Source organism: Arthrobacter halodurans (assembly GCF_041877255.1).
Taxonomy (GTDB): Bacteria; Actinomycetota; Actinomycetes; order Actinomycetales; family Micrococcaceae; genus Arthrobacter_N; species Arthrobacter_N halodurans.
On the sequence record NZ_JBHDLJ010000010.1, the window covers coordinates 54,601 to 110,891 of the forward strand.

Annotated in this window: 49 protein-coding genes, 1 tRNA gene and 2 riboswitches (2 of these 52 only partly in view); of the genes, 24 read left to right on the top strand and 26 right to left on the bottom strand. The window is 73.0% G+C overall.

Annotation, left to right across the window (positions count from 1 at the left end; translation table 11 throughout):
* The 7 genes from mobA to ACETWP_RS12385 all read left to right on the top strand — a co-directional run.
* A protein-coding gene (gene mobA, locus ACETWP_RS12355; RefSeq protein ID WP_373972555.1) for a molybdenum cofactor guanylyltransferase crosses the window boundary here: on the top strand, positions 1-574 show its 3' portion. Its footprint begins 98 nt before the window's first position; the window shows 574 of its 672 coding nt (coding positions 99-672); its start codon lies beyond the left edge, outside the window; it ends in the stop codon at positions 572-574.
* Positions 575-608: 34 nt separating this feature from the next.
* A complete protein-coding gene (locus ACETWP_RS12360; protein WP_373972556.1) occupies positions 609-965 on the top strand; it encodes a DUF6457 domain-containing protein in 357 nt (118 codons plus the stop codon).
* Entirely contained in the window at positions 965-2,176 is a 1,212-nt protein-coding gene (locus ACETWP_RS12365; protein WP_373972557.1) for a molybdopterin molybdotransferase MoeA, read from the top strand. Before ACETWP_RS12360 ends, ACETWP_RS12365 begins: the two co-directional genes overlap by 1 nt.
* Positions 2,177-2,243: 67 nt before the next feature.
* Positions 2,244-3,128, top strand: coding sequence for a formate dehydrogenase accessory sulfurtransferase FdhD (fdhD, locus tag ACETWP_RS12370; protein WP_373972558.1), 885 nt, complete (start codon positions 2,244-2,246; stop codon positions 3,126-3,128).
* Positions 3,125-5,452 carry an FdhF/YdeP family oxidoreductase gene (locus ACETWP_RS12375; protein WP_373972559.1) on the top strand — a complete coding sequence of 776 codons (2,328 nt, stop codon included), beginning with the start codon at positions 3,125-3,127 and terminating at the stop codon, positions 5,450-5,452. The genes fdhD and ACETWP_RS12375 overlap by 4 nt, the downstream gene beginning before the upstream one ends.
* 173 nt (positions 5,453-5,625) lie before the next feature.
* Positions 5,626-6,432 (top strand): alpha/beta fold hydrolase, encoded by an 807-nt coding sequence (locus ACETWP_RS12380; RefSeq protein WP_373972560.1) that lies wholly within the window; start codon positions 5,626-5,628, stop codon positions 6,430-6,432.
* A gap of 61 nt (positions 6,433-6,493) precedes the next feature.
* Positions 6,494-8,350, top strand: a complete 1,857-nt coding sequence (locus tag ACETWP_RS12385) for an ABC transporter ATP-binding protein (RefSeq protein ID WP_373972561.1) — start codon at positions 6,494-6,496, stop codon at positions 8,348-8,350.
* Here the strand turns inward: ACETWP_RS12385 and ACETWP_RS12390 are convergent.
* Positions 8,347-8,775 carry an NUDIX hydrolase gene (locus tag ACETWP_RS12390; protein ID WP_373972562.1) on the bottom strand — a complete coding sequence of 143 codons (429 nt, stop codon included), beginning with the start codon at positions 8,773-8,775 and terminating at the stop codon, positions 8,347-8,349. The genes ACETWP_RS12385 and ACETWP_RS12390 overlap by 4 nt on opposite strands.
* Positions 8,776-9,006: 231 nt before the next feature.
* On the opposite strand from ACETWP_RS12390, the gene ACETWP_RS12395 reads away from it, so the two are divergent.
* Positions 9,007-10,236 carry an ROK family transcriptional regulator gene (locus tag ACETWP_RS12395; protein ID WP_373972626.1) on the top strand — a complete coding sequence of 410 codons (1,230 nt, stop codon included), beginning with the start codon at positions 9,007-9,009 and terminating at the stop codon, positions 10,234-10,236.
* Positions 10,237-10,662: 426 nt separating this feature from the next.
* Here the strand turns inward: ACETWP_RS12395 and ACETWP_RS12400 are convergent.
* Positions 10,663-10,739 (bottom strand) — tRNA-Arg (locus ACETWP_RS12400).
* Between the two features lie 62 nt (positions 10,740-10,801).
* Positions 10,802-11,485, bottom strand: a complete 684-nt coding sequence (locus tag ACETWP_RS12405; protein WP_373972563.1) for a hypothetical protein — start codon at positions 11,483-11,485, stop codon at positions 10,802-10,804.
* 95 nt (positions 11,486-11,580) lie between these two features.
* Here ACETWP_RS12405 and pcrA point away from each other — a divergent pair, with 95 nt between their 5' ends.
* From pcrA to sucD, 3 genes are all read left to right on the top strand, one after another.
* Entirely contained in the window at positions 11,581-13,992 is a 2,412-nt protein-coding gene (gene pcrA / locus ACETWP_RS12410) for a DNA helicase PcrA (RefSeq protein WP_373972564.1), read from the top strand.
* Between the two features lie 190 nt (positions 13,993-14,182).
* Positions 14,183-15,346, top strand: a complete 1,164-nt coding sequence (sucC, locus tag ACETWP_RS12415; protein WP_373972565.1) for an ADP-forming succinate--CoA ligase subunit beta — start codon at positions 14,183-14,185, stop codon at positions 15,344-15,346.
* A 17-nt stretch (positions 15,347-15,363) separates the two neighbouring features.
* Complete coding sequence (gene sucD / locus ACETWP_RS12420) at positions 15,364-16,284, top strand: succinate--CoA ligase subunit alpha (protein ID WP_373972566.1); 921 nt, start codon at positions 15,364-15,366, stop codon at positions 16,282-16,284.
* Between the two features lie 82 nt (positions 16,285-16,366).
* Here sucD and ACETWP_RS12425 read toward each other — a convergent pair whose 3' ends face one another.
* Both ACETWP_RS12425 and ACETWP_RS12430 read right to left on the bottom strand, forming a co-directional pair.
* Positions 16,367-16,699: a hypothetical protein gene (locus ACETWP_RS12425; protein WP_373972567.1), complete on the bottom strand. Its 333-nt coding sequence runs from the start codon at positions 16,697-16,699 to the stop codon at positions 16,367-16,369.
* A 13-nt stretch (positions 16,700-16,712) separates the two neighbouring features.
* A riboswitch (SAM riboswitch) is annotated at positions 16,713-16,856 on the bottom strand.
* Positions 16,857-16,946: 90 nt separating this feature from the next.
* Complete coding sequence (locus ACETWP_RS12430) at positions 16,947-20,348, bottom strand: DEAD/DEAH box helicase (protein ID WP_373972568.1); 3,402 nt, start codon at positions 20,346-20,348, stop codon at positions 16,947-16,949.
* Between the two features lie 86 nt (positions 20,349-20,434).
* Here ACETWP_RS12430 and ACETWP_RS12435 point away from each other — a divergent pair, with 86 nt between their 5' ends.
* Entirely contained in the window at positions 20,435-20,890 is a 456-nt protein-coding gene (locus ACETWP_RS12435) for an SRPBCC family protein (RefSeq protein ID WP_373972569.1), read from the top strand.
* On the opposite strand, the gene ACETWP_RS12440 is transcribed toward ACETWP_RS12435, so the two are convergent.
* Positions 20,887-22,083, bottom strand: a complete 1,197-nt coding sequence (locus tag ACETWP_RS12440; protein WP_373972570.1) for a VIT1/CCC1 transporter family protein — start codon at positions 22,081-22,083, stop codon at positions 20,887-20,889. The genes ACETWP_RS12435 and ACETWP_RS12440 overlap by 4 nt on opposite strands.
* Positions 22,084-22,455: 372 nt before the next feature.
* Positions 22,456-23,961 carry a sodium:solute symporter family protein gene (locus ACETWP_RS12445; protein WP_373972627.1) on the bottom strand — a complete coding sequence of 502 codons (1,506 nt, stop codon included), beginning with the start codon at positions 23,959-23,961 and terminating at the stop codon, positions 22,456-22,458.
* A gap of 252 nt (positions 23,962-24,213) precedes the next feature.
* Between ACETWP_RS12445 and ACETWP_RS12450 the strand changes: the two genes are divergently transcribed.
* The 3 genes from ACETWP_RS12450 to ACETWP_RS12460 all read left to right on the top strand — a co-directional run bounded on the left by ACETWP_RS12450 (position 24,214) and on the right by ACETWP_RS12460 (position 27,457).
* Positions 24,214-24,789, top strand: coding sequence for a helix-turn-helix domain-containing protein (locus ACETWP_RS12450; protein ID WP_373972571.1), 576 nt, complete (start codon positions 24,214-24,216; stop codon positions 24,787-24,789).
* Positions 24,790-25,013: 224 nt separating this feature from the next.
* Positions 25,014-26,438: a hemolysin family protein gene (locus ACETWP_RS12455; protein ID WP_373972572.1), complete on the top strand. Its 1,425-nt coding sequence runs from the start codon at positions 25,014-25,016 to the stop codon at positions 26,436-26,438.
* Positions 26,435-27,457 (top strand): CNNM domain-containing protein, encoded by a 1,023-nt coding sequence (locus ACETWP_RS12460; RefSeq protein ID WP_373972573.1) that lies wholly within the window; start codon positions 26,435-26,437, stop codon positions 27,455-27,457. Before ACETWP_RS12455 ends, ACETWP_RS12460 begins: the two co-directional genes overlap by 4 nt.
* Before the next feature lie 54 nt (positions 27,458-27,511).
* Here ACETWP_RS12460 and ACETWP_RS12465 read toward each other — a convergent pair whose 3' ends face one another.
* The gene (locus ACETWP_RS12465) at positions 27,512-28,042 is read right to left on the bottom strand and encodes a hypothetical protein (RefSeq protein ID WP_373972574.1); all 531 of its coding nucleotides are present in this window, start codon (positions 28,040-28,042) and stop codon (positions 27,512-27,514) included.
* A gap of 169 nt (positions 28,043-28,211) precedes the next feature.
* On the opposite strand from ACETWP_RS12465, the gene speB reads away from it, so the two are divergent.
* Both speB and ACETWP_RS12475 read left to right on the top strand, forming a co-directional pair.
* On the top strand, positions 28,212-29,204 hold the full coding sequence (gene speB / locus ACETWP_RS12470) for an agmatinase (protein ID WP_373972575.1): 993 nt from the start codon (positions 28,212-28,214) through the stop codon (positions 29,202-29,204).
* On the top strand, positions 29,201-30,940 hold the full coding sequence (locus tag ACETWP_RS12475; RefSeq protein WP_373972576.1) for a thiamine pyrophosphate-binding protein: 1,740 nt from the start codon (positions 29,201-29,203) through the stop codon (positions 30,938-30,940). The genes speB and ACETWP_RS12475 overlap by 4 nt, the downstream gene beginning before the upstream one ends.
* A gap of 10 nt (positions 30,941-30,950) precedes the next feature.
* On the opposite strand, the gene ACETWP_RS12480 is transcribed toward ACETWP_RS12475, so the two are convergent.
* The 4 genes from ACETWP_RS12480 to ACETWP_RS12495 all read right to left on the bottom strand — a co-directional run bounded on the left by ACETWP_RS12480 (position 30,951) and on the right by ACETWP_RS12495 (position 34,953).
* Positions 30,951-32,141 (bottom strand): FAD-dependent oxidoreductase, encoded by a 1,191-nt coding sequence (locus tag ACETWP_RS12480; RefSeq protein WP_373972577.1) that lies wholly within the window; start codon positions 32,139-32,141, stop codon positions 30,951-30,953.
* Positions 32,138-32,899 (bottom strand): methyltransferase domain-containing protein, encoded by a 762-nt coding sequence (locus ACETWP_RS12485; protein WP_373972578.1) that lies wholly within the window; start codon positions 32,897-32,899, stop codon positions 32,138-32,140. The genes ACETWP_RS12480 and ACETWP_RS12485 overlap by 4 nt, the downstream gene beginning before the upstream one ends.
* Complete coding sequence (locus ACETWP_RS12490; RefSeq protein ID WP_373972579.1) at positions 32,886-34,022, bottom strand: type III polyketide synthase; 1,137 nt, start codon at positions 34,020-34,022, stop codon at positions 32,886-32,888. Before ACETWP_RS12490 ends, ACETWP_RS12485 begins: the two co-directional genes overlap by 14 nt.
* A 76-nt stretch (positions 34,023-34,098) precedes the next feature.
* Entirely contained in the window at positions 34,099-34,953 is an 855-nt protein-coding gene (locus ACETWP_RS12495; RefSeq protein ID WP_373972580.1) for an inositol monophosphatase family protein, read from the bottom strand.
* Positions 34,954-35,090: 137 nt separating this feature from the next.
* Between ACETWP_RS12495 and ACETWP_RS12500 the strand changes: the two genes are divergently transcribed.
* The 4 genes from ACETWP_RS12500 (at position 35,091) to ACETWP_RS12515 (ending at position 39,788) form a co-directional block, all read left to right on the top strand.
* Positions 35,091-35,576 (top strand): MarR family winged helix-turn-helix transcriptional regulator, encoded by a 486-nt coding sequence (locus ACETWP_RS12500; RefSeq protein WP_373972581.1) that lies wholly within the window; start codon positions 35,091-35,093, stop codon positions 35,574-35,576.
* Between the two features lie 80 nt (positions 35,577-35,656).
* Entirely contained in the window at positions 35,657-37,162 is a 1,506-nt protein-coding gene (locus ACETWP_RS12505; RefSeq protein WP_373972628.1) for an MFS transporter, read from the top strand.
* Between the two features lie 56 nt (positions 37,163-37,218).
* Positions 37,219-38,487 carry a CaiB/BaiF CoA transferase family protein gene (locus ACETWP_RS12510; RefSeq protein WP_373972582.1) on the top strand — a complete coding sequence of 423 codons (1,269 nt, stop codon included), beginning with the start codon at positions 37,219-37,221 and terminating at the stop codon, positions 38,485-38,487.
* 119 nt (positions 38,488-38,606) lie between these two features.
* Entirely contained in the window at positions 38,607-39,788 is a 1,182-nt protein-coding gene (locus tag ACETWP_RS12515; protein ID WP_373972583.1) for an acyl-CoA dehydrogenase family protein, read from the top strand.
* Between the two features lie 15 nt (positions 39,789-39,803).
* Here the strand turns inward: ACETWP_RS12515 and ACETWP_RS12520 are convergent, their stop codons facing one another.
* Positions 39,804-40,244 carry a pyridoxamine 5'-phosphate oxidase family protein gene (locus tag ACETWP_RS12520; RefSeq protein WP_373972584.1) on the bottom strand — a complete coding sequence of 147 codons (441 nt, stop codon included), beginning with the start codon at positions 40,242-40,244 and terminating at the stop codon, positions 39,804-39,806.
* Positions 40,245-40,277: 33 nt separating this feature from the next.
* A complete protein-coding gene (locus ACETWP_RS12525) occupies positions 40,278-40,754 on the bottom strand; it encodes a very short patch repair endonuclease (RefSeq protein WP_373972585.1) in 477 nt (158 codons plus the stop codon).
* Between the two features lie 45 nt (positions 40,755-40,799).
* Here ACETWP_RS12525 and ACETWP_RS12530 point away from each other — a divergent pair, with 45 nt between their 5' ends.
* Positions 40,800-41,885 carry an App1 family protein phosphatidate phosphatase gene (locus ACETWP_RS12530; RefSeq protein WP_373972586.1) on the top strand — a complete coding sequence of 362 codons (1,086 nt, stop codon included), beginning with the start codon at positions 40,800-40,802 and terminating at the stop codon, positions 41,883-41,885.
* A gap of 29 nt (positions 41,886-41,914) precedes the next feature.
* Positions 41,915-42,346: an acyl-CoA thioesterase gene (locus tag ACETWP_RS12535; RefSeq protein WP_373972587.1), complete on the top strand. Its 432-nt coding sequence runs from the start codon at positions 41,915-41,917 to the stop codon at positions 42,344-42,346.
* A 3-nt stretch (positions 42,347-42,349) separates the two neighbouring features.
* On the opposite strand, the gene ACETWP_RS12540 is transcribed toward ACETWP_RS12535, so the two are convergent.
* On the bottom strand, positions 42,350-42,817 hold the full coding sequence (locus ACETWP_RS12540) for a hypothetical protein (protein ID WP_373972588.1): 468 nt from the start codon (positions 42,815-42,817) through the stop codon (positions 42,350-42,352).
* Positions 42,818-42,829: 12 nt separating this feature from the next.
* Positions 42,830-42,947: riboswitch (SAM riboswitch) on the bottom strand.
* 182 nt (positions 42,948-43,129) lie between these two features.
* Between ACETWP_RS12540 and ACETWP_RS12545 the strand changes: the two genes are divergently transcribed.
* The gene (locus ACETWP_RS12545; protein ID WP_373972589.1) at positions 43,130-43,966 is read left to right on the top strand and encodes a siderophore-interacting protein; all 837 of its coding nucleotides are present in this window, start codon (positions 43,130-43,132) and stop codon (positions 43,964-43,966) included.
* A 34-nt stretch (positions 43,967-44,000) separates the two neighbouring features.
* Here ACETWP_RS12545 and ACETWP_RS12550 read toward each other — a convergent pair whose 3' ends face one another.
* The 11 genes from ACETWP_RS12550 to ACETWP_RS12600 all read right to left on the bottom strand — a co-directional run.
* Entirely contained in the window at positions 44,001-44,954 is a 954-nt protein-coding gene (locus ACETWP_RS12550) for a DNA-3-methyladenine glycosylase 2 (RefSeq protein ID WP_373972590.1), read from the bottom strand.
* Entirely contained in the window at positions 44,951-45,556 is a 606-nt protein-coding gene (locus ACETWP_RS12555) for a DNA-3-methyladenine glycosylase I (protein WP_373972591.1), read from the bottom strand. The genes ACETWP_RS12550 and ACETWP_RS12555 overlap by 4 nt, the downstream gene beginning before the upstream one ends.
* Positions 45,553-46,266: an alpha-ketoglutarate-dependent dioxygenase AlkB family protein gene (locus tag ACETWP_RS12560; protein ID WP_373972592.1), complete on the bottom strand. Its 714-nt coding sequence runs from the start codon at positions 46,264-46,266 to the stop codon at positions 45,553-45,555. Before ACETWP_RS12560 ends, ACETWP_RS12555 begins: the two co-directional genes overlap by 4 nt.
* A complete protein-coding gene (locus ACETWP_RS12565; RefSeq protein WP_373972593.1) occupies positions 46,263-46,898 on the bottom strand; it encodes a methylated-DNA--[protein]-cysteine S-methyltransferase in 636 nt (211 codons plus the stop codon). Before ACETWP_RS12565 ends, ACETWP_RS12560 begins: the two co-directional genes overlap by 4 nt.
* A complete protein-coding gene (locus ACETWP_RS12570; protein WP_373972594.1) occupies positions 46,895-47,416 on the bottom strand; it encodes an RNA polymerase sigma factor in 522 nt (173 codons plus the stop codon). The genes ACETWP_RS12565 and ACETWP_RS12570 overlap by 4 nt, the downstream gene beginning before the upstream one ends.
* Positions 47,417-47,592: 176 nt before the next feature.
* The gene (locus ACETWP_RS12575; RefSeq protein WP_373972595.1) at positions 47,593-50,913 is read right to left on the bottom strand and encodes an ATP-binding protein; all 3,321 of its coding nucleotides are present in this window, start codon (positions 50,911-50,913) and stop codon (positions 47,593-47,595) included.
* The gene (locus ACETWP_RS12580) at positions 50,910-51,623 is read right to left on the bottom strand and encodes a DUF4194 domain-containing protein (RefSeq protein WP_373972596.1); all 714 of its coding nucleotides are present in this window, start codon (positions 51,621-51,623) and stop codon (positions 50,910-50,912) included. The genes ACETWP_RS12575 and ACETWP_RS12580 overlap by 4 nt, the downstream gene beginning before the upstream one ends.
* Positions 51,620-53,077 carry a DUF3375 domain-containing protein gene (locus tag ACETWP_RS12585; RefSeq protein ID WP_373972597.1) on the bottom strand — a complete coding sequence of 486 codons (1,458 nt, stop codon included), beginning with the start codon at positions 53,075-53,077 and terminating at the stop codon, positions 51,620-51,622. Before ACETWP_RS12585 ends, ACETWP_RS12580 begins: the two co-directional genes overlap by 4 nt.
* Positions 53,078-53,202: 125 nt before the next feature.
* Positions 53,203-54,204: an aldo/keto reductase gene (locus ACETWP_RS12590; RefSeq protein ID WP_373972598.1), complete on the bottom strand. Its 1,002-nt coding sequence runs from the start codon at positions 54,202-54,204 to the stop codon at positions 53,203-53,205.
* Positions 54,205-54,271: 67 nt separating this feature from the next.
* Complete coding sequence (locus ACETWP_RS12595; RefSeq protein WP_373972599.1) at positions 54,272-55,174, bottom strand: dihydrodipicolinate synthase family protein; 903 nt, start codon at positions 55,172-55,174, stop codon at positions 54,272-54,274.
* A 9-nt stretch (positions 55,175-55,183) separates the two neighbouring features.
* A protein-coding gene (locus ACETWP_RS12600) for a TM0106 family RecB-like putative nuclease (protein WP_373972600.1) crosses the window boundary here: on the bottom strand, positions 55,184-56,291 show its end. The gene runs 2,456 nt beyond the window's last position; only the last 1,108 of its 3,564 coding nucleotides appear in the window; the start codon falls outside the window, past its right edge; its stop codon occupies positions 55,184-55,186.

The following is a 56,291-nucleotide window of genomic DNA, read 5'->3' on the forward strand; positions in this document are numbered from 1 at the left end:
GCACGCCCTGGCCGCCGTGTCCGGCGCGGTGCGCATCGCCGTCGTCGGACCCACCGGGCTGGCCCGGGCCGTGGCGGACCACGGCGCCGAGGCGGATCCCGGTCAACTCCTGCTGCTCACGCGCGAGGAGCCCGCCTTCGGCGGGCCGGCGGCCGCTGTCGCGGCCGGCCTGCATGCCTTGCGCGACGCGGCGCTCGCGGACGCGCGGGCGGGGTCCGAGCCCGAGGTCCCGCCGCTGACCGTCGTCCTGGCGGCCGACCTTCTCGATCCCGCCCCGGCGGTCCGTGGCGTGCTCGCGGCGGCCGAGGCCGGGTACGACGCCGGGTCCGCGTGGGTGCCGCTGGACGCGGCGGGCCGCCTGCAGCCGCTGAGCTGCGCCGTCGCCACCGCGGCCTTGCGCGAGGCGGTCGCCGCGGGCGAGGCCGCGCCGGGAGGCCTCGCCGACTCCTCGATGATGCGGCTCCTTGCTAGGGTTCAGATAGTCCGGCTGTCCCTGGACGGCGTCAGCTTCGACGACGTCGACACCTGGGACGACGCCGGTCGGGCCGGCATCAGCCGGCCCTCGCGCGAGTAGCGGGCCGCGGGCGGCGCCGCGATAGGAGCATGTTGTGGCGGAGCATCCGGAACTGGGCCCCTGGGTCAGGGAACTGCTGGAGGCCTTCGAGATCCCCGATGCGCCCCTGGACACCGACGGCATCCTGGCGCTGGCCGGCGAGGCGGCGCACGGCGTCGTCCGTCCCGCGGCCCCGCTGACCACCTACATCGCCGGGTACGCCGCGGGGCTCGCCGCCGGGCACGGCATGGCGTCCGAGGAGGAGTGCATGGCGGCCGCCGAGCGGCTGGTCCGCACGGTGCTGCGCCGCAGGGCCGACCGGGCGGACCCGGCCGACACGGGCGAGCCGGGCCGCCCCGGCGGCTCCGGCGACGCCGCGGGTCCCGCCGGATCCGCGGACTCCGGGCGCTGATGCGCGGAACCGACTGGCACGCGGCGCGTTCCGCGGCGCACGCCGCCGGCGCGTCCGTGCGCGCCATCCTGCCGCCTGCGGAACGGGTCGGCCTCGCCGACGCGGCGTGGCGCGTCCTGGACACGGGACTGTGCGCCCTGCACCCCCTGCCGCACTACGCGTCGTCGGCCATGGACGGCTGGGTCGTCGCGGGCGGAGGCCCGTGGATCCTCGTTCCGGCGCGGGCAGCCGGCGCGGGGCTGGCCCCGGGGGAGGCGGCGGAGATCGTCACCGGAGGGGCGCTCCCGGCGGGCACGACGGCGGTGCTCCGCCGCGAGCACGGCCGTCCGGCCCCGGCCCCCACGGGCGGGGACGGGCGGCCGGGCGGCACCCTGCTGTTCGCCGAGCACGACCCCCGGCCGGGCCTGGACATCCGCCCCGCGGCCACGGAATCGGCCGAGGGCGATCTGCTGCTGGCCGCCGGAACCCGGATGACGCCCGCCGCGCTGGCGGTCGCGGCCCTCGCAGGCCACGACCGCCTGGCCGTCGCGCCGGACGTCGGCGTCGCACTCGTCCTCACGGGCGACGAGGTCGTCACGTCCGGGCTGCCCGGCCCGGGATTCGTCCGCGACGGCTTCGGGCCCGTCCTGCCCCACTGCGTGCGCGGCCTCGGCGGGACGGTGCTGTCGGCGACGCGCATCGGCGACGACCGTGGGGCCACCCTCGACGCGATCGACGGCACGGCCGCCCGGCGCGCCGCGATCGTGGTCACGACCGGCGGCACCGGCGGCTCGTCGGCGGACCACCTGCGCCCGGCCGCCGCGGCGCTGGGGGCCGAGATCCTCGTCGACGGCGTGGCGATGCGTCCCGGGCACCCGGCGCTGCTGGGCCGGATGCCGGACGGCCGGATCCTCCTGTGCCTGCCCGGCAACCCGTTGGCGGCGCTCGTCGCGGTCGCGACGCTGTTGGAGCCGGTCCTCCGCGGCGCCGCCGGGAGGCCACCGTCCGCGCCGCGCCGCGCGGCCAGCGCTGCAGCGTTCGCCCCGCTGCCGGGGCGCCACCGGGTGGTCCCGGCCGCGTGGGCGGACGGAGCGGGGTGCGCCCTGGTTCCGGCCGAGCACATCGGATCGGCCATGATGCGCGGCCTCGCCGACGCCGACGCGCTCCTCGTCGTCCCGCCGGAGGGGCTGGAGGCGGGCGCCCCCGCCGCCTACCTGCCGCTGCCGTGGTAGCGTCGCCCCTAAATGCCCCGTCCCGTCGCGTCGCGCGGCCGGACACCGAGCCACCCGGGAGGACGCCGTGGGACGGTTGACCCAACGCCGCCGCGTCGTCCGGCTGACCCTCGAGCACGGCCGACGTCCGCGCGAGGAGACCATGGCCGTCGAGGAGCCGCTCGAGATCCGGCTCGAGGGCCGCGTCTTCAGCGTCACCATGCGCACCCCGGGGCACGACTTCGACCTGGTCGCCGGCTTCCTGGTCGGCGAGGGCGTCGTGTGGGAGTCCGGTCACCTGCTCAGCCTGCGCTACTGCGCGGGGGAGGACGAGGAGGGCCGGCAGACGTTCAACGTCGTCGAGGCCCAGCTGGGTCCCGGCGCGGTCCCGCCGGACCCGTCCCTGGACCGGCACGTGTACACGTCCAGCTCCTGCGGCATCTGCGGGACCGCCTCCATCGACGCCGTCTCCAAGACGGTCCGCTTCCCCCTGGATCCCGCGGGCGGGCGGATGCGCCTGGAGACCCTGCTCGCCCTGCCGACGACGCTCCGCGAGCACCAGGCCCTGTTCGGCAAGTCCGGCGGGGTGCACGCGGCGGGGCTGTTCGGCCCGGACGGCACGCTGCTGTGCCTCCGCGAGGACGTCGGCCGGCACAACGCCGTGGACAAGGTCGTCGGGTGGGCCCTGCGCGAGGGCCGCCTTCCGCTGTCCGACACCGTGCTGCAGGTGTCCGGGCGCGCGTCGTTCGAACTCGTCCAGAAGGCCCGGCTGGCGGGGATCCCCGTGCTCACCGCCGTCGGCGCGCCGTCGTCGCTCGCCGTCGAGCTCGCGGACCGCGAGGGGCTGACCCTCGCCGGCTTCAGCCGGGGAAGCAGCGTCAACGTCTACACCCACCCCGACCGCATCCTGGCCCCCGCGCCGGACCCCGCGGCCGGGATCCCCACCACCAGCCAGCAGGGAAGTGCACCATGAAGCGCTCCGCGCCCGTCGAGGACATCAACGAGGACGACCTGCGGGTCCACGAGCCCAAGACGTCGGCCGCCGGGGTGAAGGCCGTCCTCGTCGCCATGGACCGCGGGCTGTCGCAGGCCGGGGTGAGCCGGACCGTGCGCTCCATGCTGCGCGTGAACCAGCGCCACGGCGTGGACTGCCCGGGCTGTGCCTGGCCGGAGTCGATCACGGGGGCGCGGAAGCCGGCGGAGTTCTGCGAGAACGGCGCCAAGGCCCTGGCCGAGGAGAACACGACCCGCACGGCCGACCCCGCGTGGTGGGCCGCCCACCCCATCGACGAGCTGCGCGGCAAGACCGAGTACTGGCTGGGCAACCAGGGGCGCATCACCGAGCCGATGATGATCCGCGAGGGGGAGACCCACTACGCGCCCGTGACCTGGGCCGAGGCGTTCTCCACGATCGCGGGCCACGTCAACGCCACGACGCCGGAGCGCTGCGTCTTCTACACCTCGGGCCGGACCGCCAACGAGACCGCGTTCCTGTACCAGCTCTTAGCCCGCAGCATCGGCACCAACAACCTGCCCGACTGCTCCAACATGTGCCACGAGTCCTCCGGCACCGCGATGAACCCCACGATCGGCATCGGCAAGGGGACGGTCTCGCTGGAGGACTTCGACCACGCGGAGCTGATCTTCGTCGTCGGCCAGAACCCCGGCACGAACCATCCGCGCATGCTCTCCGCGCTGGCGGACGCGCGGCGCCGGGGTGCCACGGTGGTCGCCGTGAACCCGCTGCCGGAGGCCGGACTGCTCAACTTCAAGGATCCGCAGTCGCTCATGGGGGCGGTCGGCAACGGCGAGACCATCGCCGACGAGTTCCTGCAGATCAAGGTCGGCGGCGACCTGGCGCTCTTCCAGGCGTTCGGCCATCTCCTCCTGCGCGAGGAGGAGCGGGTCCCCGGGTCCGTCGTCGACCGGGCTTTCGTCGACGCCCAGACCGACGGTTTCGAGGCCTACGCCGAGGCCCGGCGCGGCATCGACTGGGACGCCACGGAGGAGGCGACCGGGCTCTCGCGCCTGGAGATCGCCAAGATCGCCGGCCTGCTGGCGAAGTCCAAGGCGACGATCGTCTGCTGGGCGCTGGGCCTGACCCAGCAGCCGCACTCGGTGAACACGCTGCGCGAGATCATCAACCTGCTGCTGCTCCAGGGCAACTTCGGGAAGCCGGGCGCCGGGGCGTGCCCGGTGCGCGGGCACTCCAACGTGCAGGGCGACCGCACCATGGGCATCTGGGAGAAGCCGAGCGAGCGCCTGCTGGCCGCCCTCGACGCGGAGTTCGGCATCGCCAGCCCGCGCGCACACGGCTACGACTCCACCGAGACAGTCAAGGCGTTCGAGGATGGGGACGTGGACGTGTTCGTCTCCATGGGAGGGAACTTCTCGCTGGCCTGCTCGGACACCGAGGCCCTGGAGGCCGGCATGCGGCGCGCCGGGTTGACCGTGCACATCTCGACGAAGCCCAACCGCTCGCACGTGGTGCACGGGAAGACCTCCATCATCCTGCCCACGCTCGGACGCACCGACCGCGACGACAAGCACCCCGGCGGTCCGCAGTTCCTTTCCGTCGAGGACTCGATGTCCGTGGTGCACACGACCCAGGGCCGCCTGGCGCCGGTCTCCGACCACCTGCTCGCCGAACCGGTGATCGTCGCCCGCATGGCGCGGGCCGTCCTCGGCGAGGACCACCCGGTGGACTGGAAGGGGATGGCCGAGGACTACGACGCCATCCGCGACCACGTGTCCCGCGTGCTGCCCGGCTTCGAGGACTTCAACCGGCGGGTGCGCTCCAAGAACGGGTTTGTCCTGCCGAACCCGCCGCGCGACACGCGCACGTTCGCCACGGACATCGGCAAGGCGCGCTTCACCGTGAGCCCGCTGGAGTTCCTCACGCCGCCCGAGGGGCACCTGGTGCTGCAGACCCTGCGCAGCCACGACCAGTACAACACGACGTTCTACGGGCTCGACGACCGCTACCGCGGGATCTCCGGCGGCCGGCGGGTGGTCCTGGTCCACCCGGAGGACCTGCGGGCGCTGGGCCTGGCCGACCGCGAGCTCGTCGACGTCATCTCCACCTTCGGCGGCACCGAGCGGCGGGCCAACCGCTTCCGCCTGGTGTCCTACCCGACGGCGCGCGGCTGCGCGGCGGCGTACTTCCCGGAGGCGAACGCCCTGGTCCACCGCGGTCTGGTGGCCCGCGAGTCGAACACCCCGGGCTACAAGGCGATGATGGTGCGGTTCGTCCCGCACAGCCAGGAGCCCGGCAGCACGTTCGACGAGCGGCGCTGACCGGACGCGCCGCGGCCCGGACTCCGCGCGGGCTTTTCCGCGGCGTCCGCCGGGGCTAGCGTTGGAGGTGGCGTGGCGCGCCCGGGACCTTCTCCCGACCGTCGCCGCGCCGCGCAGTCCCGCCGCGCAGGACCACGGCGGCGCGCCCGGCAACCGCAGACCGTGGAGGACCCATGGACGACGCAGCAGCGGCCGGGTCCCCGGGCGCCGGGCACGCGCCGGGTTCCCCGCGGACCGTTGTCCTGTTGCCCGGCACCCTGGTGCCGGCCTCCTCGTACGACGCCGTGGCGGAGCCGCTGCTGGCGCGCGGCGCCTTCGAGCCGATCCCGTTGGAGTGGATGACCGAGGTCGCCGAGCCGACCCTGGCGAGCGTCGCCGCGCGGGTGGCCCGCGAGGTCGCGGACCGCGGGCACGGGCCGGCCATCGTCGTCGGGCACTCCACCGGTGGGGCGATCGCGGCCTTCACCGCGCTGGCCCACCCGGGGGCGGTCGCGGGGCTGGTGCTGATCGATTCCGGCCCGAACATGCGGACCCACAGCTCGATCCGCGACCTGCTCTCCGGCCTGCGCGGACCCGCCACCGAGGCGAAGTGGCGCGGCTACGCGTGGCTGAACATCGCCTCCGGGACGCCGGCGCAGCGCGACTACTGGATCCGCTCCATGGTGGAGTTCAGCCGCCGCGTGGGTCCGGGCCCGGCATTGTCCGTCCTGGAGAGCCAGTTCCGGACCGACTTCCTGGCGCCGCGGCGGGGCTCGGGCCTCCCGGCGGGCGGCGTCCCGGCCGCCGGGCTGCCCGTCGAGCTGCTGCACGGGGAACTGGACCCGAAGCGCCGGCCGGTCGACTCGCGGTCCTGGCAGGCGGTGTTCCCCGAGGCGGACTTCACCCTGGTGCCGGGATGCGGCCACACGCCGCCGCTGGAGGCGCCGGGCGCTGTCGTCGCCGCCGTCCGCCGCGTGGAGTTCCGGCTCCGTGGGGGATGAGCGCCCGGCGTAGGATGGTACGCCGGGGCGCGTGCCCCGACGCCAGAGGGAGCAGCACATCATGAGCATGGAACACGCCGCCTGGGGATCCCTATGGAACCTGTCGACGGCGAAGGGGCGGCAGTTCGCGCCGGGGACGGTGCGGCGCGTCGTGGACTTCGCCCGCCGGTACCAAGGGCGCCTGATCGCCTTCATCCTGGTCTCCGTCGTGTCGGCGGTGCTGGCGGTGGCCACGCCCGTGCTGGCCGGCCAGGTCGTCGACGCGATCGTCGCCGGCGGGCCCGTCCAGGCGGTCCTGCGGCTGGCCCTGCTGATCGCGCTCGTTGCGGTCGCGGAGGCCGGCGTCACGATCCTCATGCGCTGGCTGTCCTCCAGCCTGGGGGAGCAGGTCATCTACGACCTGCGGACCGAGGTCTTCGACCACGTCCAGCGCATGCCCATTGCGTTCTTCACCCGCACGCGCACCGGGGCGCTGGTCAGCCGGCTGAACAACGACGTCATCGGGGCGCAGTCCGCGTTCGCGGGGACGCTGTCCGGCGTCGTCAGCAACGCGGTCGCCCTCGCGCTGACCGCCGCCGTGATGCTTAGCACGTCGTGGCAGGTCACCGTGCTGTCGGTGCTGATGCTCCCGGTCTTCCTCATCCCGGCCCGGCGCATGGGCGCGACGCTGGCGCGGCTGCGCCGCGAGGCGGCGGACCACAACGCCACGATGGGCACGCAGATGACCGAACGCTTCTCGGCGCCCGGCGCGACGCTCGTGAAGCTCTTCGGCCGCCCGAGCGCCGAGTCCGCGGAGTTCGCGACGCGCGCCGCGCGGGTGCGGGACATCGGCGTGAAGATGGCCATGCGCCAATTCCTCTTTGTGACCGCCCTGACCCTCGTCGCGGCGCTGGCACTGGCACTCGTCTACGGGCTCGGCGGCGTCTACGCGCTGCGCGGGGAGCTTGCCCCCGGCGACGTCGTGACCCTGGCCCTCCTCCTGACGCGCCTGTACGCCCCGCTCACCGCGCTGGCGAACGCCCGCGTCGAGATCATGAGCGCGCTGGTCAGCTTCGACCGCGTCTTCGAGATCCTGGACCTCAAGCCGCTCATCGCCGAGAAGCCCGGCGCCCACCCGATCCCCGAGGGCCCGGTCTCCGTCCGCTTCCGCAACGTCCGCTTCGGCTACCCGAGCGCGGACAAGGTCTCGCTCGCCTCGCTGGAGGAGGTCGCGGTCCTCGACAGCCGGGGCGGCGAGGAGGTCCTGCACGGGATCGACTTCGAGGTCGAGGCGGGCAAGACCTACGCGCTGGTCGGATCCTCCGGCGCGGGCAAGTCCACCATCGCCCAGCTCCTGGCCCGCCTGTACGACGTCGACGAGGGCGCCGTGGAGCTCGCCGGGGTGGACGTCCGCGACACGACCTTCGACTCCATGCGCCACACGGTCGGCATGGTCACGCAGGACGGACACCTCTTCCACGAGACGATCGGCGCCAACCTGCGGTTGGCCGCGCCGGAGGCGTCCGAGGACGAGCTGTGGGACGCCCTGCGCCGCGCGCGGCTCGAGACGCTCGTGCGGTCGCTCCCGGACGGGCTCGACACGATGGTGGGCGAGCGCGGCTACCGGCTCTCCGGGGGCGAGCGCCAGCGCATGACGATCGCCCGGCTGCTGCTGGCGGCCCCGCGCGTCGTGGTCCTGGACGAGGCCACCGCGGCGCTGGACTCCACGAACGAGGCCGCGGTGCAGGCGGCGCTCGGGGAGGCGCTCGCGGGGCGCACCGCCGTGGTCATCGCGCACCGCCTGTCCACGGTCCGCTCGGCGGACGCCATCCTGGTGGTCGAGGACGGGCGCGTCGTCGAACGCGGCACGCACCCCGAGCTGCTGGCGGCCGGCGGGCGCTACTCCCAGCTCTACCGGACGCAGTTCGCCGACGCCTAGACGCGCGGCGCCCGGCCCCCGAAAGCCGCGCCCAGCAGGCCGGGGAGCACGTGATCGCGCAGCAGGGGGGCGATGTCCGGGCGGAGCAACGCGTCCGCGGGGCGCGCCCAGAGGAGCTCCTCGAGTTCCGCGGCGGCGCGGGGGACCCCGCGCACGGACGCGCCGAAGAGATGGGCCACGATCTCCGTGTCCGCCTCGTTCGCCGCGGGACCGGTCCACACGCCGAGGTCCTCCAGAAGGCCCGGGTCCAGGTCGAGTCCGGTCTCCTCGCGCACCTCGCGGACCGCGGCCTGGGCGGGGGACTCCCCGGGCTCCAGCTTGCCACCGGGCTGCATGAACATGCTGGTGCCGCGCTTGCGGGCCAGCAGGATGCGTCCCTCGTTGTCGAGGAGGCGGACGGCGGCGACGGTCAGGAAATCGGGCATGGATTTTAGCCTAGCAATCGCCCCGGCCGAAAGGGTTCGGGCCTCTATTGCGAAGTGAGGCGCCGGACGGGGGTTTTGTCGCGCCTGATCGCCGAGTTGCTCTGTAGGATGGCGTAACACTGGACCGCGCTACGCGCGGGCGGGAACGCGGGCCGGGGGGACGCGTGCAAGGAACGCCACACGGCACCATGCCGGGTGGCTCTCTGTACGATGCGAGACTCTGGAGTGAACATGCGGCGCGGCACCAATCTGGGGAGGCTTGGGGACTTCAACCAAGCGGTCATCTTCGAGTCGATCCGTCGCGCCAAGGACGGCATCAGCCGCGTGGAGCTCGCCGAATCCACCGGGTTGTCCCCGCAGACCATCTCCAACGTCGTGCGCCGCCTGATCGACGACTCCCTCATCCGCGAGGACCGCACGATCGTCTCCGGGCCTGGCAAGCCGCGCACCGTGCTCGAACTCGAGGCCGACCGCCTGTTTTCCATCGGCATCGACCTCGACCCGGGCGTCATCACCGCCGTCATGATGAACCTGCGCGGCGACGTCGTCGCGATCCGCCGCATCGAAACCCCGGACCTCGGCGTCCCGGAGGAGACCATCTCCCTCATGGCCGACGCCGTCGAGGAGCTCATCACCGAGGCGGGCCAGCCGCGCGAGCGCATCGTCGGGGTCGGCGTGGCCGCCCCCGGGCCGCTGGACCCGCGCGAGGGCGTCATCACCGGGCCGCCCCTGCTTGACGGATGGCGCAACGTGGAGATCGTCAAGCCGCTCGGCGCGCGCCTGGGGCTGCGCGTCATCCTCGAGAAGGACACCATCGCGGCGGCGCTAGCGGAGCTGTGGAGCGGGGACCACGACGGCGAGGGCCGGAACTTCGTCTGCGTGTACTTCGGCGCCGGCGTCGGCGTGGGCACCGTCCTCGGGGGCGAGGTCCTGCGCGGCGTGAGCAACAACGCCGGCGAGATCGGCCACTACTCCGTCGGCCGGGACAGCATCAACTGCGCCTGCGGCCGCACCGGCTGCCTGGCCGCGGCGATCGGCTTCGACAACGTCGCCCGCAAGGCGGAGGCGGCTGGCATCCCGCTGGACGTGCCCGCCACCCCGACCGTCGCCGAGCGTGCCATGGGCATGAACCGGCTCGTGGACCTGGCCCGGGACGGGAACGCCGCGGCCCTGGAGCTGCTGGGCGAGTGCAGCCGCAACGTGGCCGACATGGTCGCGCAGCTGGTCAACGCCCTGGACGTGGACACCGTCATCATGGGCGGCCCCGTGTGGGCCAGGGTCAACGACTTCTGCCTGGACCAGGTCAACGAGATCGTCAATGAGCGCTTCACCGCCAAGGCCATCCACGGGATCTCCGTCCTCAACTCGGCGCTCGGCGAGAACAACGCGGCGATCGGCGGCGCCTGCGCGGTGCTCGACACCACCCTGTCGCCCAAGGCGAGCGCCCTGCTGCTCCGGTAGCACCGCTACCCCGCCGCGACCCGTCAAACCGCGCGTCACATGGCCTTACCCGAGCGTCATGGAGGGCGCCGGGGACGTCACGGAGCCGACGCCGGGCGTCACGGGACGGGCACGCCCCGTCACCGTATGCCCATGAGTTGACATCCTAAGTCGATTGGATTTAGATAAACGCGTTGGTGTTGCGGCGACCGAGCTGCCCACCGCCGTGGATCGCGTGTCTCGAGTCCGCCGCGGCAGGTGGGAGAACGGCGGTTCGGCTGTCGGGGGACAGCGCCAATGCGGCCGTCGGCCGGGCGATGCGGAAGAGGATCAGTCAAGGGAGCCATCCGACTCTTCGCCCGGGCGGCGGCCCTTTGCGTCCGCGCACGCGGTCGGCCGGGGGGAGGGGGGCGGTGGGCCCCGGTCCGTGGGCCCGCCGAACTCTCGTGGTGCCCCTGACCGGAATCGAACCGATGGCCTACCCTTTAGGAGAGGGTCGCTCTATCCTACTGAGCTACAGGGGCGCGTCCCGCGGGGAGGACCCGCGGCGGACAGCAACCATACTAGCGCCCGCGCGGACCCGTTCTCACACGCGCGGGGAGGAAAGACCCTCGCCGGCCCACTTCCGCCGGAAGGTGGCGACGAACGAACGCACCAGGACGAAGGCCGCCACGGCGACCGTGGCCAGGAGCAACACCCAGCGTGTCACGGTCAGGAAGCTCGCGAGGGCCACGGCGGCCGGGTCCAGCGGACCCGTCAGGAGGGCCTCGATCGCCGCGTTCTCCCAGAGGTCGACGACGGCGAAGGCCATGGGCACGGACCAGAGGCCCCAGCGCAACGGGCCGCGCGCCACGTGCAGGTTGACGGCCAGCATGGTCACCAGCGCGAGGAACAGGGGGAACAGGAGTCCCGCCGTCTTGTGCACGTAGCTGAGCTGGCCGCGCGCGTCCTCGTCCATGGCCAGCCGCAGCATGTCGATGTAGCCGGCGTCGTAGCCGCCGATCAGCTGGTCCGGCATGGGAATGCCGAGCGACAGGTCCGTCATCTGGTTCAGCACCAGCAGGTGGTAGTACCAAAAGAGGAGCGCCGACGCGGCGAAGCCGGCCAGCAGGATGAGGTTTCCGTTGCCCGGCGCCTGCGCCCCCGCCCCCGCCTGGTCGGCCTGGGCCGGGGACTTCCCCGGGCCGGAGCGGGCCGGGTGCCCTTGGTGGCGTTTGGCCGCCGACGCGCGGCGGGACTTCGGGCGGCTGCGGGAGGACTTGTTCGACATGCGTCCATTATGCCGCCGGTGCCGGGATCCGGCCCGGCCGGCACGCGCCCGCGGGCCGGCCGGGCGCCGGCGCCGAACCGTAGACTGGTGGGACCATGGATTTCCTTTTCGACGACTTCTCCGCCCCGCCCAGCCGTCCCGCCCTCCCGGACGCCGCAGCCCTCCTCGAGGGGCTGAACCCGCAGCAGGAGCAGGCCGTCCGGCACGCGGGGACCCCTCTGCTGATCGTGGCCGGCGCCGGATCTGGCAAGACGCGCGTGCTCTCCCACCGCATCGCCTACCTCCTCGCCACGGGGCGGGCCCGCCCGCACGAGATCCTGGCCATCACCTTCACCAACAAGGCGGCCGCGGAGATGCGCGAACGCATCTCCGCGCTGGTCGGCCCCGACGCCGACCGCATGTGGATCTCCACCTTCCACTCGTCCTGCGTCAAGATCCTGCGCCGGGAGGCGCCCTCCGTGGGGCTGAAGTCCAACTTCTCCATCTACGACTCCGCGGACTCGCTGCGGCTCATCACGCTGGTCGCCAAGGGGCTGGACCTGGACCCGAAGAAGTTCGCGCCCAAGGCCATCCAGCACAAGATCTCGGCACTGAAGAACGAGCTCATCGACGACGAGGACTTCGCGGCCACCGTCGCCGGCGCCGACCCTTTCAGCACCGCGGTCGCGGAGGTCTACCGCGGCTACACGCAACGCCTGCGGCAGGCCAACGCCATGGACTTCGACGACCTCATCGGCCAGGTCGTCAACATCTTCCGCGCGTTCCCGGCCGTGGCGGACAGCTATCGCCGCCGCTTCCGCCACGTGATGGTCGACGAGTACCAGGACACCAACCACGCCCAGTACTCGCTGGTGCGCGAGCTGACCGGTCCCGACGGCCCAACGCCCGGCGGCGAGCTCACGGTCGTGGGCGACTCCGACCAGTCGATCTACGCGTTCCGCGGCGCGGACATCCGCAACATCGTCGAGTTCGCGAAGGACTACCCGGACGCCGAGACCATCAAGCTGGAGCAGAACTACCGCTCCACCCAGAACATCCTCAGCGCCGCGAACGCCGTGATCTCGCTGAACCCGGACCGGCCGGAGAAGCGGCTCTGGACGGCGGAGGGCGACGGGGCCAGGATCGTCGGCTACGTGGGGGAGTCCGAGCAGGACGAGGCACGCTGGATCGCCGACGAGATCCTGCGGCTGAACGACGACGAGGGCATCCGGCCCGGCGATGTCGCCGTGTTCTACCGGACCAACGCGCAGTCCCGGTCGCTCGAGGAGCAGCTGATGCGCGTGGACCTGAAGTACAAGGTCGTCGGGGGCACCCGGTTCTACGACCGCAAGGAGGTCAAGGACGCGCTGGCCTACCTGCGCGTGCTCGTGAACCCGGAGGACGACGTCAACGTGCGCCGCATCCTCAACGAACCCAAGCGCGGCATCGGCGACCGGGCCGAGTACGCCGTGGCCGCGCTCGCCCAGCGCGAGCGCATCTCCTTCATGGAGGCCCTGCGCAGGCCCGGGGACGCCCCGGGCCTGGCCACCCGCAGCGTCAAGGCGGTCGGCGCCTTCGTGGGGATCATCGACGACCTGTCCGTCGTCGCCGAGGGATCGGGCGCGGCCGCCTCCCTGGAGGCCGTGCTGGAACAGACCGGATACCTGGAGATGCTGCGCAAGAGCGAGGACCCGCAGGACGAGTCGCGCGTGGAGAACCTCGCCGAGCTCGTCGCCGTCGTGCGCGACTACGAGCGCGACAACCCCGAGGGCACCCTCGGCGGCTTCCTCGAGCAGGTCTCGCTGGTCGCCGACGCGGACTCCGTGCCCGAGGCCCCGACGGACGACGAGGGCGCCGAGATGGCCCGCCGGGAGGGGATGGTCACGCTCATGACCCTGCACACGGCCAAGGGGCTGGAGTTCCCCGTCGTCTTCCTCACGGGCATGGAGCACGGGATCTTCCCGCACCAGCGCTCCATGACGGACGCGAAGGAGCTCGCGGAGGAGCGCCGGCTCGCCTACGTGGGGCTGACCCGGGCCCGACGCCGGCTCTACGTCACCCGGGCCGAGTACCGCAGCCTGTGGGGCCAGTCGCAGTACAACCCGGCCAGCCAGTTCCTCGAGGAGATCCCCGCGCAGCTCGTGGACTGGAAGCGCGAGGGCGCCGTCCGCACGCCGCTGGGCGGCTTCGGCGGATCCCTGCGCAAGGACTACGCCACCAGCCGCTACGACAACGGCTCGCACTGGGGCGCCGGCGCGACCGCGTCCCCCGCGGGCGGCCGGCGCAGCGGGGACCCCGAGGGCGCCGCGTTGCGCACGGCCCCGACGGCGCGCGCCGCCGGCCGGGTGCAGCCGCAGAAGGAGGTCGTCGCGCTGTCGGTCGGGGATGCGGTGAGCCACACGACGTTCGGCAGCGGCGTGGTCCTGGCGCTGGAGGGAGCGGGCGACAAGACCGTGGCGAAGGTCAGGTTCGGCGGCGACGAGAAGCGCCTGCTGCTGCGTTATGCGCCCCTGACGAAGACCGGCTGACCGTGCCGCGCGCATACCCCGAAGCGTGACGTCTCTACAACTCGTAGAACTGTGCGCTTCCTCACGAAAGGGATAGTCTGAGCCCGGCGTCTTGCGCCCAGGGACTAAAGTTCCACTTGGAGCCCGTCGGGCCAGCAGTGCCGCTCGCTCCGAGTCAGAAACGACTTCGACGTAGAAGGACACCAAGCCCGTGGACCTGTATGAATACCAGGCGCGCGATTTGTTTGAGGCGCACGGAGTACCCGTGCTCGCCGGCATCGTTGCGTACACACCCGAAGAAGCCAAGGCAGCTGCAGAGAAGATCGGCGGCGTCGTCGTCGTCAAGGCGCAGGTGAAGGTCGGCGGCCGCGGTAAGGCCGGCGGCGTGAAGGTCGCCAAGAACGCCGACGAGGCCTTCGAGCACGCCTCCAACATCCTCGGTATGGACATCAAGGGCCACACCGTCAACAAGGTCATGATCGCGCAGGGCGCCGACATCGCCGAGGAGTACTACTTCTCCGTGCTGCTGGACCGCGCGAACCGCAACTACCTGGCCATGTGCTCGGTGGAGGGCGGCATGGAGATCGAGGAGCTCGCCGTGGAGCGCCCCGAGGCCCTCGCCAAGGTCGCCGTCGACCCCGCCGTGGGCATCGACCAGGCCAAGGCCGACGAGATCGTCGCCGCCGCGGGCTTCGCCCCCGAGCTGCGCGCGCAGGTCGCCGCCGCCATCGTGAAGCTCTGGGACGTCTTCCAGAAGGAGGACGCGACGCTGGTCGAGGTCAACCCGCTGGTGAAGACCGGCGCGGGCGAGATCGTGGCCCTCGACGGCAAGGTCTCGATCGACGAGAACGCCGCCTTCCGCCAGCCCGGCCACGCCGCGCTCGAGGACAAGGACGCCACCGATCCGCTCGAGGCCAAGGCCAAGGAGATGGACCTCAACTACGTCAAGCTCGACGGCCAGGTCGGCATCATCGGCAACGGCGCGGGGCTGGTCATGTCCACCCTGGACGTCGTCGCCTACGCCGGCGAGAAGCACGGCAACGTCAAGCCCGCGAACTTCCTGGACATCGGCGGCGGGGCCTCCGCCTCGGTCATGGCCGCCGGGTTGGACGTCATCCTCAACGACACGCAGGTCAAGAGCGTGTTCGTGAACGTCTTCGGCGGCATCACCGCGTGCGACGCCGTCGCCAACGGCATCGTCAAGGCCCTGGAGATCCTCGGCGAGAAGGCCACCAAGCCGCTGGTCGTCCGCCTCGACGGCAACAACGTCGACGAGGGCCGCCGCATCCTGCGCGAGGCCGGACACCCGCTGGTGACCCTGGCCACCACCATGGACGAAGGCGCCGACAAGGCCGCCGAACTGGCCAACAAGTAAAGGGACGGGATCACAGAATGTCTATCTTCCTGAACAAGGATTCCAAGGTCATCGTCCAGGGCATCACCGGCGGCGAGGGCTCCAAGCACACCGCCCGCATGCTGCACGCCGGCACCCAGATCGTCGGCGGCGTGAACGCCCGCAAGGCCGGCACCACGGTCACCCACGGCGCCAAGGAGATCACGGTCTTCGGCACGGTCCAGGAGGCCATGGCCGAGACCGGCGCCGACGTGTCGATCGTCTTCGTGCCGCCCGCCTTCACCAAGGACGCCGTCGTCGAGGCCATCGAGGCCGGCATCGGCCTCGTCGTGGTCATCACCGAGGGCGTGCCCGTGCAGGACGCCGCCGAGTTCTGGGCGCTCGCCCAGTCCAAGGTCGACGCCGACGGCAAGCAGGTCACCCGCATCATCGGCCCGAACTGCCCCGGCATCATCACCCCGGGCGAGTCGCTGGTCGGCATCACGCCGGCGAACATCACCGGCAAGGGCGGGGTGGGCCTGGTCTCCAAGTCCGGCACGCTGACCTACCAGATGATGTACGAGCTGCGCGACCTCGGCTTCTCCACCGCCATCGGCATCGGCGGCGACCCGATCATCGGCACCACCCACATCGACGCCCTCGCGGCGTTCGAGGCGGACCCGGACACCAAGGCGATCGTGATGATCGGCGAAATCGGCGGGGACGCCGAGGAGCGCGCCGCGGAGTTCATCAAGAACAACGTCACCAAGCCTGTCGTCGGCTACGTGGCCGGCTTCACCGCCCCGGAGGGCAAGACCATGGGCCACGCCGGCGCCATCGTCTCCGGTTCCTCCGGCACGGCGCAGGCCAAGAAGGAGGCCCTCGAGGCCGCGGGCGTCAAGGTCGGCAAGACCCCGTCCGAGACCGCGCACCTGCTGCGCGAGGTCTACCCGGAGCACGAGCCCGACTCGAACCTCTAGGAACCGCGGGCCCCTCGGGGCATGCACGACGGCGGCCGCCGCCTTCCCCCGGGAAGGCGGCGGCCGCCGTCGTGCGGGATGCTCAGGCGCGGCCGGTCGCGAGGCGGAAGAAGGACGTGCCGGCGCGGGAGTGCGCCCCCGGGATCAGCACGCGGCCGAGGTCGGGGTTCCACTCCACGCGGACGGGCGCGCCCGCGGCGGCCCGCGCCAACGCGTCGAAGTCCTCGGCCGCGAGCACCCACTCGATCCCGTCCGCGCTGACGCGCACCAGGCGGCGGTCGGGGCACAGGCGGAGCGTCGCTGCGATCCAGTCGTTGGGGAAGCGTGCCGCGCCGACGGGCGCGCCAGCGCCGGCGCGCCGCCGGACGGAGGGGTGGGAAGCGGTGGAACGGGGGCGGTGCCGCAGGGTGGTCATGGCGGTGCCTTTCGGATTGTCCTTGCCGGCGGCGGCTGCCGCGGGCCGCTTCGTCATCCGAACCACCCGCCGAACAATCCGGGACCGCGGCCGAGGCCGGGTCCCCGTGTGGGGTTGGTGCATGGCCAGTCGGAGCTTGGCGCCATGTCTCGTGAAGCTGGGTCCAGCCTAGCCCACCGCCGGACGGCCCGCACCGTGTCGCGCCCGCGGGGTAACACGCGCTCCCGGAGCGCTTCCGCGGGGCGCGTTAATCCTTGAGCAGGTCGCGGATGTCGTCGGCGGTCATGGCCGAACCGAAGCCCTCGCCGTCGTCCATCACCGAGGAGATCAGCTGGCGCTTGGCGTCCTGCAGCGCCACGACCTTCTCCTCGATGGTGTCCTTGGCGACCATGCGGTAGACCATGACGTTGCGGGTCTGCCCGATCCGGTGCGCGCGGTCCACGGCCTGGGACTCCGCGGCCGGGTTCCACCACGGGTCCAGCAGGAAGCAGTAGTCGGCCTCGGTGAGGTTCAGCCCGAATCCGCCGGCCTTGAGGCTGATGAGGAACACGGGCGCCCGTCCGGTCTTGAAGTCCCCGATGACCTCGGAGCGCTTGCGCGTGGAGCCGTCCAGGTACGCGTATTCGACCCCCTCCGCCTCGAGCCGAGCCGCGGCCTTCTTCAGGAACGAGGTGAACTGGCTGAACACCAGCGCGCGGTGCCCCTCGGCGAGCACGTCCTCGAGCTGCTCGAACAGGACGTCCAGCTTCGCCGACGGGACGCCGTCGTACTCCGCGTCCACGAGCGACGCGTCCAGCGAGAGCATCCGCAGCAGCGTGAGCGACTGGAAGATGGTGAAGCGGTTCTTGTCCATGTCCTCGACCAGGCGCAGGATCTTCTGCCGCTCCCGCTGGAGGTGCGTGTCGTAGATCTTGCGGTGCTTCGCCGTGAGCTCGACGTGGAGGACCTGCTCCTGCTTCGGTGGCAGGTCGGTGACGACGGCGGACTTCGTGCGGCGCAGCATGAACGGCCGGATCCGCCGCCGGAGCCGGGCGAGCGGCTCGTCGAGCCCCTGCTTCTCGATGGGCCGCTGGTACTCCTCGGCGTAGCGCACGGCCGACGGGAAGAGCCCGGGGGAGACGATTGCGAAGATCGACCACAGCTCCATGAGGTTGTTCTCCATGGGGGTGCCGGTGATCGCCAGCTTGAAGCGCGCGTCGAGGTCGCGGGCCGCGTGGTGGGCCTTCGTGGCCTTGTTCTTCACGAACTGCGCCTCGTCCAGGATCAGGCCGGCCCAGGCCACCGAGTGGTACGCCTCGGCGTCGAGCCGGAAAAGCGTGTAGGACGTCACGACGACGTCGTGCGTGGCGGCGAGCGCCGCCAGGGCGTGCGGCGCCCGCGCCTGGGTGTCGGCGACGAGGGCCACGCTGAGCCCCGGCGCGAAACGCGCCGCCTCGTCGGCCCAGTTGGACACGACCGACGTCGGGGCGACCACGAGGAAGGGTCCGGGCACCAGCGGCGAGGACGACGCCGGCGCGTCGGCCGCCGCGGCGAGGTGCGCCGCCGTCGTGGCCGGGTCCGCGCTGGCCCACTGCTGCTTCGCGTGCAGGATCAGGGCGAGCGTCTGCAGGGTCTTGCCCAGGCCCATGTCGTCCGCGAGCACGCCGCCGAGCCCGTTGCGCCACAGCATCGCCAGCCAGGCGAAGCCGTCCCGCTGGTAGGGGCGGAGCTCCGCATGCAGGTCCGCGGGCAGCTCGGCCGGGCCCGCCTCGGCCAGGTTCAGCAGCGAGCCGACGCCCGCGTACCAGGAGTCGGGGCCCTCGGTCTGCGTGGCCAGCGCGTCCAGCTCCTCCCACAGGGACGCCTGGTAGCGGGTGATGCGCAACTCGTGCGGGCGGTCCTGGAGGTGCCCGGCCTCGGTGACGAGCTCGCGCAGCTTGTCGAAGAGCGGGTGGTCCAGCGAGAAGTAGGTCTTGTCCGGCATCAGCATGCGGTTCTGCCCCCGGGAGAGGGCGCGGAGGATCTCGGCGAACGGGATGCGGCGCTCGCCGACGGCGATGACCAGTCCGAGGTCGAACCAGTCGCGGCGCTCCGACTCCACGGTGGTGACGGTCAGCTCGGGGGACTCGGTGAGCTCCCGGTATTCCGGCTCCCGCCCCGTGACATCGATCCGCAACCCGTCGAGCTCGCCGAGGGCGGGCAGGGTGCGGCGGACGAAGTCCACGGTGTCCAGGCCGCGCAGGGTCCGCGGCGCCAGCACCCGGCCGGCCAGCGCGGGCGAGTCCTCGAGGACGGCGAGGGCGGCGTTCTCCAGGGCGGTCTCCGACTCCGCGTCGCGGGTGTCGGCGTCAACCGGCATGGGGCCGTAGTCGAAGTTCCAGTCCAGCTCGGCGACGTCGCCGCCCGGGTACCCGACGCTGAGCACCAGCTTCGGGGGCAGGATCTCCGGCAGCTCCACGGACCCGTCGAGGCTGACGACCGCGACGCGCCGCCCGAGCCGGGGGTAGACCTTCGCCAGGAAGTCCCCGATCTCCGGCGCGGGCACCTCGATGCCCTCCGGGTGGCGGAGCAGCTCGAGCTCCGTGGGGTCCAGGCGACCCTCCACGGGGGCCAGGAGGACCACGGCGGAGTCGTCGGTGGCGGCGTAGATGCCGTGGTTGCCGATGGCGCCGGCGGGGCGGTGCCCGTCCAGCTCCACGAGCCCGCCGTCGATGGACAGCGTGGGGACGAGGCGCAGCGGGGAGTCCGCCGCGCCCGAGGCGTCGCGCAGCGCGGCGAGCGCCACGGCGGCCGGCGCCGTGAGGCGGACCTCCGCGTCCGGTCGCGTGCCGATGAGCCGGATGCCGAGGTCGCCGGTCTCGGCCAGCAGCGCCCACAGCAGGGGGGAGCTGAACTCGTCGAGGTACAGCCAGTCGTTGTCCTCGCCGAAGTAGAGCTGCCCGTTGGCCCGGTAGAGGGGCACGAACTGGCAGAACCAGCGGTGCTGTTCGGGATCGAGGTTCAGCCCGTAGGTCTTGAAGCTGATGGTGTTCCACCGCAGGTTCCCGCGCACCCAGCGGCCGTTGCCGGAGCGGACCATGGGACGCACGCCAAGCCGCCAGCGGTGCGCGGCGGCTCGCTGGTGCCCCACGCCGGAACCGGGGGCCCACTGGCGGTGCGCGGCCACGGTGGTGTCCTGGAGGTCGAACTGCAGGGCCATCTCCTGGAGGACGGCGCGTTCGGCGGCCGCGTGCGAGCGGCCCGGGGTCCGGGGCGCGGCGGCGGCCGCCCGGGAGCCCGCGCCGAGCAACCCGTTCAGGCTCTCCTGCCACGCGGGCGCGGTGGCCGCGGCCGCGGTGTTCTCGAAGAAGACGTCGCGGGAGCGCAGGTGCAGCGTGTTGGAGTGGATGAGCAGCGCCGCGCCGTGCTTGCAGTCCACGCCGACCGGGCAGGAGCAGCGAAGGCCGGAGACCGTCCACGCGCCCTTCTTGTCCACCAGGGATACCGCGCATGCGTAGGCGACGGGATCGGTGCCCTGCACGCGTCCGGCGAGTTCCCCGGCGGCGGGGTCCCAGGCGAGGTCGGTGATGCGCTCGCTGTTGGCGTAGGCCTTGCCCCGCGTGAACGCCGCACCGCCGACAACACGCAGAATCTCACGGGCATCGACGAGCGGGTATGCGGATTCGGCCATCCTCCCATCGTTTCACGAGCGCGGCCCCGCCGCGAACCGGCCCCCGCCCCGGGACGCCCTCCGCGACGCGGCCCTAGACTGGGGCGATGGACACCTCCCCCTACCTCCAGTCCCGCCAGCGGCTCGTGCCGGCACCGCCCCGTGCCGTGTTCGAGCTCCTCGCGGACCCCGCCATGCATCCGGTGATCGACGGCTCCGGCACGGTGCGCGCCGCCCGCGGGGGCTCGCCGGACCGGCTGCGGCTCGGCGCCGAGTTCGGCATGGACATGCGGCTCGGCGTCCCGTACCGGATCAGCAACACGGTGGTCGAGTTCGAGGACGGCCGCACGATCGCCTGGCGGCACTTCAGCGGGCACCGCTGGCGCTACGAGCTGGAACCGGTCGACGGCGGCACGCTCGTCCGCGAAACCTGGGACGCCAGCCGGCTCAAGCACAAGTGGGCCCTGCGCGTGCTCGGCTTCACCCGCACGACGCCGGGCAACATGGAGCGCACCCTGGAGCGCCTCGCCGCGCAGTTCGACGGCGGCGCGACGCCCTCCTAGGCGACCGTGGTGCCGAACGCCAGGCCCAGCGCGTAGGTCACGGCGGCGGCCCCGAGGCCGATGGCCAGCTGGCGGAGGCCGCGCTTGGCCGGCGACGCGCCCGAGAGCAGTCCGACGACGCCCCCGGTCACCAGCAGCGCCAGGCCGACGAGGACCACCGCGACCGCGACCGCCGCGGACCCGCCGAGGCCCAGGAGGTACGGCAGGATCGGGATGAGCGCGCCGGAAGCGAAGAAGCAGAAGCTCGCGCCGGCGGCACCCAGCGCCGAGCCGATGGTCTCGTGCTCGCGCTGGTCGTCCGCCTCGCGCTCGGGCTGCAGCGACATCGAGGGGTTGCAGTCGCACGAGAAGTACCCCATGCGTTCCGCCGCCCGGTGCTCGGCGTCCTCGTCGTTCATGCCGCGCGCCTTGTAGACCAGGACCAGTTCGTTGGCGTCCAGGTCCAGGTCCGGGGCCGCGGACAGCGTGGCCTGCGTGGGCCGCGAGGCGGCGAGCAGCTCGCGCTGGGAGCGCACCGAGACGTATTCGCCGGCCGCCATCGACAGCGCTCCCGCGAGCAGGCCGGCGATGCCGGAGAAGAGGATCAGGGCGCTGGAGACGCCGGTCGCGCCGATGCCCATGACCAGGGCCAGGTTGGAGACGAGCCCGTCGTTGGCGCCGAAGACCGCCGCCCGGAAGTTCCCGGACAGCCGGGTGCGCCCGCGGGTCGCGAGCCCGCGGACCACCTCCTCGTGCACCAGCTCGTCCGCGGCCATCTGGCGCGTCGCGTCCTGGTCCACCGCGTAGGGGGAGTTGCCCTCGGCGCGCTGGGCCAGCGCGAGGACGAACACGGAGCCGAAGTGGCGCGCGAGGAAGCGCAGCAGGACGCGCCGCAGGGACGGACGGACGCGGCGGTCCGCGTGGTCCCCGAGCATGTCGAGCCAGTGCTGCTCGTGGCGGTGCTCGGCGTCCGCCAGGCCGAGGAGGATGCGCCGCTCCTCGCCCTCGCGGTCCGCGGCCAGTTCCCGGTAGACGGCTCCCTCGGCGCGCTCGTCGGCGAGGTACTTGCGCCAGCGCCGGAGGTCGCGCGGGGTCGGGGTGCGGCGGTCCGCATCGGGCGAGCCCGCCCGCGTCCCGGCCGGGACGGGGATATCGGTGCCGGCGCGCGTGCCGGCGGCGCCGGTCGTTTCCCTGGGTGTCGGGTCCGGTGTCATCGTGGGGTCCTCGGTTCGGTTCGTTGCTCCCGAGACTGCTCGGGAGGCGACGGCCGACGACCTGTACGGGGGTACAGCGAACCTCGGCCGCCGCGGCGGGCCGAAGGTCTCGCTCGCCCGGACTGGGTCCGGGTGGATTGCCGGGTCACGCCTGCGTGACCAGTATGTCGACAAGTCCTCCGCCGCCGTCGCGCCCCGAGTCGCGTACTCGCGAACCGTTTCCGGGTGCTGGGGCGGGCCTGGAACTACTCCCCTTCAGCGTCCGAGTATACCGGGTGGGCCGGAGGGGGCGTGCGGCCGGGACGCCGACGGCCCCGCCCGTGCCGGCTGGCGCGGGCGGGGCCGTCGGCTCCCGGGGCGTGTGCGCGGTGGCTACCGGGCGGTGTCGCCCCTGAGCGCGGCGCCGTGTTCCGCGCCCTCCCTCGTGCCCTCCGCCGGGACCCGGCCGGCGACGCGCTCGTTCCAGGCATCGATCACCTCGGGCCGCGTGGCCGGGGTCAGGACGCTGGCGAGCAGGTAGACCACGACGGACGCGGCGAGGCCGTAGTATATCGGCTCGTTGGCGTAGACGCCGTCGTACTGCTGTTCGGCGTTGACCTCCAGGACGATCATGGTGGTCAGCGTCACGACGGTTCCCGCAGCCATGGAGAGGGCGGCGCCGACGCCGTTGCCGCGCTTCCAGACCAGCCCGCCGAGGATGGCGACCAGGAGCCCGCCGACGAGGATGTCGTACGCGATGGTCAGCGCCGCCACGACGTCCTTCACGATGATGGCCAGGACGATCGCGACCAGGCCCAGCCCGAGGACCCAGAGCCGGTTCGCCCGGACGTCGTGCTCCGGGTTCCGGCCGGTGTTGACCTCGATGTCCTTGCCGAACCAGCCGGCGACGAAGGGCGTGACGTCGGTGCGCGCCACGGTGGCGGCGGCGATCAGGGCGCCGGACGCGGTGGACATCATGGCCGCGACGGCGGCCGCGAGGACGATCCCGCCCACAGCGACCGGCAGCAGGTTCATGGCCACCTCCGCGTAGACGACGTCCTTGCCCAGGTTCTCGACGTCGATCGCGGGCAGCGCCACGCGCGCCGCCATCCCGATGGCCGCGCCGGCGACGCCGTAGAGCACGCAGTAGATGCCGGCGGTGGCGCCGCCCCAGCGGGCGACCGTGGGGGTCCTGGCGGTGAAGACGCGCTGCCAGATGTCTTGGCCGATCAGCAGGCCGAGCGTGTAGACGACGAAGAAGGTGATGATCGTCTGCGTTCCGATGCCGTCCCACTCGAAGAAGGACTCTTCGAGGCGCGCGCGCATGCCGCCCATGCCGCCGGCCGCGTTGAGCGCGAACGGCAGCATGAGCGCGAAGACGCCGACGGTCTTGATGACGAACTGGACCTGGTCGGCCAGGGTGATGGACCACATGCCGCCGATGGTCGAATACACCAGGACGATCGCGCCGCCGATCGCGATGGCCATCCAGCGCTCCCAGCCGAAGAGGACCACGAAGATCGTCGCGTAGGCGCCGGTGGAGGTCGCGCACAGCATCAACGTGTAGGCCAGCATGACGACGGCGGAGGCGTGGGTGGCGTTGCGGCTTCCGTAGCGCAGGGTCAGCATCTGGGAGACCGTGTAGATCTTCAGCCGCTGGAGCGTCGGCGCGAACAGCAGGCTCAGCAGCAGGACGCCGATGCCGATGGCGATGACCAGCCACGCCCCGGACAGGCCCCAGCGGTAGCCGAGTCCCACGCCGCCGACGGTCGAGGCGCCGCCGAGCACGACGGCGGCCATGGTTCCGGTGTAGAGGAACGGGCCGAGGCGGCGGCCGGCCACGAGGTAGTCGCTGGAGTTCTTGGTGCGGGACTTGCCCCACCAGCCGAACAGGAGCATCGCGGCCAGATAGGCGACCACGATGGCCGCGTTGATGAAGTCCAAGTTCTTGCCCTTCTGTCGTGCGTCGGGGGGTGTGTTTTCTCAGAGAAAACAGATGTTGCGCATTAGGCTAGTGTGATTCGGCTAACACGTCAATTGACCTAAGCTGTCCTGCATCGGCAGTCCGTCACGCCCGCCCGCCGAAGACCGCCCGCATCCGCCCCGGCGCCGACGCCCGTCGCCGCCCGCCCAGCCCGGAGAACCACGCCCATGAAGGCCCTGCCCGTCGAGCCCAGCAACGCGCCGATCGCCATCGGATCGCGGATCCGCGCCGCCCGCCACGCCCAGCGACTGACGATCGAGCAGGTGGCGGCCTCCACGGGCCTGACCAAGGGGTTCCTGTCCCGCGTCGAGCGGGACCTCACGTCGCCCTCCGTCGCGTCGCTGGTCACGCTGTGCCAGGTGCTGTCCGTGTCGGTGGGGGAGCTGTTCGCCCAGCCGGAGACGCACGTGGTCCGCCTGGGCGACGCCCCGCGCATCTCGCTGGGCGGCCGGGGCATCGTGGAGCGGCTGCTCACGGCGCGCTCCGAACGGCGGCTCCAGGTCATCCGCGCCGTGATCGAACCGCGCGGCGAGGGCGAGTCCGAGCTGTACTCCGTGGACTGCGAGGCCGAGGTGCTGCACGTGGTCTCCGGCCGGTTCATCATCATCTTTTCGAACGAGCGCTTCGAGCTGGAGGCCGGCGACACCGTCACCTTCCCCGGCCGCGAGCCGCACTCGTGGATCAACCCGACCGACAGCGAATCCGTCGTCCTCTGGACCCTGGTTCCCGCGGCATCCAGCTAGCGGGCACGGGCACCTCCAGTCCGCCGGAACCGGTCGGTTTCTCATTTTCCGTCAGTACAGTGGGGCCACCGATGTCCCACCACCGGAGGAAGGATGCTGGTCCAGCTGAGTACCATCTTGGGGGTCGCCGACGCCCCCGGTCATCGTCGTTCTGTCGAGTCGGGCCCCCTGGGCGGCCGCGGGCGTGAGCCGGCGGCGGCCGGTGGCGGCGGAGGGCCGCGCCGGTGATCGCGGCGGCGCTCACGCTGTTGGTCGGCATTCTGGTGATTCTGGCGATCATCGCCGCCAACGGCTATTTCGTGGCGCAGGAGTTCGCCTACATGTCGGTGGATCGGACGCGGCTGGCGACCCGCGCCGAGGCCGGGGACGTGGCGGCCCAGCGGGCACTGAAGGTGACCCGCCGGACCTCCTTCATGCTCTCGGGCGCCCAATTGGGCATCACCGTCACGGGTCTGATGGTGGGGTATGTCGCCGAACCCCTGGTCGGGGAGTCGCTGGGCGTGCTGCTCGGGGGAATCGGGGTTCCTGCGGCGGTGAGCATCTCCGTCGGCACGGTGGCCGCGTTGGTCATCGCGACCGTCGTGCAGATGATCTTCGGTGAGCTGTACCCGAAGAATCTCGCGATCGCGAATCCGGAACCACTGGCTCGCGGGCTGGCGCGGTCCACCACCGTCTACCTCACGGTCTTCGGGTGGCTGATCACCGTCTTCGACCACGCCGCCAACGCCCTGCTGCGGGCGCTGCGCGTGGAGCCCGTCCATGACGTCGACACCACGGCAACCGCGGAGGACTTGGACCGGATCGTGGCCGACTCCCGCGAGAGTGGGGACCTGCCCGAGGACCTGTCGATGCTCATAGACCGCGTCCTCGACTTTCCGGACCGCGACATCGAACACGCGATGATCCCGCGGTTCCAGGTAGGCACCGTCACCCCGGACACCACCATTGGCCAGGTGCGCGCGCTGATGGCCGAGGCGCACACGCGGTACCCGGTCGTCTCGGACACCGAGGAGCCGCTCGGGGTCGTGCAGCTCGCCGATCTGCTGGACGCGGCCGTTCCCCGCGACGCGTCCGTCACCACCGTTATGCGCCCCCCGCTCGTCCTGCCGACGCTGATGTCCCTGCCCGATGCCTTGGAGCAGCTGATGCGGTCGCGCAACCAACTCGCCTGCGTCATCGATGAGTACGGCGGATTCACGGGTGTCATCACCATCGAGGACCTGGCCGAGGAACTCGTGGGCGAACTCACCGACGAGCATGACAACGAGGCGCCCCCGACCATCGAGGCGGAGCGGGACGCGACCTGGCGGATGAGCGGCGGCGTCCACGTCGACGAGGTGGAGCGGGCCATCGGCCACGAGCTGCCCGAGGGCGACTACGAAACCCTTTCGGGACTGCTCATCGCCGCGCGCGGACAGCTGCCTGTCGTCGGCGAGCGGGTCACGGTGGCGCTCCCCGGCGATCCCCGCGACCTCGTGCTGGACGAACCGGTCCACAGGGTGCTCGCGGTCGACGTCATCGACGTGGAGCGGCATGTGCCCAGCGAGCTGCTCGTGCACCTGCGCGAAGTGGCGCCGGAGAAGGCGGACGCGGAGTCGGGCGAGCAGGCCCCGGTCCACACCGAGCCGAGCCAGGAGGAGACACGATGACGGATCCACTGTCCGTGACAATTGTGACCACGCTGCTCATCGTGTTGAGCGCGTTCTTCGTCGTCATTGAATTCGCCCTGCTGGGCGCCCGCCGCCACCGGCTGGAAGCGGAGGCCGCCACCAGCCGGTCCGCCCGCGCCGCGCTGCGCGGCATCAACGAATTGACCATCATGCTCGCCGGGGCGCAACTCGGCATCACCGCCTGCACCTTCGCCCTCGGGGCCATCACCAAACCGGCCGTGGACGCCTGGCTGGGACCCGTGTTCGCCTCCTGGGGCGTGCCGGAGGGCGTCGCCGGCGGGACGGCCTTCGCCCTGTCGCTGCTGTTCGTCACCTTCCTCCACCTCGTGGTGGGGGAGATGGCACCCAAGTCCTGGGCGATCGCGCACCCGGAGATCTCCGCGAAGCTGATCGGACTTCCCGCGCGGGGCTTCATCTGGTGCTTCCGTCCCCTGCTGAGTTGGGTCAATGAGGTGGCCAACCGGCTGGTTGCGATGAGCGGGGTCACGCCGGTCGAGAGCGCGGCCGTCGGCGGCCAGGACGCCGACACGATCCGCCACCTCGTGGAGCACTCCGCCGCGGCGGGAGCCCTCGATGCTTCGTTCAGGACCCAGCTGTCAGGCGTCCTGGAGCTGCAGAAGCTCACCGTGAAGTCGCTGATCGCCCCGGGCGGCACGCCGACCGCCGTGTCCGGCAACGCGACCATGGCGGACCTCCAAGGGGCGGCGGCCCGGTCGCGGCATCTCCGGATCCTCGTGGAGGGTGGCGCGGGCGGAGCGCCGGGGGTGGTGCATGTCCGGGATACGCTCCTCGAGCCGCCGGAGCGCCGCGTGGGCGAGATCGCCAGGCCCGCCTTCCGGCTCGACGCCGCCACGCCCGTGTACGAGGCGCTCGCCCGGATCCGCAGCGCCGGGGAGCAGCTGGCCGCGGTGATGGAGGACGGGCGCTTCATCGGCGTCATCACCCTGTCCGACGTCATGAGCCTGGTCCTCCCCGGTTCCACGCAACCCGCCACGTGACGAGGTGACGGGACCGGCGGTTCGTCCCGCCGCATCGAGCTGATGTCCCGGCCGCTACCGCCGCAGCGCGCCCGGCCGGGGAAGTTCGAGCGCCTCCAGCAGGTCCCCGAGCATCCGGTCCAGCTCGCGCCCGGCCTGCGTCACCTTGTTGATGCCGAACGCGGCCAGCGGAGCCCCCGGCTGTTCGAAGCCGACGACGGCGCGCCCCCGACGGTCCTCGTGCAGCTCGAGCCGCAGGGGGACGTGGATCATGGCCGCCGGGCACAGGCGGAAGATCCGCGCCTGCAGGGTGAGGCTGCCGATCAGGTACGTGACGCTCGCGGTGTCGCTGCCGGCCGGCCGCATCAGCCAGCCGGGATCCTCGGTCCGGAAGCGGCACAGCCCGTAGGGCGCGTCCCGTTCGGCCTCGCGCCTCAGCTGCTCCCAGCCGGCGCCCCGCGCGACCGCGGCCCGGATCCGCTCCGGCTCGAAGGCGGGCACCAGCGCCTCGAGGCGACGGCGCAACACGTCGAAGGGCGCGCCGGTGGAAACGCTGATCCGCCGGGCCGGATACTCGGCGCCCGACTCGTTGCCGTCGTAGCTCACGCCCCCACCCTAGGCGAGTCGGCCTTGACTGTAACGCCCGCCACAAATAGCATTCAATGCAACGAATGTTGCTTATTGGACAACTGGCGACAGTGCCGGGCACCCCGCGCCGGGCACCCCGCGCCGGGCGCCTTGCCCGGGACGCGCCGCCGGCCAGCAGAGGAGAACCATGGAAGAGATCCGCATCGAGGCCAACGGGAACATCGGTCCCATCGACTCCGCGCGCATCCCGCGCTTCGCGGGCGCCGCGACCTACGCCCGGTTGCCGCGCCTGGACCAGGTCTCCAACGCCGCCATCAAGATCGTCGGCGTGCCGTTCGACGCCGGCGTCTCCTACCGCCCGGGCGCGCGGTTCGGCGCCAACCACGTGCGCGAGTCCTCGCGCCTGCTGCGCCCCTACAACCCGGCGCTCGACGTCAGCCCCTTCGAGAACGTCCAGGTCGCCGACGCCGGGGACATGGCCGTGAACCCGTTCAACATCAACGAGGCCATCGAGACCGTCCAGGACAACGCCTTGGCCCTCACGGCCGACGGCGCGTCCCTGCTGACCCTCGGCGGCGACCACACGATTGCCCTCCCGCTGCTCCGCGCGGCCGCCGAGCGGGCCGGCGAGCCGGTGGCGATGCTGCACTTCGACGCTCACCTGGACACGTGGGACACCTACTTCGGCGCCGAGTACACGCACGGCACCCCGTTCCGGCGCGCGGTGGAGGAGGGCATCCTCGACACCGAGGCCATCTCCCACGTGGGCACCCGCGGGCCGCTCTACGGCAAGAAGGACCTCGACGACGACCGCCGCTTCGGCTTCGGGATCGTCACCAGCGCGGACGTCTACCACCAGGGCGTCGCGGAGGTCGTCGCGAAGCTGCGCGACCGCATCGGCAACCGGCCGCTCTACATCTCCGTGGACATCGACGTGCTGGACCCGGCCCACGCCCCCGGCACGGGAACCCCCGAGGCCGGCGGGATCACCAGCCGCGAACTGCTGGAGATCCTCCGCGGCATGCGCGGCATGAACCTGGTGGGCGCCGACGTCGTGGAGGTCGCGCCCGCGTACGACCATGCCGAGATCACCGGCGTGGCCGCCTCCCACGTCGCCTACGACCTCGTCACCCTCATGGCGGACCGCCGCGCCGCCACCGCAACGAAGGACGCCTCATGAGCACCGACACCACCGGAACACGCGTCGGGGCCCCAACGGCCGCCGCCGACAAGGCCGGCCGCAACGGCGGGGACCTGGTCATCGAGACCCTCGAGGCGCTCGGCGCGCGCACCGTGTTCGGCATCCCGGGCCAGCACGCGCTCGGCCTGTTCGACGCGCTGAGCCGCTCCGGGCTGCACTTCGTCTCCTCGCGCGTGGAGAACAACTCGGCGTTCGCCGCGGACGGCTACTCGCGCGCCACCGGGGAGGTCGGCGTCCTGTTCCTCTCGACCGGCCCCGGCGCCCTGACGAGCCTCGCCGGGCTGCAGGAGGCCTACGCGACCGGCGTCCCGATGGTTGTGGTCGCGAGCCAGATCCCGCTGGACGGGCTCGGCGCGCGCCGCAAGGGCATGCTGCACCAGCTCGACGACCAGAAGGCCTCGGCCGCCAACGTCACCAAGAGCCAGCGGACCGTGCACCACGCCTCCGGCATCCCGTCGGCGATCCAGGACGCCTGGGCGGACGCCATCACTGTCCCGCAGGGACCCGTGTGGGTGGAGGTGCCGCAGGACGTCCTGCTGGCCCCCGTCTTCGTGCCGCCCGTCGCCGACGCCCTCGCCGAGGCCTACGAGCACCCGCCGCGCGTCGAGCTGGTCGAGGAGGCCGTCCGCTGGCTCTCGGCGGCGAAGCGCCCCGCGATCGTGGCCGGCGGCGGCGTGCGCCGCGCCGGCGCCCGGGACGCGCTGCTGCGCGTCGCGGAGAAGCTGCGCGCCCCGGTCGTCTGCTCGCCCGGCGGCAACGGGGCGTTCCCCTGGACGCATCCGCTGAGCCTCCAGTCGTGGGTCGAGGACCGGCACACCACCGAGGTGCTGGAGGAGGCGGACGTGCTGATCGTCGTCGGGTCCTCGCTGGGCGAGGTCACCTCCAACTACTTCACGCTGGAGCCGCGGGGCCGCCTGATCCAGATCGACGCCGAGCCCCGGGTCCTCGAGTCGAACCGCCCGGCGCTGGGCATCCGGGCCGACGCGCGCGCCGCGCTCGAGTACCTGGACGACGCGCTGGGACGGCTCGTCGCCGCCGGCGCGGAGGACTACCCCGCGGAGGGTCCGGACTGGGGCGGCGTGTCGCCGGAGGCCCTGGTCGCCGGGACGCTGGAAAAGGTCCGGGCCCGCCTGGACGCCCAGGATCTGGACAAGGAGCGGACGTTCATGGCGGACATCCGCGCGGCCGTCCCGGACGCGATGCAGACCTTCTGGGACATGACCATCTCCGCCTACTGGGGCTGGAGCTGCTGGGACGCGCGCGGCGGCGAGTTCCACTCCGCGCAGGGCGCCGGCGGCCTCGGGTTCGGCTACCCCGCGGCCATCGGCGGCGCCGTGGGCCTCGCGGTCGCCGGGGAAAAGGGCCTGGAGGGCCGAGTGCTGGCGGTCTCCGGGGACGGGTCGGCCATGTACTCGATCGCCGAGCTGGCGACCGCGCGGCAGCACAACGTCCCGGTCACCTGGCTGATCGTGGACGACGGCGGCTACGGCATCCTGCGCGAATACATGGTCGGCGCGTTCGGCAAGGCCACGGCCACCGAGCTCGCGCGCCCCGACTTCGTGGCGCTGGCCGAGTCCTTCGGGGTCCCCGCCCGGCGGGTGGAGCCCGGAGGCGTCCGCGCGGCGCTCGAGGAGTCGTTCGCCGCGGACGGTCCGAACGTGGTCGTCGTCGAGACGCTGCTGCGGATGTTCGCGCCCACGCACCTGGACGCGTAGGCCGCGCGGTTCAGGCGCGCATGGCGAAGCGGTGCGCGATGCCGTCCGCGAGCGGGCGGCTCCGCAGCGCCTGCCGGATCAGCGCGTTGCGCCCGTGCAACAGGGGGCCCGGCAGCGGGCGGCCGAGCGCCATGTTCACGTGGGCCTGCCGCCCGGCGGACCGCGCCGCGGCCAGGCGCCGCCGCGAGAACGCGGCGAGCTCCGCCTCCGTCGGCTCCCGGTCCGCCAGCAGCAGGCCCGCCAGCTCCGCGGCGTCGGCGAGGCCCAGGGTCATGCCCTGGCCGCCGATCGGGCTGACCTCGTGCGCCGCGTCGCCGATGAGGACGGTCCGGCCGGCGGCCATGGTCTCCACGGTGCGCCGGCGCGTCGCGAACCAGCTGAGCATGCTGTTGCCCGCCGGGTCGACGCGCCGCCCGGTCCGCCGGAGGATCTCCTCCGTCAGCCAGCGCGGGTCGGTCCGCGCGCCGTCCCCGGCGCCGGCGCCGCCGGAGGGCCCCGGGTCGTCGCGCCGCCCCAGCCGCACGACCCACCGGCGCACGCCGCCGGGCAAGGGGAAGCATTCGACGATGCCGCGTTCGTGCAGGAACAGGACCGCCGTGGGTCCGAACCCGGAGTCGTCGGCGAAGTCCCCCATGAGGTAGCGGTCCGGGTACCCGCGGCCGGACGCGGCGAAACCGCCCGTGTCGCGGACGGCCGAGCGCGTCCCGTCGGCGCCGACCAGGTACCGGGCGCGCAGGAGGCCTGCCGGGGGCTCGGCTCCACCGCCGTGTCCGTCCAGGCGCACCGCGACGCCGTCGCCCCGCGGCGACCCTTCCGCGCCCCGCACCGACACGCCGCGCCGCAGCGCGCCCGGCGCGATCTCCGCCAGCCGGTCCTCCAGCAGGCGCACGGTCACGGCCTGCGGCAGGGCGAGCACGTAGGGGTGCGCTCCGCCGAGCACGCCGAAGTCCAGCCCGGCGACCGTCCGGTTCCGGGCGACGGCCCGGCCGCCGCGGATGCGCACGCCCGCGGCGACGGCAGCGTCCCCGACGCCGGCGGCGTCCAGCACGTCCAGCCCCGGGGGGTGCAGGCCGATGGCCCGGGAGCCCTCCGCGGCCGACCCGCGCCGCTCGAGGACCCTGACCTCCGCCCCGGCCTGCGCCAGCAGGATGGCCAGGCTGAGTCCTGCGGGTCCGCCTCCGGCGATCGCGACGTCGATCACGCGGGCCCCCGCGGTGTCCGTGGCGCACCGGGGTGCCCCGCGCGCCACACCAGCAGGTTGCGGAACGGCCGGCGCCGTCTGGCCGCCCACCCGTCCGGGGCCTCCGCCGCGATCTCCGCCGTCGTGTAGCTGCGGCGGATGGACACCAATCCGTCGTGCAGGATGAAGGAACCGGGCGCCAGGGGCAGCGCGGCGACGGAGAACAGCAGCCAGGCGGCGGGGGAGCGGCGGATGTCGTTGTGCACGGCGATTCCGCGCGCCAGCCGTTCGGTGTCCGCGAGCAGGCCGGCGAGCGCGGCGCCGTCGAGGTGGTGCAGCACGTGGTTGGACACGACGGCGTCGAACGCGAGACCTTCCGCCACGAGATCCGCGCTGGTGGCCGCGCGGAACTCGACGCGCTCGGGCCCGACGCCCGCCCGCCGGGCCGCGGCGACCGCGAAGGACCGGGCCCGCTCGTCCGGGTCGATGCCGACGATCCGCAGGCGGATGCCGTCCCGCGCCGCGCGCCGGGCGAGATCGAGGGCGACGTCGCCGCCGCCGCAGCCGATGTCCAGGAGTGTCGCGGTCCCGTCGCGGGGCAGCGCGGGACGCAGCAGGTCCGCGTAGATCCGCCCCCAGCCGGCGAGCCCGCGGTTGACCCACGGGAAGCGCGCGTAGGTCCGGCGCAGGGCCTCCGGGTCGCAGTCCGGGCCGTCCATCAGCTCGACGGCGTCGACCGCGCGCCGGGCGAGCGGCAGCCGGGCGCTACGCCCCGGCATGCGCGGGAAGGAGGGTCATCAGCGACGTCTCCACCGTCAGTCCCGGTCCGAACGCCATCGAGCACACCCGCCCCTCCCCGCCGCCGTCCAGGATGTCCTTGAGCACGAACAGCACGGTCGCGCTGCTCATGTTGCCGTAGTCGCGCAGCACCCGCCGGGCCGGCTCGAGCTGCGCCTCGGACAATCCCAGCCGCTTCTCGACGCGGTCCAGGATCGCGCGGCCCCCCGGGTGGATGCCCCAGTGCGGGATGTCCTTGAACTCGACGCCGCCCAGGCTGGCGTCGCGGGCCAGCAGCGGCTCGAGCGCCCCGACGATATGGTCGTCGATGATGTGCGGCACGTAGGTGCCGAGCACCATCTCGAACCCCTCGTCGCCGATGTTCCACGCCATCGAGTCCTCCCCGACGGGCGTCAGGACGGTCTCGAAGTGGTCCAGGGAGAACGCCGCCGCCCCGCCGGGCAGGTCCGTCCGGGCCGTCACGATCGCCGCGGCCGCCCCGTCGGCGAAGAGCGCCGAGCCCATGATGGTGTCCGGGTTGTTGGACGTCCGCACGTGCAGCGAGCACAGCTCGGCGCAGACGACCAGCACCACGGCGTCCGGATCCGCCTCGCAGAACAGCTTCGCCGCCCGCAGCGCGGGGAACGCCGCGTAGCAGCCCATGAAGCCGAGGTGGTAGCGCTGCACGGACGGCGCGAGCCCAAGCGCGCGCACCAGCTGGTAGTCCGGCCCCGGGTTGTAGAAGCCGGTGCAGGACACCGTGACGACGTGGGTGACGTCGCCGGGACCCAGGCCCTCCGTCGCGTCGAGCGCCTTGCGCCCGGCCTCCACGAACAGGGTCCCCGCCTCCCGGGCGAACACCGCGTTGCGGACCTTGGTGCTCGGGCTGAGCAGCAGGCCCGACGCGGAGTCGAAGAAGACGGGATCCTCGCTGCCGGAGTCCAGCCTCATCTCGTCGACCGCGGTGTAGCGCGTGCGGATGGCCGCGGAGTCGAAGGAGGTGGCGACGAGCCGCTGTCCCAGCCGGGTCAGCCCGGGCTGGGCGGCGAAGACGTCTCGCGCCTGGTCCTGGTGGAGGATCGTCGAAGGGACTGCGGTCTCGATCGTGCGCAACATTACGGGCATGACCTGAGCCTATGCGGGCGGCGGTTGGGGGTAAAGGGCGATGTTCCCGCCCCGGCCGGCGCCCGCGCCCGCGGTGCTAGCCGCGGGTGTAGCCCGCGCGCCTGCGGGCGGCGACGAGGCGCTCGACGACCGCGACGGCGGTGGGCGCGCTCCCGCCGGGGCCGATCGCCACGTAGCAGGGCGCCTCGTGCGCCGGGCGCGCGCCGTCGTCGTAGCCGAAGGGCAGGTAGCTGCCGCCGGCCCGCCGCACGATCAGCGCCCCGGCGGCCACGTCCCAGGGATTCGTGTCCAGTCCCAAGGTGACGTCGGCCCAGCCCGCGGCCACGTGCGCGAGCATCAGTGCGGCGCTGACCTTCCGGCGCAGCGTCGCGTAGGTGTCCACGAGTTCGGCGAATGCGTCCAGGCCGGCCCGCCCGTCGATGCGCAGGGCCTCCGCGGACGGGTAGTCGGTCATGATGGAGGCCTGGGCCTCCGTCGCGTGGGCGCGCGGCCGCAGCGTCTCGCCGTTGAGGTAGGCGCCGTCCCGGTCGGCCGAGAACATCAGCTCCGCGACGGGGTCGTAGACGACGCCGGCGAGCAGCTCGCCGTCGAGCGCCGCGGCGATGGAGACGCAGAAGAACGCGACGCCGTGTGCGAAGTTGCTGGTCCCGTCGATGGGGTCGACGATCCACTCGATCCGGCCGGAGCCGCGGTGCCCGCCCTCCTCGCCGAGGATCCGGCTGTCCGGCACGGCGGCGAACAGGTGGCGCGCGATGGACTCCTCGGACGCGCGGTCGTGCGCGGTGACCAGATCGTGGTTGTTGGTCTTCTTCTCGGTGCGGACCCCGGAGCGGAACGCCGAGCGGAGCATGGGTCCGACGCCGGCGGCGGCGTCCTCGGCCACCGAGCGGAGGCGGGCGGCGAGCTGGCGGGTGTCGTCGGTGGTGTCCACGCCTCCAGCCTAGTGCGGGGCCGCCGGGACGTCCGTGAGGTCCCGCACATTAGTTTACAAGGTCAACTAATCGGTCTTATGGTTGCTAGAGGCAATATTCGCCCCGATCAACTTTCCTTCCGAAGGGACCCGTGCCCGTGCCGCTCGAACGTCCGACAGCCCTCGACCTGGTGGAGAGCGTCCAATCGCTGCACCAGGTCCTCAAATGCGTGGCCCACGCGGGGGTGCGGCCCGGCCGGCCCGGCATCGGACCGCTCGCCGTGCTGGTGCGCGTGCACAACAACGAGCCGGTCCGCGCCACCGACATCGCGCGCGCGCTGGGCATCGGTCCCGCGTCGCTGAGCCGCCATGTGGCGGAGCTCGAGTCCGCCGGCATGCTGCTCCGCGATCAGGATCCGGCCGACGCGCGGGCCCAGCTGCTCCGCCTGACCGGCGCGGGCCGCGCCGCCGTCGAGGAGTCGACGGCGCACCGCGCCGAGCTGCTCGCCGAGCTCCTGGACAACTGGGACGAGGCCCGAGCCCGCGACGCCGTCACCCTGCTCGACGAGCTCGCGGACGTCCTGCGCGAGGGCCTCTCCCGCGACGCCGCCAGCCGTCCCGAGCCCAGGCAGGCCGCCACGTGAGCGCCGCGGACCGGGCCACCTCCGCCCACGAATCCGGGACCCCCGCGCCGATCCGGGAGGCCCTGGCCGACAAGCCGCAGATGACGCAGAAGGAGGTCCTGCGCGCCCTCGTCGGCGTGCTGGCCAGCTTCTTCGCGGCCATGCTCGCCGCCACCGTCGTCTCGATCGCACTGCCGACCATCATGGCGGAGCTCGGCGGCACCCAGACGGACTTCGCGTGGGTCATCACCGCGGCCCTGCTGGCCAACGCCGCCAGCACGCCGATCTGGGGCAAGATGGCGGACCTCTTCGACAAGAAGCTCCTCACGCAGGTCGGCATCCTCATCTTCGTCGCCGGATCGCTGCTGGCCGGGTTCGCGCAGAACATCCCCATGCTGATGTCCGCCCGCGTCGTCCAGGGGCTGGGCATGGGCGGACTCACGGCGATGGGCATGGCCGTGATCGGCAGCATCATCCCGCCGCGCGAGCGCGGACGCTACTCCGGGTACTTCGGCGCCGTCATGGCCGTCGCGACCGCGGGCGGTCCGCTGCTCGGCGGCTTCATCGTCGACACGCCGCTCGGGTGGCGCTGGACGTTCTGGATCGGCATTCCGCTGGCGCTGGTGTCGATGGTCCTGATCCACAAGACCCTCCATCTGGTGCACGTGCCGCGCCGCGTCTACATCGACTGGGCGGGGGCCACGCTGGTCACCGCCTCGGTGAGCACGCTGCTCATCTGGGTGTCGTTCGTCGGCAAGCCGGGGCATTTCGCGTGGGGCTCCTGGCAGACGCTGGCGATGGTGGGCGCCTCGCTGCTCATGGTGGCCGCGCTGCTGTTCGTCGAGTCCCGGGTGCCCGAGCCGGTCATCCCGCTCAAGATCATCGTGCAGCGGACGCCCGCGCTGGCCATCGTCGCCTCGATCGCGATCGGCGTGGGCATGTTCGGCTCCGGCGCGTTCCTGGGCCAGTACTTCCAGCTCTCCGCCGGCGCCACGCCGACCGAGGCAGGCCTCTTCACGCTGCCGATGATCCTCGGCAACCTCGTCGGCTCGGTGCTCTCCGGGCAGCTGATCAGCCGCTTCGGCCGCTGGAAGGTCTTCCTCGTCGTCGGCTCGCTGCTCAACATCGGCGGGCTCGGGCTGCTGGGGACCATGGACCAGGCGACCCCCTACTGGATCCTCGCCCTCGGCATGCTCCTCAACGGGCTGGGCATGGGCATGATGCTGCAGAACCTGGTGCTCGCCGTGCAGAACACGGTCAAGGTCACCCAGATCGGCACGGCCAGCTCGTCGGTGGCGTTCTTCCGCTCGATCGGCGGCGCGGCCGGCGTCGCGGTCCTCGGCTCAGTGCTCTCGGACCGCGTCGGCGCGCTGACGCTCGACGGACTCGCGGCCGCGCACCTCGTCTCGCCCGACGGTGCCGGCAGCCCGGTCGGCGGATCCTCGTCGATGGATTTCTCGGCGCTGCCGGCGAACATGCAGTCCATCGTCCAGGGGGCCTACGGCGAGGCGACGGCGGCGATCTTCCTGATCTCCGCCGCGGTGGCCGTTCTCGCGTTCCTCTGCGTCGTCTGCATCAAGGAGGTTCCGCTGCGGCGGTCGGTGTAGCCCCGGCCGGTGCCGGGTGGGCTAGCGTGGGACGTGGACCACCCGAAAGGAGCCCCGTGCCACGCATCGAGCCCGACGACGACGTCGGCGCCGCGGCCCCGGCCGCGCTGCCGCTGCACGGCGTGCTGGTCGCGGACTTCTCCCGCGTCCTCGCCGGACCGCTGTGCACGATGACCCTCGCGGACCTGGGCGCCCGCGTGATCAAGGTCGAACGCCCCGGAACGGGCGACGACACCCGCGGCTGGGGGCCTCCGTTCTCCGCCACCGGGTCCACCTACTTCGAGTCGGTGAACCGCAACAAGGAATCCGTGGCGCTGGACCTCGCGGACCCGGACGGCCTCGCCGCGGCCCGCCGGCTGGCCCTGCGCGCCGACGTCGTGGTGGAGAACTTCAAGCCCGGCGGCCTGTCCCGGCTGGGCCTGGGCTACGCCGAACTCTCCGCGCGGAACCCCGGCCTCGTCTACGCGTCCATCTCGGGATTCGGCGCGGAGGCCGGCGCGGACCTGCCGGGCTACGACTTCATCGCCCAGGCGGTCGGCGGGCTCATGAGCATCACCGGGGACCCCGGCGGCGAGGCGCACAAGGTCGGCGTCGCCCTGGTCGACGTGCTGACGGCCAAGGACGCGACGATCGGCATCCTCGCCGCGCTCCGGGCCCGGGACCGCTCCGGGCGCGGCAGCCACGTCCGGGTGAACCTGCTCTCCAGCCTGCAGGGCGCGCTCGCGAACCAGGCGCAGGCCTATCTGGGCGCCGGCGTCGTTCCGGGGCGGATGGGCAACGAACACCCCTCGATCGTCCCGTACCAGGCGCTGGCCTGCGCGGACGGCCCCCTGGCCGTCGCCGCCGGCAACGACGGGCAGTTCGGCCGCCTGTGCGCGGAACTCGGCGTGCCGCTTGTGGCCGAGGACGCGCGCTTCGCGACCAACAGCGCGCGGGTCGCGCACCGCCGGGAGCTCGTTCCGCTGCTGGAGGCGGCGCTGGCGTCCGCCCCGGCCGCCGCATGGCAGGAGCGACTTACGGCGGCCGGGATCCCCGCCGGGCGCGTCGCCGGGATCGACGAGGGCATCGCGTTCGCCGAATCCCTGGGCCTGGAGCCCACGATCGACGTGCACGACGCCGCGGGCACCGCGGTCGGCCGCCAGATCCGCCACCCCGCCACCTGGGAACCGCCGCTGGTCTCGCCCACCCGGGCCCCGCCGCGCCTCGGCGAGCACACGCGCGAGGTCCTCGACTGGCTGGGAATCCCGCCAGCCGGGTCCGCCGAACCCGCGGCGCCCTCGCACCCCGCGGCGCCCTCGCACCCCGCGGCGCCGTCCGGTGGATAACGCCCCGGCGCGCGTCCGCGCCCCGTCCATTCCGCATCCCGTCCCGCACGTCCGTCGTCCAGCCATCCAATGATCCACCATCCGGTGACGCACCGTCCCGCCTCCGAGGAGCCTCCGCCATGTCCAGCCCCGACACCACCACCGCCGACCCGTCCGACCTGATCGACTTCGATGCCCTGCTCACGCCCGGCGAGCTGGCGCTGCGCGCCACGGTGCGGGAGTTCGTGGCGGCGGAGATCAAGCCGCACATCGCCCGCTGGTACGACGAGGCGGTCTTCCCGCTGGAGATCGTCCCCCGGATGGCGAAGCTCGGCCTGCTCGGCATGCATCTGGACGGCTACGGCTGCGCCGGACGGTCCGCGGTCGAGTACGGCGTGGCCGGCGCGGAGCTCGAGGCCGGCGATTCCGGGCTGCGGACCTTCGTCTCGGTGCAGGGTTCACTGGCCATGTCGGCGATCCACAAGCACGGCTCCGAGGAGCAGAAGCTCGAGTGGCTGCCGCGGATGGCGGCGGGCGAGGCGATCGGCTGCTTCGGCCTGACCGAGCCCACCGCGGGGTCGGACCCCTCCAGCATGAAGACGTTCGCCCGGCGCGAGGGTGGGGGGTGGGTGCTCAACGGGTCCAAGCGCTGGATCGGCCTGGCCAACGTGGCGCAGGTCGCCGTGATCTGGGCGCAGACCGAGGACGGGATCCGCGGGTTCGTCGTCCCGACGGAGACCCCCGGGTACGCGGCGACGCCGATCCCGCAGAAGCTCTCCATGCGCGCGTCCATCCAGTGCGACATCGAGCTGACCGACGTCCGGCTGCCCGACGAGGCCGTCCTGCCGCACGCCGTCGGCCTCAAGGGCCCGTTCTCCTGCCTCAACGAGGCCCGCTACGGGATCATGTGGGGCGCCATGGGCGCGGCGCGCGACTCCTTCGAGGCCGCCCTGGCCTACTCGCGGGAGCGCCTCCAGTTCGACAAGCCGCTGGCCGGGTACCAGCTCACCCAACTGAAACTCGTCGACATGGCCCTCGAGATCAACAAGGGATTCCTGCTGGCGCTGCACATCGGGCGCATGAAGGACGCCGGCACGCTCCAGCTCCACCAGATCTCCGTGGGCAAGCTGAACAACTGCCGCGAGGCCATCAAGATCGCCCGCGAGGCCCGGACCATCCTGGGCGGCAACGGGGTGACGCTGGAGTACTCGCCGCTGCGGCACGCCAACAACCTCGAGTCGGTCCGCACCTACGAGGGGACCGACGAGGTGCACACCCTGATCCTCGGCCAGAAGCTCACGGGGATCCCCGCGTTCCGCTGAGGCGGCGCCGCGGGCCTAGTATTCGTCGAACATCTCCGGCTGCGGTCCCAGCTGGAAGTGGCGGCCCGTGATCTGCGCCGGGACGATCTCGACCCAGGACTCCTTGACGGTCGGGACCCACGGCACGACGCCGGCCCCGCGGGCCGTGGCGATCTCCGCCTCGGTCTCCAGCGAGCGGGCGCGGCCGCGGATGACCACGGACCACGCCTCCTCGCTGAGGATGCCGTCGGCCTCGAAGGCGACCTTGGGGTTCACCGTCAGCTCCGCGAGCTTGGTCCCGGGGCCCGTGCGCAGGTAGATCTTGCCGTCGGCCGCCGCGTAGTTGACGGGGACGATGTCGACCTCCCCGCCCACGCTCAGGGCGATCCGCCCGTGCTTGGAGTGGTCGAGGAGGCGCCAGCACTGTTCGGCGTCGAGGACGAGGACCGGGTTGTCGTCTGCGTGGGAGAACATCATGGCCACCATTCTTCGACGTGGAGTAGAAAAACGCTAGGGGGAGGGGCCGAGGAATTCGTCGAGGCGGCCGAGCACGGCGTCGGCGTCCTTGAGCTGGCACTCCCAGAGCGTCAGCGATTGCCAGCCGAGCCTGCCCAGCGATGCTTCGTGGCGGGCGTCGCGCGCGGCGTTGCCCGCCCGCTTGGCGGCCCAGAACTCCGCGTTGGACGCCGGGGCCCGGCGTCCCACGGGGCAGTCGTGCCCGTGCCAGAAGCAGCCGTTGACGAAGACCACCTTCCGCCGCGAGGGGAACACCAGATCCGGTTTCCCCGGGAGCCGCCCTCCGGCCAGCCGGACATCGGGGGCCCGGCGCGAGGCGGCGGCGGCCGCCCGGCGGGCCAGCTGCCCGTGCAGCCGGAAGCGGTACCCGGCCGCGTGGGCGATCCTCCGGACCCGCAGTTCCGGTCCCGTGTCCTTGCCCCGGATGCGCGCCATCAGCGCCGAACGCTGTTCGGGCGTCAGGCGGTCCATGGCCCCAGTCTGACAGTCGCGCCGCGGACGTGAAAGACTTGCCACATGCCTGAAGCCAACATCGCCAAGACCACGAAACACCTGGGTGTCCGCCTCGAGGACTCGTGGCACGCGTTCCGCGAGCGCAACGCGCGCGGGCGCGGCATGGCCGTCAACGTCCTCCCGTCGCGGGGCTACGGCCTCGCCGGCGCCGACGACGGATGGGTCCGCGTGTTCGCGCGGATCGTGCTGGCCCCGCGGGGGGCGTTCGACAACGGGGAGCTCGACGCGCGGATCGTCTCCGACGGCGTGCGCGGCTGGCGGAACTTCATCGCCTCGCCGATTCCCTTCGCCGAGGTCGTCGCCACGGTGGGCGGCCAGGAGTTCACGGTCGACGCCGACCGCGGCGGCGTCCTGGACGCCCGCATCCCCGCGTCCCTGACGCCCGGATGGCACTCCATCACCCTCCGGTGCGAGGATTCGGAACCCTCGGTCGCCGAGGTGTTCGTGGTGGACGGCGACGTCGACTTCGGCCTCCTGAGCGACATCGACGACACCGTGATGGTCACGGCCCTGCCGCGGCCGTTCCTGGCCGCTTGGAACTCATTCGTGCTGGACGAGCACGCCCGGGCCGCGACGCCGGGGATGGCCGTGATGATGGAGCGGCTGATGCGCGCCCGCAGCGCCTCGCCCGTGCTGTACCTGTCCACGGGCGCGTGGAACGTGGCGCCGACCCTGGCCCGGTTCCTGTCCCGCAACCTGTACCCGGATGGAGCGCTGCTGCTCACCGACTGGGGGCCGACCGAGGGTCGCTGGTTCCGTTCCGGCATGAAGCACAAGGTGGACCAGCTGCGGCGGCTGGCCTCCGAGTTCCCCACCATGCGGTGGCTGCTGGTCGGCGACGACGGGCAGCACGACCCGGAGATCTACGCGGAGTTCGCGAAGCGCTACCCGCAGAACGTGCGCGCGATCGTCATCCGCCAGCTGACCCCGTCGGAGGCCGTGCTGGCCGGCGGCCGTTCGCAGGGCACCGTCGACTCGACCCCCGGCGTCCCGTGGGTCTATGCGACCGACGGCGCGCAGATCATCGCCGAGCTCGAGAAGCTGGGCCTGGTCGAGGCCGACGAGCGGCGCACCGGAGAGCCGGGGTGAGCGGCCGCCGGCTGCGGGTTCAGATCCCCATGCGCTGGAGCGACATGGACGCCTACGGCCACATCAACAACGTGAATCTGGTGCGCATGATGGAGGAGGCGCGCATCGCGTCCTTCGGCGTGCCCGGCGGGACGGGCAAACCCGGCAACGCCCCCGCCGTCGACCTCTTCTCGTCGGTCCCCGACGGCACCCAGACCCTCGTGGTGGAGCACCGGATCCGCTACGTGCGCCCGCTGGACTACCGCAACGTCCCGGCCGACGTCGACGTGTGGGTCTCCGCGGTCAAGCCGGCCAGCTTCGACATGAGCTACGAGTTCCGCGACCCCTTCGGCGGCGAGCTCTGCGTCAAGGCGACGACGACGCTGGCCTTCTTCTCGGCCGCCGAGTCGCGCGTCCTGCGGATTCCCGCCGACCGCCGGGAGGCGCTCGGGGAGTTCCTCGGGGATCCGGTGTTCCGCTGACGCCTACCCGTGGCGCGGCCGCGACGGATCGGTGGCCCGCAGTCCCGCGGTGACGGCGTCGAACGCGGCGGCCAGCCCGGCATCGTGGGCGAACCCGCACGGCGCGAGCCGATCCCGGGCCAGACTGACGTAGCCGCGACCGGCGTGCCGTGCCGGGTCGGAGGGCAGGCCGAGGATGTCCGCGCTGCGGTTCCAGACACAGCGGCGCGTGTTGGCGGCCGCGTCCATGGCGCGCCGCGGCGCCAGCCGCGCCTCGACCCGGAGGGCGTCGTGCGTGTGGAATCCCAGCCGGCGGCCGTCGCGCGTGTGGAGGACCACGCGCTGGTCGGGGACCGAGACGACGACGTGGACCGCTTCCCAGGCGGTCGCGTCGGCCAGCGCGCCGCGCAGCCGCGCCGGGCACAGTCCGTGTCCGGAGTCCACGGAGGAACAGTGCGCGTCGGCGCCCGTGGTTGATAGGTGAAAGCCCATGGTGGACACCTTCCGTTGCTCTTGCCCGGCGCCTTGTGGGCCGGACCGCTTTCGTCATCCGAACCACCCGTGAAGCATGGGGTTGGTGTGCGGCCGGGTCGGAGCCCGTGGCTGGCCGCATCTCGTGAAGCTGCCCCCATCCTATCCCGCGCGGCCGGCGCGCGGCCGGCGCGCGGCCGGCGCGCGGGGCGGTGCGGCGCGCGCCGCGGGTTTGCGTTGCGCGCCGCGGGTTTGCGTTGCGCGCGGCGGTGGGATTGGCTGGGAAGGAACGACACGCCGGAGCACGCCGACACCCGAAGGAGAGAACGCCGCATGACCGTTCCACCCACTGCACGGCCGCCGCGCCCCCAGGTGGTCCTGGAGGTGCTGGCGTCGGAGACGCTCAGTGAGCACATGGTGCGCCTGACGCTGGGCGGCGAGGGATTCGCCGCCTATCGGAACAAGGACGCCACGGACAAGTACATCAAGCTGCTCTTCGCCGATCCGGCGCTCGGCCTGGAGCCGCCCTACGACCTCGACGCGCTGCGCGCGCGGCTGGCGCCCGAGCAGTTGCCGGTGCGGCGGACCTACACCGTCCGCCGGGTCGACGAGGAGGCCCGGACCCTGCAGGTGGACTTCGTGGTGCACGGCGACGACGGCATCGCCGGCCCCTGGGCCGCGTCTGCCCGGCCCGGCGACAGGGTGTGCTTCTCCGGGCCCGGCGGCATGTACCGCCCGGACCCCGACGCGGACTGGCACCTGCTGGCCGGCGACGAGTCCGCGCTGCCGGCCATCGCCGCGGCGCTGGAGGCCATGGACGACTCGGCGCGCGGCATCGCGTACCTGGAGGTCGCCGGGCCCGCGGACGAGCTGGCGCTGGCGGCCCCTCCCGGCGTCGCCGTGCACTGGCTGCACCGAGGCGGGGTCTTCACCCCCGAAAGCACGCTGCTGGCCGCGGCCGTGATGGAGGGCGCCTGGCTGCCGGGCCAGGTGCAGGTGTTCGCCCACGGGGAGCGGGAGATGGTCAAGGCGCTGCGCCGCTATCTGGCCGACGAGAAGGGTGTGGACCGCCGGCGCATGTCCCTGTCTGCCTACTGGGCGTTCGGGCGCGCCGAGGACACCTTCCAGGCCGAGAAGCGCGAGCCCATCGGGCAGATCTTCCCGGACTAGCCGCGGGTTGCCGCTTTCCGCCCGCGGGCCCGCGTCAGGGATAGGCCGCGGCGGTCCACAGGTGGAACAGGGCATGCGCCCGGTAGGGGCGCCACCGCTCGGCCCGGGCCGCGGCCTCCCGTGCGGTGATGCCGCCGAGCGCGCGGCGGAGCACCAGGTCGCCGGGCGCGAACGCGTCGCGGTCCCTGGCCGCCCGCACGGCCAGGTAGTCCGCCGTCCAGGGACCGATGCCCGGCAACGCCAGCAGCTCCGCCCGCGAGAGCGGAAATCCACCGTGGCCGATTTCGCGGCCCGGCGGCCCTCCGACGGGCGCGGACGCGGCGGCGAGCGCGGCGGCGACGGCGTGCACGGTGCGGGCCCGGACGCGGGTGACGCCGACGGCGGCGCGCAACTCCTCGGGGTCGAGGGCGGCGATGGTGCCGGGTTCGGGGAACAGCCTCAGCCCGCCGGGCCCGTCCGCGCCGAACGCCGACACCAGGCGACCCGCGAAGGTCCGGGCGGCGGCCAGCGAGACCTGCTGACCGAGAACCGTGGTGGCGGCGGCCTCGAAGTGGGTCAGGTAACCCACGATGCGCAGCCCCGGCCGTGCGGAGACCAGCGGGGCCAGCACGGGATCGCGCCGCAGGGACGCGTTCACCGGCGCCAGGTCGGTGTCCAGGTCCAGCCAGCGCGTGATGAGTCCCTCCAACTCCCGGGCCTCCCCGGCGTCGGGGCCCGCGTCCGCTGCAGGGCGGGCCGCATCCGATGGCGGCCCGCCGCGGAGCGCGGCGAGCACCCGCACCCCGTCCGCGTCCGCCGACAGCGTCACGGCGCGGTATCCGCCCGCCAACGGGACGGCGCGGCGGTGCGTGCCCGCGGACCGGTCCACGACGTCGACCCCGGGGATCGCGTGGGCGGCCAGGGCCCCGAGCAGCGGCCCGGCCGCGAGTCCTCCGCGGGCGCGGATCATCCGGGCGCGCCCGGTGCCGGTTCCGGGGTCCGCGCTCACGCGGGCCAGACGCCGGACGAACCGCGGCGGTGGCTGTCGACCAGATGCGTGTCGATGATGCCGATGGCCTCCATGAGCGCGTACATCGTGGTGGGACCCACGAAGGCGAAGCCCTTTCCCCGCAGCGCCTTGGACAGGGCGAGGGATTCGGGCGACCTGGTCGGCACGTCGTCGAAGGTGCGCGGTTCCGGCGTCGTCTCCGGCCGGAAGGACCAGACGAATTCCACGAGCCCGCCTTCGTCGCGCAGCGCGACGGTCGCCCGGGCGTTGGTGATGGCCGCCAGGATCTTCGCCCGGTTCCTGACGATGCCCGCGTCGCCCATCAGCCGTTCGACGTCCGCGTCGGAGTACGCGGCGACGGTGTCCGGGCGGAAGCCGTCGAACGCCGCGCGGAAGGCGGGGCGCTTGCGCAGGATCGTGGCCCACGAGAGCCCCGCCTGGAAGGCCTCGAGGCTGATGCGTTCGTACAGCCCGCGCTCGTCGCGGACGGGCAGGCCCCATTCGGTGTCGTAGTAGTCGCGCAGCAGGGGATCGGTGCTGGCCCAGGGCGGACGGGCGAGCCCGTCGTCGCCGAGCACGGTCCCCGCCGGATGCTCCGTCACTGCCGCGCCCCTTCCGTGTCCGCCCGCGTCTCGTCCAGCCCGGTGGAGCGCAGGGTGATGTTGATCCGGCCGGTGGCCAGGCCGCAGCCGTCCGGGGCCGTGCCCGCGTGGACCTTGGGAATGCCATGGTAGGCCAGCCGGGAGGCGCCGCCGAACACGAAGAGGTCCCCGGACAGTAGCTCCACGTCGCGGTAGGGCTTCCCCCGCGTCCGTGTGTTGCCGAAGCGGAAGAGGCAGTCGTCGCCGATGGACAGCGAGACGACCGGGGCCGGGGACCGTTCGTCCTTGTCCTGGTGCATGCCCATCTTGGCCGTGGCGTCGTAGTGGTTCACCAGCGCGGCGTCGGGCGTGTACCCCGCGGACGGCGAACCGTCCGGCAGCGTGGGGCCGTAGGCCTCGGCCACGGCCTTGCGCCCCAGGCGGACGAGCCAGTCGGGCATCTCGAGCACGCGGCGGCCGTTCACGTCGGTCGCCTCGCGCGTGTAGCGGTAGGGCTGCCAGTGCCACCCCAGGCAGACGGTGCGCACCGACATCTCGTGGCCGCCGATCCTCGCGCCCCGCGGCGGGACGGGCCCGGCGGCCCAGTCGCGGAAGCGGTCCGCGATCCACGCCTGCTGTTCCAGTCCCAGCCAACCGGGCAGGTGGATCGCCCCCGGCGCGATCTCCCGGCGGGGTCGTTCCAGCAACTCGTCGCCGAAGAGGGTGCTCATGCGGCCCGCTCCAGTTCCAGCAGCGCGGTCTTCGCGTCGGTGCCGCCGATGTAGCCGCCGAGCCCCCCGTCGCTGCGCAGCACGCGGTGGCAGGGGACGACGACGGGCAGCGGGTTCGTGGCGCAGGCGCTCCCGACGGCGCGCACGGCGCGGGGGCTGCCCGCCGCCGCGGCGAGCTCCGTGTAGCTGGCCGTGTGCCCGTAGGGGATGTCCGGCAGGCGCTCCTGGACGGCCAGCCGGAAGCCCTTGGACAGCCGGCGGTCCAGCGGGATGTCGAAGCGCGTCCGGTCGCCGGCGAAGTACTCGGCCAGCTCGCGCGCGGCGTCCTCCAGCCCCGGCGGGTACTCCAGGATGCGGGGGCCGATGCGCCCGGCCAGCTGCGCCAGGACCGCCGCGTGCCCCTCGGCCGCGAAGGCGACCCGCACCAACCCGAGCGGCGTGGCCGCCAGCAGCAGCGGTCCCACGGGCGACTCCACGATCCGGTAGGCGACGTCGAGGTCGCCAGCGGCGTCGGCGTCCGCGGCCAGCCGCGCGCGCAGCCGGCCGAGCGTTCCGGCCGGCGCGCCCAGGGCGGTGCCGAGCCAGGTGGAGACCTCCGCGGGTTCCGCGGCGTCAGTGTCGTGGGGGTTCATGGTGTTCCTTTCGCGGTCGGGGGAGCGGGGACGGTCGAGGCCGGGCGCGCCCCGCCCAGCGCGGAGCGCAGCGCCCGGATGCCGTCGGACGACGCGCGGCGCGCGGCCTCCGGCGTTCCGCCGAGGATCTCGGCGACCTCCCGGAAGGGCAGGCCGGCGACGTGGTGGTAGGCGACGGTCAGGCGCTGGCGCTCGGGCAGCGCCGCCAGCGCCCGCCACAGGGCGTCGTCGCGGTCCCGGACGATCCCGATGGTCGAGTGCCGCTCGGGCACGTCCGCGACCGGAACGGCGCGGCGCCCGGCCGCGCGGACGGCGTCGAGGGCCTTGCGGTGTGCGATGGTGACGAGCCAGGCCTGCACGTTGGCGTCGGGCGGAAGTCCCGGATAGGCGCGGAGCGCGGCGAGGAACGTCTCGGACCACGCGTCCTCGCTCTCCGGGCGGGGGCCGAGGACGGCGCGGCAGACCCGGAGCACCGTGGCGCCGTGGATCTCCACGACCTGTTCGAAGGGCGGTTTCATGTTCATCACCTCGTAGACGCCGCCACCCGCCGAGAGGTGAGGCTCGCCTGTGAATCTACGCCAGGGCGGGCCGGACGGCGCGCACGCCGCGGCGCGCGGTGGACCGCCCGGCCCGCCGGCGGCCTGTGCAGGGAGACCCACATCGACCGCGTCCGCAACATCCGCGCGAACACCGGCTAGCGCAGCACGATATCCGTCGCGATGGCCGGGGACAGCCCGGACTCCACGAAGCCGGAGACGCTCGAGCCGGGGTGCTTGACGATGTCCGTGACCGACCCCAGGTGCCGCGACAGGTCGATCTTGTCCTCGGGGGCCGCGAGCAGCAGCTGGAAGCCGAACTCCTGCAGCGCGTTGATTCCCGCCGCCGCGTAGTCGGAGTTCGCCTGGATGAAGGCCTCGTCGATCATGACCGTCCCGTAGGTCGTGAAGCCCTGCAGCGCGAACCCCAGCTGGTACGCCAGCGCCGCGCCCATGATGAAGGACGTGAAGCGCTGTCCCTCGCCGCCGGAGAGCGTGCCGGGCTCGAGCCCCGTGTCCACCTCGCCGTTCGCCTTGTGCTCGTTGCAGCTGATGGTCACGTGCTGGCGCACGTCCAGCACGGTGTCGCGCCAGGCCATCCGGGAGGAGTCGTCCAGCGCGTCGACGAGCCGCTCGAGCGCCTCGTAGCTGGCGGTCAACTCCTCGGCGCCGCGCCGCGCGTACGCGTTGCCGAGCGCGTCCTTCAGGGCCGTGCGGAAGTCGCGGGCCTCGTCCGGAATCGTGGTTCGGACCTCCAGCCGCAGCCGGCTGCCGTGTTCGAACGGCACGTCCGCCAGGATCTGGTTCAGCGGCAGGATGCGCTCGCCGATCGCCCGGCGCTCCTCCTCGAGCAGCTGCAGGAGATCGGAGAAGCGTTCGTAGGACCGGTGGGAGAAGTATTCGCGGAACTCCTCCTCGCGCTGCGGCAGGCCCTCCTCGAGGATGTCGCGGTGCAGTGCGACGAAGTGCGGCGCGCTGTCCACGCCGGTGCCGAAGGAGGCCGTGGCGCCGGGCCCGAAGTCGCGGGCGAACTGCTTGAACGTGTCCGTCAGCGCCGTTTCGGTGGCGAAGAGCGACTGCCGCAGCGCGGTGCGGCGCTCTCCGAGTTCCAGCGCGACGGCGGAGACCGCGGCATCGAGCTCCGCGACGCTCGCCCCGTCCAGCCGGCCGGCGACGTCGGCCAGCGCGGCCCGCGACCGCAGCTCCCCGTCCGCCCACTCCTCGGGGGCCCCGGCGGCCCCGCGCTGCCGCGCGGCCTTGAGCTGGGCGGCGGCCGCGGCGGCGCCGCGTTCGAGCCCCGACGTCTCGCTGCGCAACACGGCCAGGCGTCCGACGGCGGACTCGAGCTCCGCGCGCGCCCCGCCGAGGGACTCGCGCAGGCCCGCCAGGTCGGTGCTGGCGTCCATGGCGTCGGAGATACGGGACTCCAGGTCCGCGACGGCCGCGGCCTGCGCGGCCGCGTCCAGCGAGGAGAAGGACCGGGTGTCGGCCGCGAGCCGCTTCAGGGCGGCCAGCCGCTGGACGATGTCGTCCTTCGAGCGTCCGCGCTCGCCGGCCAGCTCCTCGGCCGCGTGCCGTGCGTCGGCGAGGGTCCGCTCGCGGGCCTGAAGCTCGGCGATCTTCTCCTCGTTGGTGAATCCCAGGAGGTAGTCCGCGGCCGCGACGGGGCGGGTGTCGCGTTCGAAGGAGCCGCGCCCGGACTTGATGGTCCCGGCCAGCGAGATGCACCGCTCCAGGCGGTGCATCTGGGCGTCGGTGTCCACGCAGGCGAAGGCGAAATCGGCGGCGACCTTGGCGCGCAGCCAGTCGCCGGCGTCGGACGCCCTGAACTCCAGCTTGGTGGCGAGGTCGCCCGGGGCGGGCTCCGCGGCCCGCGGCGCCCGGGAGATGTCCACCCAGCGCAGCCGGCCGAACCCCTCGAGCCCGTCGATGGCGCGCGTGACGGCCTCGAGGTCGCCGGCGCGGACCAGCAGCGTCGTCGCGAGGGTGCGCAGCGCCTTCTCCGCGGCCGGGCGCCAGGCGCCGTGGCCCGGCGCGATGTCCACGAGTTCGCCGCCGAAGGGCAGGTCGGCGGGGGAGATCCCGGTCTCCGAGCAGATGCGCCGGCGCGCGGCCGCCGAGAGTCCGTCGATGTTCGATCCGCGCTTGGCGTAGGAATCGATCTCCACCGCCAGCTTCCGGCCACGGTCGCGGGCCTCCATCGCGGCCGCCATGGCCTCGTACTCCAGCGTGCGCGCGTCCTTCGCGACGCCTTCGAGCGACTCGGCGGTCACCGCGGCCTGGCGGCGGGCGGCGTCGAGACCGGTCGAGGACCAATCCAGCTTCACGCCGGCCGCGCCCAGCTCGTGCCGGAGCCGTTCCGCGACGGCCTCGCGCTCGGCCAGGCGTTCGCGGGCGGCCTCGAGCTCGCGTTCCAGCGTGTGGACGGCCTGGCCGCCGTGGGAGTCGTGCTGCTCCTGGAGCGAGCGGGCGCGTTCCTCGAGCGCGCGCTTCGCCTCCGCCGCGGCCTCGATGTCCGCCCGGTTGGCGGACAGTCGCGAGCTCAGGTCGCGCGCCTGCGAGTCCAGCAGCTCGGCGGCCAGGTGGTCGCGCAACAGGGGCAGCTGCGTGTCGGCGAGCTCGGTGGTGCGCTCCAGCTCGGCGGTCAGCTCGAGGTGGCGCCGGTGCTGCTCGGGCACCAGCTCCAGGGCGTCGCGCTGCGCGCGGGCCTCCTCGAGCTGGCGGCGGATGCCGCGCAGGTGGCTGAAGTCCTCGACGGCGCCGGCGGCGGCCTGGAGCGTGGAGGGGACCTCCAGCACCTCGTAGCGGAAGAACTGGTTGACGCCCCGGTCCAGGCCCTTGCCGTTCTGCAGCGTGCGCAGCAGCGAGAACGCCTTGTCGTTGTTGATGCCGAGGCGGCGGCGGAAGCGCTCGACGAACGTCTTGTGGGTGTCGAACGCCTCGAACCCCGGGAGGGACTTCTGCAGGCTGGACGGCGAGAAGCGGCGCGGGCCGTGGTCCTCCAGCGCCGCCGTGTCCAGCGTCCGGTCGCCGATGACGTAGTGCTTGCCGACCTGGCCCTCGAGCCCGTTCGCGGGCAGGTCGAAGAGCGCGGCGATGCAGGTCCGCCCGCCGAGGCCGTCCTCGTAGGTCAGCGCGACGGCGCTCCACGTGGCGCCGGGACGCTGGTACAGCGTGCCGGTCTCGGTCTTGAAGCGCCGGCCGCGCATGTAGGAGTAGGTCGTGCGCCGGTCCTTGCGGGTCGAGGCCTCGTGCGCGGACTCGTTGAGCCGCGGCGCCGCGTGGAAGATGTGGCCGATGCCGTCGAACAGCGTGGACTTGCCGACGCCGGGGTGCCCGGTCAGCAGCGTCCCGTCGCGGTCCACGTGGAGGCTGTGTCTCCCGTGGAAGGTGCCCCAGTTGATGACCTGGATGCGGCTCAGCCGGTGCTGGCCGGGGTTGGCGGCCTCGCCGAAGGGCAGGGTCGTGGCGATGCTCACAGTTCCTCCTCGGTGGTGTCGGCGTCGGCGTCCGCGAGCCCGAGGACCGGATCCCCGGCGGCGCGCTCGAGCGCGGCCAGGTACGCGGGGATCTCCTCGACCGTGTCGAACGGCAGGGCGAGCGCGAGCGCGCCGGACACCCGGTACTCGTCCTCGAGCTCGGTGGGCAGGACGAGCTTCAGGGCCGCGAGGCGGGCCAGCGAAGCGTCCGTCAGCTCCTCGAGCCGCTTGTCGTCCACGGCGCCGGGACGGGCGTGCTCCTCGAGGATCTCCCGGGCGCCGGCGCGGCTGATCACCGGGTCGGTGCCGGTGCCCGCGTGCCGGTCCAGCAACAGGCGCAGGCGCAGCGCCAGGAGCGTCTCCTCCCGCTTGAGCGGCTTGCGCGGCGCGATCGCCGTCGTGTGTGGCGCCTCGACGTCGACGGGGACCAGCATCGCGATCTTGCGGTCGGCGTCGATGCTCAGGACCAGGAAGATCTCGGCCACGTAGGCGCCGATGTCCGCGCGGCGGTCCAGCACCAGCTGCCACAGCCGGGGATCCGCGGCGCCGTCCAGGTACGGCCCGCGCAGCAGCCGCACGAGGGCCTGCCGCAGCGGCAGTTCGAAGCGGCCCGTGTCCCCGTCGAAGAGCCGACGCTCGGCGCGGTCCCCGGCCCCGTCGTCGTGCCGGTGCGCGCGCGGCGCGTCGTATTCCGTGGTGGCGGTGCTCATGCGGGGTCCTTCGCGAAGGTGATCACGGGCAGGTAGGCGGCGCGTTCGCTGCCGTCGACCTGGAGGTAGGGGAGGCGTTCGTAGCGGCTCGGGTCCATCGGCTCGCCCGTCGTCCGGGCGGTCTGCACCAGGTGGCGCAGGCTGTTGAGGTGCCGCTGGTCCGCGGGCAGCGCGGCGAACGCGGCGCCGAGAGTCGCGTCGCCGGCGGCGTGCCGCCGGGCCCGCGCGACGGCGTCGCGCAGCGCGGCGGGGTCGGCCTGCGGCGTCGACGGGGTGCGGTGGATGTCCGCCTCCGTGAGCGCCGGCGGGTCGGCCAGGCGGGGCGGGGCCACGTGCTCCGCGGGATCGAAGATGCCCAGCCCGGCGACCGTGGTGAACGCGGGGGAGTAGAGCCGCACCGCGGCGGCGGACGTGCGCGCCCTGAGCGCCGGCGACGCGGAGACGGCGAGCTCGGCCGCGCGGACGGACTTGCGCAGCAGCTGCGACTCGCGGAACTCGTCGGACTGCACGTACGCGTGCAGGCTCTCGGAGAGCTTGCCGTAGCTGGAGTGCACCTCGCCGGCCTGGCGGCGGAGCTCGCGGAGGAGGTTGGCCAGCGTGTGCCGCTCCTGCGGGGTGAGCCCGTCGACGAAGTCCCGTTCCAGCACCTCGTTGACGGCCTGCCGGAAGCGGGCCTGGCGCTGCGGGTCGTTGAGGAACTCGGTGAACCCGCGGAAGGTCTCGCCCTCGGGCGTGCCGCGCAGCTGGCGGTCTCCCTCGAGCACCTGGCCCACGGCCACGCCCTTGGCCATGGAGGACTCCATGATCTCCCGGCGGACCTGGTGCAGCATCTCGCGCACCCCGTTGCGCATGCGCTTGAAGTCGGCGGGGAGGTGGGAGGCGAGGTCCAGGACGGAGCGCGCGGCGGCCACGGCGCCGTCGTCGGGCATCAGGTCGGGGTCGCCACCGGACTCCAGGCGCGCGATCCGGGCGCGGCGGTCGGCGATCTCCGCCTCGAGCTGGCGGATGCGGGCCTGCGGGTCCGGGTCGGTCTCGTGGGCCAGCGCCTCGATGCTCGTGAGCAGTGTATTGAGGCGCGAGGAGTTGAGGTGGGTGCCGGCGCCGGAGAACCCCTCGAGGAACGTCAGGACGCGCGCCGTGTGCGCGGTGGGCTCGTAGGTGAACCGGCCGTCCACCAGCGGCCGGGAGAGGAAGCGGGAGCGCACCCACGCGTCCGCGTACTGCGGGGCCCCCCACTGTTCGCCGAGCCCCGCGCCCTCGGCGCGCAGGTGCTTGAGGAACGCGTCGAGCGCGGCGTGGAACTCCTCGAGCGGGATCCGCGGCCGCGCCTGCGTGAACTCCGCCCGCAGGAACGCGAGGGTCCAGGGCGCCGCCGAGAGCAGCTTCCATGCGGGCGAGGACCGAAACCGCTGCTGGTCGGCCCAGACGGAGGCGGCGTGGTCGGTGGGGCGCATCGACTGCTTTCCGGCCGGGTCGCGCGGCCTGGGGAGGGGAGGGCGCAACGCGGAGGGGGGGTCCGGGGCGCGGGGGATTCGACCTTTGATTCTAGGCCATGGGGCCGTGTCCCCGCCCCGCGGCGCTACGCCTCCGCGCCGGGGAAGTCCTCGGTGTCGATCGTCGCCCGTTGCAGGGAGCTGTAGCGGTGGCCGTGCACGGTGCGCTGGTTGATGAGCCCGTCGAGCTCCGCGAGCGTCGCGGCGTCGAGTTGCAGGCGCTCGGCCGCGAGGTTCTCCTCGAGGTGGTCCGCGCGCGTCGTGCCGGGGATGGCCACGACGTGCTCGCCCTGGGCAAGCACCCACGCGACGGCCAGTGCCGCGGGGGTGGTCCCGAGGCGCGCGGCGACGGCGGTGAAGCCCTCCAGCAGGGCGAGGTTCCGCGGGTAGTTCTCGGCGTTGAAGCGCGGCATGTGGCGGCGCATGTCGTTGCCGGGGAGCGCCGACGGGTCCGTCAGGGTGCCCGTGAGGTAGGCGCGCGCCAGCGGGCTGAAGGCCACGAACGCGGTGCCGAGTTCGCGGCAGGCCCGGAGGATCCCCAGTTCCGGATTGCGCGTCCACAGCGAGTACTCGGTCTGGACCGCCGCGATGGGGTGGACCGCGTGCGCGCGGCGCAGGGTCGCGGCGGAGACCTCCGAGAGCCCGATCGCGCCGATCATGCCGTCGCGGACCATCTCCGCGAGCGCGCCCACCGACTCCTCGATCGGCACCCTGCGGTCCAGGCGGTGCAGGTAGTAGAGGTCGATGCGGCTCGTGCGCAGGCGGCGCAGGGACGCCTCGGCCTGGCGCCGGAGCACGTGGGGGCGGCCGTCGACGCGCCCGCGTCCGTCGACCATCTCGAGTCCGCACTTGCTGGCGAGGAAGTACTCCCGGCGCCGGCCCGCGATCGCGGCGCCGATGAGCTCCTCGTTGCGGCCCTGGCCGTAGAGGGTGGCGGTGTCCAGGTGGTCGACGCCGGCGTCCAGGGCGTGGCGGAGCAGGCGGGCCCCCTCCTGCGGGGTGGGGAAGGCGGAGTAGCCGTGGCTCAGGTTCATGCAGCCGAGGCCGACGGGCCGGACGCCGGAACCGGCGAGGGTGCGCTTTTCCATGGTTACTGTCTAGCACGGGCCGGGCGTCGTGGCGCGGGGGAGGCGGCGGAGGAATCCCGCGGAAACCCTAGAGGGGTTCGCCGAGTGGCTCCAGGAGGCGCGCGAGGTCGCGGCGGCTGCTGCCGGCGATGGGCAGGAGCGGCAGGCGCGGCTCCCCGGCCTCGATGCCGGCCGCCCGGGCCAGCGCGTAGAGGTTGCTGAGCTTCCGCAGCGACGTGAACTCGTGCAGGAGCGGGGCGAGTTCGTCGCGGAGCGCCGCGGCGCGGGCCGGGTCCCCCTCGACCAGCGCGTCGCGCAGCGCGGCGTAGTGGACCGGCAGGACCGACGCGGGTCCGCTGTGCCAGGCGTCGGCCGCGAAGCCGGCGTCGGCGATCAGGGCGTCGCCGCTCATGCCGTGGCTGAAGTCCTCCGGGACCAGCCGCCGCAGCCGCTCGTACCGGGCCGCGAAGGCGTCCGTGTCCGGCGCGGTCTCCTTCACGCCCCGGATGGTGGGTTCCCGGGCGAGCTCGGCGATCAGGTCGATCGAGAAGGCGAAGTTGGTGGTCGACGGGTTGGAGTACAGGCAGATCGGCAGCTCCGACGCGGCGGCGACGAGGCGGCACTGGTTCGCGACCTCGTCCTCGTCCAGCGGGACGTAGGAGACCGTGGAGACGAGGAGCCCGTCGATGCCGGCGTCGACGGCGTCGGCGACGTGCTCCAGCAGTTCCGCCGTGGCGACCGCGCTGACCCCCGCGTACAGGGGCAGGGCGGGGTTGGCCCGCTTGACCGCGTCGACGGCGCGGCGCACCACCCGCTGGCGCTCGGCGGCGCTCAGGTAGGCGAAGCTCCCGGAGCTGCCGAGCACCGTGATGGCGTCGACGCCGGAGACGGCCAGCGAGGCCAGCATGCGCTCGAATTCGGCGTAGTTCACGTCCCCGGATTCGTCGAAGGGGGTGACCGGATACGCGATGAGCCCTCGGAACGCTGTCATGGGGCCATGCTAGGCCATGGCCGCCGCCCCGTCCGCGCACAGCCCGACGAACGCGCCGAGCTCCGCGAGGTTATCGGGCCGGCCGGGGAGGTGGTGGGTCAGCTCGGGGGAGCGGACGATCACCGCCCGCCACTGCCCGCGCGACACCGCGACGTTGATGCGGTTGCGGTTCAGCAGGAACTCCATGCCGCGCGGGGCCTCGGCCGCGGCCGAGCAGGCCATGGACACGACGACGACGGGCGCCTGCTGGCCCTGGAACTTGTCCACGGTGCCGACGCGCGTGCCTCCCAGGCCGGCGCGCGCCAGCTCGGAGCGGATCAGGTTGACCTGGGCGTTGTACGCGGCGACGACGAGGACGTCGGCGTCGACGAGGGGCCGGGCGTGGCCGGAGCCGTCGTCCCACGACAGCCCCAGGTGGCGCCGGACCTGGTCGACCACCTCGGCGGCCTCCTCCGCCGAGGACGTGGTGTTGCCGCGGTGCTCCACCATGACGGTCTCGACGCCGGCCGGGACGCCGTCGAGCCGGCGCAGCCGCGCCGCCGGGGCGGACTCCAGCTTCCCGTCGTAGCTCAGGCGCGACACGCGGGAGCACAGGGCGGGGTGCATGCGCCACGAGTCGGCCAAGAAGTAGCCGAGGTTCCCGGGAAGGGTCGGATGCCCGGCGGAGAGCCAGCCGAGCGCGGACACATCGACCGGCTCCGGGTGCGTCCCCTGCGTCACCTGGGGCAGCTGCTGGGGATCGCCCAGAAGCAGCAGGTTCCGGGCCGCCCGCGCGACGGCCAGCGTATTGGCGAGGGAATACTGCCCCGCCTCGTCGACGACGAGCAGGTCGAGCGACCCGGCGGGGACGTTCGCGCCCGTCATCGTCCACGCCGTCCCGCCCACGAGGCAGCCGCCCGGGGCGGACAGCAGCGCGGCGAGCGCCTTCTTGGTCGTGTGGATCCAGGGCTTGACCCCCGTGTCGCCGGACTTGGGCTCCTTGGCGACGAGTTCGGGATCGAGGCCGGCCTCGAGGGACTTGGCGAGCAGGTGCTCGATGGTGCTGTGCCCCTGGGACACGACGCCGACCTTCCACCCGCGCCGCACGAGCCGGTGGATGACGTGGGCGCCGACGTGC

Bases quoted from the DNA above. Each gene is read 5' to 3' on its own strand.
- ACETWP_RS12545 (WP_373972589.1), top strand. From the start codon at position 43,130: ATGACCGTTCCACCCACTGCACGGCCGCCGCGCCCCCAGGTGGTCCTG.
- pcrA (WP_373972564.1), top strand. From the start codon at position 11,581: ATGGATTTCCTTTTCGACGACTTCTCCGCCCCGCCCAGCCGTCCCGCC.
- ACETWP_RS12530 (WP_373972586.1), top strand. From the start codon at position 40,800: ATGCCTGAAGCCAACATCGCCAAGACCACGAAACACCTGGGTGTCCGC.
- ACETWP_RS12380 (WP_373972560.1), top strand. From the start codon at position 5,626: ATGGACGACGCAGCAGCGGCCGGGTCCCCGGGCGCCGGGCACGCGCCG.
- ACETWP_RS12375 (WP_373972559.1), top strand. From the start codon at position 3,125: ATGAAGCGCTCCGCGCCCGTCGAGGACATCAACGAGGACGACCTGCGG.
- ACETWP_RS12515 (WP_373972583.1), top strand. From the start codon at position 38,607: ATGTCCAGCCCCGACACCACCACCGCCGACCCGTCCGACCTGATCGAC.
- ACETWP_RS12490 (WP_373972579.1), bottom strand. From the start codon at position 34,022: ATGCCCGTAATGTTGCGCACGATCGAGACCGCAGTCCCTTCGACGATC.
- ACETWP_RS12565 (WP_373972593.1), bottom strand. From the start codon at position 46,898: ATGAACCCCCACGACACTGACGCCGCGGAACCCGCGGAGGTCTCCACC.
- ACETWP_RS12475 (WP_373972576.1), top strand. From the start codon at position 29,201: ATGAGCACCGACACCACCGGAACACGCGTCGGGGCCCCAACGGCCGCC.
- ACETWP_RS12485 (WP_373972578.1), bottom strand. From the start codon at position 32,899: ATGCCGGGGCGTAGCGCCCGGCTGCCGCTCGCCCGGCGCGCGGTCGAC.
- ACETWP_RS12590 (WP_373972598.1), bottom strand. From the start codon at position 54,204: ATGGAAAAGCGCACCCTCGCCGGTTCCGGCGTCCGGCCCGTCGGCCTC.
- ACETWP_RS12595 (WP_373972599.1), bottom strand. From the start codon at position 55,174: ATGACAGCGTTCCGAGGGCTCATCGCGTATCCGGTCACCCCCTTCGAC.
- sucD (WP_373972566.1), top strand. From the start codon at position 15,364: ATGTCTATCTTCCTGAACAAGGATTCCAAGGTCATCGTCCAGGGCATC.
- ACETWP_RS12385 (WP_373972561.1), top strand. From the start codon at position 6,494: ATGAGCATGGAACACGCCGCCTGGGGATCCCTATGGAACCTGTCGACG.
- ACETWP_RS12585 (WP_373972597.1), bottom strand. From the start codon at position 53,077: ATGCGCCCCACCGACCACGCCGCCTCCGTCTGGGCCGACCAGCAGCGG.
- ACETWP_RS12505 (WP_373972628.1), top strand. From the start codon at position 35,657: ATGACGCAGAAGGAGGTCCTGCGCGCCCTCGTCGGCGTGCTGGCCAGC.
- ACETWP_RS12405 (WP_373972563.1), bottom strand. From the start codon at position 11,485: ATGTCGAACAAGTCCTCCCGCAGCCGCCCGAAGTCCCGCCGCGCGTCG.
- ACETWP_RS12390 (WP_373972562.1), bottom strand. From the start codon at position 8,775: ATGCCCGATTTCCTGACCGTCGCCGCCGTCCGCCTCCTCGACAACGAG.
- ACETWP_RS12425 (WP_373972567.1), bottom strand. From the start codon at position 16,699: ATGACCACCCTGCGGCACCGCCCCCGTTCCACCGCTTCCCACCCCTCC.
- ACETWP_RS12450 (WP_373972571.1), top strand. From the start codon at position 24,214: ATGAAGGCCCTGCCCGTCGAGCCCAGCAACGCGCCGATCGCCATCGGA.
- ACETWP_RS12435 (WP_373972569.1), top strand. From the start codon at position 20,435: ATGGACACCTCCCCCTACCTCCAGTCCCGCCAGCGGCTCGTGCCGGCA.
- ACETWP_RS12570 (WP_373972594.1), bottom strand. From the start codon at position 47,416: ATGAAACCGCCCTTCGAACAGGTCGTGGAGATCCACGGCGCCACGGTG.
- ACETWP_RS12535 (WP_373972587.1), top strand. From the start codon at position 41,915: ATGCGCTGGAGCGACATGGACGCCTACGGCCACATCAACAACGTGAAT.
- ACETWP_RS12365 (WP_373972557.1), top strand. From the start codon at position 965: ATGCGCGGAACCGACTGGCACGCGGCGCGTTCCGCGGCGCACGCCGCC.
- ACETWP_RS12580 (WP_373972596.1), bottom strand. From the start codon at position 51,623: ATGAGCACCGCCACCACGGAATACGACGCGCCGCGCGCGCACCGGCAC.
- ACETWP_RS12560 (WP_373972592.1), bottom strand. From the start codon at position 46,266: ATGAGCACCCTCTTCGGCGACGAGTTGCTGGAACGACCCCGCCGGGAG.
- ACETWP_RS12440 (WP_373972570.1), bottom strand. From the start codon at position 22,083: ATGACACCGGACCCGACACCCAGGGAAACGACCGGCGCCGCCGGCACG.
- ACETWP_RS12445 (WP_373972627.1), bottom strand. From the start codon at position 23,961: ATGCTCCTGTTCGGCTGGTGGGGCAAGTCCCGCACCAAGAACTCCAGC.
- ACETWP_RS12460 (WP_373972573.1), top strand. From the start codon at position 26,435: ATGACGGATCCACTGTCCGTGACAATTGTGACCACGCTGCTCATCGTG.
- ACETWP_RS12540 (WP_373972588.1), bottom strand. From the start codon at position 42,817: ATGGGCTTTCACCTATCAACCACGGGCGCCGACGCGCACTGTTCCTCC.
- ACETWP_RS12525 (WP_373972585.1), bottom strand. From the start codon at position 40,754: ATGGACCGCCTGACGCCCGAACAGCGTTCGGCGCTGATGGCGCGCATC.
- ACETWP_RS12430 (WP_373972568.1), bottom strand. From the start codon at position 20,348: ATGGCCGAATCCGCATACCCGCTCGTCGATGCCCGTGAGATTCTGCGT.
- speB (WP_373972575.1), top strand. From the start codon at position 28,212: ATGGAAGAGATCCGCATCGAGGCCAACGGGAACATCGGTCCCATCGAC.
- ACETWP_RS12395 (WP_373972626.1), top strand. From the start codon at position 9,007: ATGCGGCGCGGCACCAATCTGGGGAGGCTTGGGGACTTCAACCAAGCG.
- ACETWP_RS12520 (WP_373972584.1), bottom strand. From the start codon at position 40,244: ATGATGTTCTCCCACGCAGACGACAACCCGGTCCTCGTCCTCGACGCC.